This window comes from Mesorhizobium sp. M0184 (genome assembly GCF_040322215.1).
Taxonomy (GTDB): domain Bacteria; phylum Pseudomonadota; class Alphaproteobacteria; order Rhizobiales; family Rhizobiaceae; genus Mesorhizobium.
The window spans coordinates 1-55,102 of record NZ_JAMYSZ010000007.1 but is presented as its reverse complement, the minus strand read 5'-3'; the positions used below and the strand labels follow the sequence as shown (position 1 = coordinate 55,102).

General features: G+C 62.2%; 56 protein-coding genes and 2 pseudogenes (1 of these 58 cut by a window edge). 20 read left to right on the top strand and 38 right to left on the bottom strand.

Annotated features, from left to right (window positions below):
- Together NKJ23_RS11060 and NKJ23_RS11055 are read right to left on the bottom strand one after the other, a co-directional pair.
- Nucleotides 1-112, bottom strand: the start of a protein-coding gene (locus NKJ23_RS11060; protein WP_352473443.1) for an SRPBCC family protein. It extends 299 nt beyond the left edge of the window; 112 of the gene's 411 nt are visible here — the first part of the coding sequence; the start codon lies at nt 110-112; the stop codon falls past the left edge of the window.
- On the bottom strand, nt 109-432 hold the full coding sequence (locus tag NKJ23_RS11055; protein WP_352527080.1) for an ArsR/SmtB family transcription factor: 324 nt from the start codon (nt 430-432) through the stop codon (nt 109-111). The genes NKJ23_RS11060 and NKJ23_RS11055 overlap by 4 nt, the downstream gene beginning before the upstream one ends.
- Nucleotides 433-625: 193 nt before the next feature.
- On the opposite strand from NKJ23_RS11055, the gene NKJ23_RS11050 reads away from it, so the two are divergent.
- The 4 genes from NKJ23_RS11050 (at nt 626) to NKJ23_RS11035 (ending at nt 2,028) form a co-directional block, all read left to right on the top strand.
- Nucleotides 626-868 (top strand): type II toxin-antitoxin system Phd/YefM family antitoxin, encoded by a 243-nt coding sequence (locus NKJ23_RS11050; RefSeq protein WP_023676181.1) that lies wholly within the window; start codon nt 626-628, stop codon nt 866-868.
- Entirely contained in the window at nt 865-1,293 is a 429-nt protein-coding gene (locus NKJ23_RS11045) for a type II toxin-antitoxin system VapC family toxin (RefSeq protein WP_352680323.1), read from the top strand. Before NKJ23_RS11050 ends, NKJ23_RS11045 begins: the two co-directional genes overlap by 4 nt.
- A 107-nt stretch (nt 1,294-1,400) precedes the next feature.
- On the top strand, nt 1,401-1,631 hold the full coding sequence (locus tag NKJ23_RS11040; RefSeq protein WP_023676182.1) for an AbrB/MazE/SpoVT family DNA-binding domain-containing protein: 231 nt from the start codon (nt 1,401-1,403) through the stop codon (nt 1,629-1,631).
- Nucleotides 1,621-2,028, top strand: a complete 408-nt coding sequence (locus tag NKJ23_RS11035) for a PIN domain-containing protein (RefSeq protein ID WP_352680322.1) — start codon at nt 1,621-1,623, stop codon at nt 2,026-2,028. The genes NKJ23_RS11040 and NKJ23_RS11035 overlap by 11 nt, the downstream gene beginning before the upstream one ends.
- 87 nt (nt 2,029-2,115) lie before the next feature.
- Here NKJ23_RS11035 and NKJ23_RS11030 read toward each other — a convergent pair whose 3' ends face one another.
- The 9 genes from NKJ23_RS11030 to NKJ23_RS10990 all read right to left on the bottom strand — a co-directional run bounded on the left by NKJ23_RS11030 (nt 2,116) and on the right by NKJ23_RS10990 (nt 10,958).
- A complete protein-coding gene (locus NKJ23_RS11030; RefSeq protein WP_352680321.1) occupies nt 2,116-3,372 on the bottom strand; it encodes an RNA polymerase sigma factor in 1,257 nt (418 codons plus the stop codon).
- 86 nt (nt 3,373-3,458) lie between these two features.
- Nucleotides 3,459-3,860, bottom strand: coding sequence for a YciI family protein (locus tag NKJ23_RS11025; RefSeq protein ID WP_051406115.1), 402 nt, complete (start codon nt 3,858-3,860; stop codon nt 3,459-3,461).
- Nucleotides 3,861-4,064: 204 nt separating this feature from the next.
- Entirely contained in the window at nt 4,065-4,847 is a 783-nt protein-coding gene (locus tag NKJ23_RS11020; RefSeq protein WP_352451005.1) for an ABC transporter ATP-binding protein, read from the bottom strand.
- A gap of 10 nt (nt 4,848-4,857) precedes the next feature.
- Nucleotides 4,858-5,655 (bottom strand): ABC transporter permease, encoded by a 798-nt coding sequence (locus tag NKJ23_RS11015; RefSeq protein WP_352680443.1) that lies wholly within the window; start codon nt 5,653-5,655, stop codon nt 4,858-4,860.
- A 97-nt stretch (nt 5,656-5,752) separates the two neighbouring features.
- The gene (locus NKJ23_RS11010) at nt 5,753-6,754 is read right to left on the bottom strand and encodes an ABC transporter substrate-binding protein (RefSeq protein WP_352615287.1); all 1,002 of its coding nucleotides are present in this window, start codon (nt 6,752-6,754) and stop codon (nt 5,753-5,755) included.
- A gap of 226 nt (nt 6,755-6,980) precedes the next feature.
- Complete coding sequence (hutC, locus tag NKJ23_RS11005; protein ID WP_352680320.1) at nt 6,981-7,712, bottom strand: histidine utilization transcriptional repressor HutC; 732 nt, start codon at nt 7,710-7,712, stop codon at nt 6,981-6,983.
- 31 nt (nt 7,713-7,743) lie between these two features.
- Nucleotides 7,744-8,766, bottom strand: a complete 1,023-nt coding sequence (locus tag NKJ23_RS11000) for a zinc-dependent alcohol dehydrogenase (RefSeq protein WP_352680319.1) — start codon at nt 8,764-8,766, stop codon at nt 7,744-7,746.
- A gap of 15 nt (nt 8,767-8,781) precedes the next feature.
- Nucleotides 8,782-10,104, bottom strand: a complete 1,323-nt coding sequence (gene hisD / locus NKJ23_RS10995; protein WP_352680318.1) for a histidinol dehydrogenase — start codon at nt 10,102-10,104, stop codon at nt 8,782-8,784.
- 80 nt (nt 10,105-10,184) lie between these two features.
- Nucleotides 10,185-10,958, bottom strand: a complete 774-nt coding sequence (locus tag NKJ23_RS10990) for an SDR family NAD(P)-dependent oxidoreductase (protein ID WP_352451001.1) — start codon at nt 10,956-10,958, stop codon at nt 10,185-10,187.
- Nucleotides 10,959-11,156: 198 nt separating this feature from the next.
- On the opposite strand from NKJ23_RS10990, the gene NKJ23_RS10985 reads away from it, so the two are divergent.
- From NKJ23_RS10985 to NKJ23_RS10975, 3 genes are all read left to right on the top strand, one after another.
- Nucleotides 11,157-13,223 (top strand): N,N-dimethylformamidase beta subunit family domain-containing protein, encoded by a 2,067-nt coding sequence (locus NKJ23_RS10985; RefSeq protein WP_352680317.1) that lies wholly within the window; start codon nt 11,157-11,159, stop codon nt 13,221-13,223.
- Between the two features lie 315 nt (nt 13,224-13,538).
- Nucleotides 13,539-14,174, top strand: a complete 636-nt coding sequence (locus NKJ23_RS10980) for a dihydrofolate reductase family protein (protein ID WP_352680316.1) — start codon at nt 13,539-13,541, stop codon at nt 14,172-14,174.
- Between the two features lie 102 nt (nt 14,175-14,276).
- Nucleotides 14,277-14,822, top strand: a complete 546-nt coding sequence (locus NKJ23_RS10975) for a dihydrofolate reductase family protein (protein ID WP_352680315.1) — start codon at nt 14,277-14,279, stop codon at nt 14,820-14,822.
- 346 nt (nt 14,823-15,168) lie between these two features.
- On the opposite strand, the gene NKJ23_RS10970 is transcribed toward NKJ23_RS10975, so the two are convergent.
- Nucleotides 15,169-15,825, bottom strand: a complete 657-nt coding sequence (locus NKJ23_RS10970) for a TetR/AcrR family transcriptional regulator (RefSeq protein ID WP_352680314.1) — start codon at nt 15,823-15,825, stop codon at nt 15,169-15,171.
- A 112-nt stretch (nt 15,826-15,937) separates the two neighbouring features.
- On the opposite strand from NKJ23_RS10970, the gene NKJ23_RS10965 reads away from it, so the two are divergent.
- Together NKJ23_RS10965 and NKJ23_RS34650 are read left to right on the top strand one after the other, a co-directional pair.
- On the top strand, nt 15,938-16,276 hold the full coding sequence (locus NKJ23_RS10965) for a VOC family protein (RefSeq protein WP_352680313.1): 339 nt from the start codon (nt 15,938-15,940) through the stop codon (nt 16,274-16,276).
- Nucleotides 16,204-16,782: a GFA family protein gene (locus NKJ23_RS34650; RefSeq protein ID WP_502902526.1), complete on the top strand. Its 579-nt coding sequence runs from the start codon at nt 16,204-16,206 to the stop codon at nt 16,780-16,782. The genes NKJ23_RS10965 and NKJ23_RS34650 overlap by 73 nt, the downstream gene beginning before the upstream one ends.
- 128 nt (nt 16,783-16,910) lie before the next feature.
- On the opposite strand, the gene NKJ23_RS10960 is transcribed toward NKJ23_RS34650, so the two are convergent.
- From NKJ23_RS10960 to NKJ23_RS10930, 7 genes and pseudogenes are all read right to left on the bottom strand, one after another.
- On the bottom strand, nt 16,911-17,591 hold the full coding sequence (locus NKJ23_RS10960) for an SGNH/GDSL hydrolase family protein (RefSeq protein ID WP_352680312.1): 681 nt from the start codon (nt 17,589-17,591) through the stop codon (nt 16,911-16,913).
- Between the two features lie 37 nt (nt 17,592-17,628).
- Nucleotides 17,629-18,558, bottom strand: coding sequence for an RNA polymerase sigma factor (locus NKJ23_RS10955; protein WP_352680311.1), 930 nt, complete (start codon nt 18,556-18,558; stop codon nt 17,629-17,631).
- Between the two features lie 25 nt (nt 18,559-18,583).
- Nucleotides 18,584-19,105: a dihydrofolate reductase family protein gene (locus tag NKJ23_RS10950; RefSeq protein WP_352680310.1), complete on the bottom strand. Its 522-nt coding sequence runs from the start codon at nt 19,103-19,105 to the stop codon at nt 18,584-18,586.
- A 14-nt stretch (nt 19,106-19,119) separates the two neighbouring features.
- Nucleotides 19,120-20,052 carry an alpha/beta hydrolase gene (locus NKJ23_RS10945; RefSeq protein ID WP_352680309.1) on the bottom strand — a complete coding sequence of 311 codons (933 nt, stop codon included), beginning with the start codon at nt 20,050-20,052 and terminating at the stop codon, nt 19,120-19,122.
- A 332-nt stretch (nt 20,053-20,384) separates the two neighbouring features.
- Nucleotides 20,385-20,552 (bottom strand): annotated as a pseudogene (locus NKJ23_RS10940) (GMP synthase (glutamine-hydrolyzing)); the annotation flags it as partial.
- Nucleotides 20,553-20,659: 107 nt separating this feature from the next.
- On the bottom strand, nt 20,660-21,247 hold the full coding sequence (locus NKJ23_RS10935; RefSeq protein ID WP_352680442.1) for an NAD(P)H-dependent oxidoreductase: 588 nt from the start codon (nt 21,245-21,247) through the stop codon (nt 20,660-20,662).
- A gap of 208 nt (nt 21,248-21,455) precedes the next feature.
- Nucleotides 21,456-22,352, bottom strand: a complete 897-nt coding sequence (locus NKJ23_RS10930) for a LysR family transcriptional regulator (RefSeq protein WP_352680308.1) — start codon at nt 22,350-22,352, stop codon at nt 21,456-21,458.
- A gap of 268 nt (nt 22,353-22,620) precedes the next feature.
- On the opposite strand from NKJ23_RS10930, the gene NKJ23_RS10925 reads away from it, so the two are divergent.
- The 5 genes and pseudogenes from NKJ23_RS10925 to NKJ23_RS34645 form a co-directional block, all read left to right on the top strand.
- Nucleotides 22,621-23,355 (top strand): SDR family NAD(P)-dependent oxidoreductase, encoded by a 735-nt coding sequence (locus NKJ23_RS10925; RefSeq protein WP_352569207.1) that lies wholly within the window; start codon nt 22,621-22,623, stop codon nt 23,353-23,355.
- Between the two features lie 150 nt (nt 23,356-23,505).
- Nucleotides 23,506-24,105 carry an NADPH-dependent F420 reductase gene (locus tag NKJ23_RS10920; protein WP_352680307.1) on the top strand — a complete coding sequence of 200 codons (600 nt, stop codon included), beginning with the start codon at nt 23,506-23,508 and terminating at the stop codon, nt 24,103-24,105.
- Nucleotides 24,106-24,108: 3 nt separating this feature from the next.
- The gene (locus NKJ23_RS10915) at nt 24,109-24,615 is read left to right on the top strand and encodes an SRPBCC domain-containing protein (protein WP_352450990.1); all 507 of its coding nucleotides are present in this window, start codon (nt 24,109-24,111) and stop codon (nt 24,613-24,615) included.
- A 34-nt stretch (nt 24,616-24,649) separates the two neighbouring features.
- Nucleotides 24,650-25,462: an SDR family NAD(P)-dependent oxidoreductase gene (locus tag NKJ23_RS10910; RefSeq protein WP_352569204.1), complete on the top strand. Its 813-nt coding sequence runs from the start codon at nt 24,650-24,652 to the stop codon at nt 25,460-25,462.
- 3 nt (nt 25,463-25,465) lie between these two features.
- Nucleotides 25,466-25,578: pseudogene (locus NKJ23_RS34645) on the top strand (alpha/beta fold hydrolase); the annotation flags it as partial.
- 1,055 nt (nt 25,579-26,633) lie between these two features.
- On the opposite strand, the gene NKJ23_RS10905 reads toward NKJ23_RS34645, so the two are convergent.
- Complete coding sequence (locus NKJ23_RS10905) at nt 26,634-27,527, bottom strand: NAD(P)/FAD-dependent oxidoreductase (protein WP_352680306.1); 894 nt, start codon at nt 27,525-27,527, stop codon at nt 26,634-26,636.
- Here NKJ23_RS10905 and NKJ23_RS10900 point away from each other — a divergent pair.
- Nucleotides 27,526-27,777 carry a hypothetical protein gene (locus NKJ23_RS10900; RefSeq protein WP_352680305.1) on the top strand — a complete coding sequence of 84 codons (252 nt, stop codon included), beginning with the start codon at nt 27,526-27,528 and terminating at the stop codon, nt 27,775-27,777. The two genes, NKJ23_RS10905 and NKJ23_RS10900, sit on opposite strands and share 2 nt — an antisense overlap.
- A gap of 37 nt (nt 27,778-27,814) precedes the next feature.
- Nucleotides 27,815-28,462, top strand: a complete 648-nt coding sequence (locus NKJ23_RS10895) for a TetR/AcrR family transcriptional regulator (protein WP_352680304.1) — start codon at nt 27,815-27,817, stop codon at nt 28,460-28,462.
- A gap of 458 nt (nt 28,463-28,920) precedes the next feature.
- Here NKJ23_RS10895 and guaA read toward each other — a convergent pair whose 3' ends face one another.
- Both guaA and NKJ23_RS10885 read right to left on the bottom strand, forming a co-directional pair.
- The gene (gene guaA, locus NKJ23_RS10890) at nt 28,921-30,483 is read right to left on the bottom strand and encodes a glutamine-hydrolyzing GMP synthase (protein WP_352680303.1); all 1,563 of its coding nucleotides are present in this window, start codon (nt 30,481-30,483) and stop codon (nt 28,921-28,923) included.
- Between the two features lie 55 nt (nt 30,484-30,538).
- Nucleotides 30,539-31,072: a MarR family winged helix-turn-helix transcriptional regulator gene (locus NKJ23_RS10885; RefSeq protein ID WP_352578782.1), complete on the bottom strand. Its 534-nt coding sequence runs from the start codon at nt 31,070-31,072 to the stop codon at nt 30,539-30,541.
- A gap of 70 nt (nt 31,073-31,142) precedes the next feature.
- Between NKJ23_RS10885 and NKJ23_RS10880 the strand changes: the two genes are divergently transcribed.
- Entirely contained in the window at nt 31,143-31,469 is a 327-nt protein-coding gene (locus NKJ23_RS10880; protein ID WP_352680302.1) for a hypothetical protein, read from the top strand.
- On the opposite strand, the gene NKJ23_RS10875 is transcribed toward NKJ23_RS10880, so the two are convergent.
- From NKJ23_RS10875 to NKJ23_RS10865, 3 genes are all read right to left on the bottom strand, one after another.
- Complete coding sequence (locus NKJ23_RS10875; protein WP_352578781.1) at nt 31,441-32,115, bottom strand: 5'-methylthioadenosine/S-adenosylhomocysteine nucleosidase; 675 nt, start codon at nt 32,113-32,115, stop codon at nt 31,441-31,443. The genes NKJ23_RS10880 and NKJ23_RS10875 overlap by 29 nt on opposite strands.
- 27 nt (nt 32,116-32,142) lie before the next feature.
- Complete coding sequence (locus NKJ23_RS10870) at nt 32,143-32,601, bottom strand: PaaI family thioesterase (protein ID WP_126103611.1); 459 nt, start codon at nt 32,599-32,601, stop codon at nt 32,143-32,145.
- 125 nt (nt 32,602-32,726) lie between these two features.
- Nucleotides 32,727-34,016, bottom strand: coding sequence for an RsmB/NOP family class I SAM-dependent RNA methyltransferase (locus tag NKJ23_RS10865; protein ID WP_352680301.1), 1,290 nt, complete (start codon nt 34,014-34,016; stop codon nt 32,727-32,729).
- A 345-nt stretch (nt 34,017-34,361) separates the two neighbouring features.
- On the opposite strand from NKJ23_RS10865, the gene NKJ23_RS10860 reads away from it, so the two are divergent.
- On the top strand, nt 34,362-35,039 hold the full coding sequence (locus NKJ23_RS10860; RefSeq protein WP_352641539.1) for an MIP family channel protein: 678 nt from the start codon (nt 34,362-34,364) through the stop codon (nt 35,037-35,039).
- Between the two features lie 76 nt (nt 35,040-35,115).
- Here the strand turns inward: NKJ23_RS10860 and katG are convergent, their stop codons facing one another.
- Nucleotides 35,116-37,314 carry a catalase/peroxidase HPI gene (katG, locus tag NKJ23_RS10855; protein ID WP_352680300.1) on the bottom strand — a complete coding sequence of 733 codons (2,199 nt, stop codon included), beginning with the start codon at nt 37,312-37,314 and terminating at the stop codon, nt 35,116-35,118.
- A gap of 147 nt (nt 37,315-37,461) precedes the next feature.
- On the opposite strand from katG, the gene NKJ23_RS10850 reads away from it, so the two are divergent.
- Nucleotides 37,462-38,370 (top strand): hydrogen peroxide-inducible genes activator, encoded by a 909-nt coding sequence (locus NKJ23_RS10850; RefSeq protein ID WP_352680299.1) that lies wholly within the window; start codon nt 37,462-37,464, stop codon nt 38,368-38,370.
- Nucleotides 38,371-38,434: 64 nt separating this feature from the next.
- Here the strand turns inward: NKJ23_RS10850 and NKJ23_RS10845 are convergent, their stop codons facing one another.
- A complete protein-coding gene (locus tag NKJ23_RS10845; protein WP_352680298.1) occupies nt 38,435-39,037 on the bottom strand; it encodes a cupin in 603 nt (200 codons plus the stop codon).
- Between the two features lie 415 nt (nt 39,038-39,452).
- Between NKJ23_RS10845 and NKJ23_RS10840 the strand changes: the two genes are divergently transcribed.
- A complete protein-coding gene (locus NKJ23_RS10840; RefSeq protein ID WP_352680297.1) occupies nt 39,453-40,094 on the top strand; it encodes a peroxiredoxin-like family protein in 642 nt (213 codons plus the stop codon).
- Here NKJ23_RS10840 and NKJ23_RS10835 read toward each other — a convergent pair.
- The 11 genes from NKJ23_RS10835 to hisS form a co-directional block, all read right to left on the bottom strand.
- The gene (locus tag NKJ23_RS10835; RefSeq protein WP_352634607.1) at nt 40,068-40,349 is read right to left on the bottom strand and encodes a hypothetical protein; all 282 of its coding nucleotides are present in this window, start codon (nt 40,347-40,349) and stop codon (nt 40,068-40,070) included. The two genes, NKJ23_RS10840 and NKJ23_RS10835, sit on opposite strands and share 27 nt — an antisense overlap.
- A 155-nt stretch (nt 40,350-40,504) precedes the next feature.
- Nucleotides 40,505-43,708, bottom strand: coding sequence for an efflux RND transporter permease subunit (locus NKJ23_RS10830; RefSeq protein ID WP_352680296.1), 3,204 nt, complete (start codon nt 43,706-43,708; stop codon nt 40,505-40,507).
- Nucleotides 43,705-44,811: an efflux RND transporter periplasmic adaptor subunit gene (locus NKJ23_RS10825; protein WP_352680441.1), complete on the bottom strand. Its 1,107-nt coding sequence runs from the start codon at nt 44,809-44,811 to the stop codon at nt 43,705-43,707. The genes NKJ23_RS10830 and NKJ23_RS10825 overlap by 4 nt, the downstream gene beginning before the upstream one ends.
- Nucleotides 44,812-45,536: 725 nt before the next feature.
- A complete protein-coding gene (locus tag NKJ23_RS10820) occupies nt 45,537-45,719 on the bottom strand; it encodes a hypothetical protein (protein ID WP_352680295.1) in 183 nt (60 codons plus the stop codon).
- Nucleotides 45,691-46,989 carry a hypothetical protein gene (locus NKJ23_RS10815; protein WP_352680294.1) on the bottom strand — a complete coding sequence of 433 codons (1,299 nt, stop codon included), beginning with the start codon at nt 46,987-46,989 and terminating at the stop codon, nt 45,691-45,693. The genes NKJ23_RS10820 and NKJ23_RS10815 overlap by 29 nt, the downstream gene beginning before the upstream one ends.
- Nucleotides 46,990-47,493: 504 nt before the next feature.
- The gene (locus tag NKJ23_RS10810) at nt 47,494-48,597 is read right to left on the bottom strand and encodes a calcium:cation antiporter (protein ID WP_352680293.1); all 1,104 of its coding nucleotides are present in this window, start codon (nt 48,595-48,597) and stop codon (nt 47,494-47,496) included.
- Between the two features lie 170 nt (nt 48,598-48,767).
- On the bottom strand, nt 48,768-48,989 hold the full coding sequence (locus tag NKJ23_RS10805) for a cysteine rich repeat-containing protein (protein WP_352450969.1): 222 nt from the start codon (nt 48,987-48,989) through the stop codon (nt 48,768-48,770).
- Between the two features lie 67 nt (nt 48,990-49,056).
- The gene (locus NKJ23_RS10800) at nt 49,057-50,823 is read right to left on the bottom strand and encodes an AMP-binding protein (protein ID WP_352680292.1); all 1,767 of its coding nucleotides are present in this window, start codon (nt 50,821-50,823) and stop codon (nt 49,057-49,059) included.
- A gap of 408 nt (nt 50,824-51,231) precedes the next feature.
- Entirely contained in the window at nt 51,232-51,933 is a 702-nt protein-coding gene (gene hisG / locus NKJ23_RS10795; RefSeq protein ID WP_352680291.1) for an ATP phosphoribosyltransferase, read from the bottom strand.
- Nucleotides 51,930-53,048, bottom strand: a complete 1,119-nt coding sequence (locus NKJ23_RS10790; RefSeq protein ID WP_352680290.1) for an ATP phosphoribosyltransferase regulatory subunit — start codon at nt 53,046-53,048, stop codon at nt 51,930-51,932. Before NKJ23_RS10790 ends, hisG begins: the two co-directional genes overlap by 4 nt.
- A 178-nt stretch (nt 53,049-53,226) precedes the next feature.
- A complete protein-coding gene (gene hisS, locus NKJ23_RS10785) occupies nt 53,227-54,789 on the bottom strand; it encodes a histidine--tRNA ligase (protein WP_352680289.1) in 1,563 nt (520 codons plus the stop codon).
- Between the last annotated feature and the right edge of the window lie 313 nt (nt 54,790-55,102).

Genomic DNA, 55,102 nt, shown 5'->3' with positions numbered 1-55,102 from the left:
GCCACTCCTCGATCAAGTGTGGTTGCGTGAGCGCGCGCCAGATCTTCTCGGGCGGATAAGCGATTTCCCGTTCAACAACGACGGAGAGCGTTTCGGTCGACGTTCGGTTCACTGGTCCATCCTTTTGAGCAGGTCTTCGAGGTCGTCGAACCGGCTCTGCCAGAACCCGGTCATCTGGCTTGTCCAGTCAATCAGGGGGGCAAGCGCAGCAAGCTGCGCGCTATAATGGGTCTGTCGCCCTGCATGGCGGTCGCGCACGAGCCCGGCCTGCCTCAAAACGCCGAGATGTTTTGACACGGCCGGTTGCGAGATTCCGGCCCGAGCCGTCAGAGCCCCGACCGTCTGCTCTCCTTCGCGACACAGCCGCTCGAAAATAGCGCGCCGAGTCGGATCGGCAAGCGTTCTGAAGAGCACATCGTGAGCGTTTGGCATTGGGATCGATAACCCTTCGGCTATTGATCGATGTATTGCTACCGGGATATGTATGAGTCAAGTGGGAAGCGGCATAATTCTCGTTGCAGGTCACCTGCTTCGCTCACGCAGCCAGTTGCTTATTCGCCGTGCTCTGCACTGGAATTGTCACGCGTTATACGCTACATGACCATCTACATGGTCAGGAGCTGAGATGGACGCGGTCAATTTGGCGGACGCCAAGGCACATCTGAGTGAGCTCGTCGACCGGGTCGAGGCTGGAGACTCGATCGACATAACCCGGCGTGGCAAGCCGGTCGCCAGGCTCACGGCCGTGGCCCGCCCTCGCAAACGGATCGACGCCGTCCTGCTCCAATCCCTGACCGCAACCATGCCTCTGCAGGCTCAGGCTGCCACCGATCTGGTGCGATCGATGCGAGATGGCGATCGCTATTGACGTCCTATCTCGATACTTCGCTGATCATCGCGGCGCTATCCAACGAAGCCATGACCGCGCGTGTTCAGGGCTGGCTGGCGGAGCAGGACCCAGCGCAACTTGTGATCAGCGACTGGACCATCACCGAGATGTCCTCCGCCATGGCGATCAAGCTTCGGACCGGACAGATCGACCTGGAGCAACGCGCGGCAGCGCTCGCGATGTTCAATAAGCTTGTCGCTGAGAGCTTCACCGTGCTGCCGGTGACGGGCGGGCATTTTCGGGTCGCCGCGAAATTCGCCGATCAGCATATCCTCGGGCTTCGTGCTGGCGACGCCCTGCACCTCGCGACGGCATCGGAGCATGGCGCCACGGTGTGGACCCTCGACCAGCGGCTCGCCGAGGCAGGACCGATTCTCGGCGTGCCGACGCAGTTGCTGGCATGATCGAGGCCCTCTCCTCCAAAATGAATAAACCGATTGGCTGCAATTCTTGACCTTGACGACGTGTGGATATACATTTCTTCCAGCGTATATCTAAGAGAGGAAGTGGCATGCAGGTCGCCAAATGGGGAAACAGTCTTGCGGTCCGCCTTCCCGCCGCTGTGGTCGAAGCGCTTGAACTCAGGGAAGGCGATGAGATCGAAATCCATGTCGCTGACGCCCGCCAGCTTGGCGTCGCGCGGAAGCCCGGGCGTGAGGAGTTGCTGAAGCGTCTCCGCGCCTTCCGCGGTCGGCTTCCCGCTGACTTCAAATTCGATCGGGACGAGGCAAATGCCCGTTAGTTTTTTCGATACCAATGTCCTTCTTTATATCGCGTCAGGCGACACGGCGAAGGCTGATCGGGCCGAGGCGGTCATCGCCGATGGCGGGGCGATCAGCGTGCAGGTTCTCAATGAACTCACCAATGTCGCGCGTCGGAAGATGCAAATGTCATGGGACGACACGCATGCGCTGCTGACCACGCTGCGCGGCCTGTTGACGGTTCATCCTCTCACGCTCGAGACCCACGAAACAGGATTGAGGCTCGCCGAGCGGTACGGCCTTTCCACCTATGACGCGATGATCGCCTCCGCGGCGGTGCACGCTGGCTGCGATACACTTTGGTCGGAGGACATGCAGCACGCAATGGCGCTCGACGAAGGCTTGCGCATCGTTAATCCCTTTCGCGTTGCGAGCTGATCACGCTCATTGAAGGGGGCTGGCCGGGAGCGAACTGGCGGCTTTCGATGTTGCCGAGCGGCGCGTTGGGCACGGAGAGCGATGCTGTCAACCACAAGCGTCTGCGCGGGCAAGGAGAAAGGCCGCTTCGCGCACGTTGCGGGTGAGCTTGGCCGCAGCCTCGAATTCGGCGCGGGCCTCGGCCAGCCGGCCGGCCCGAAACAGAAAATCGCCCCTCGCCGCCGGCAATGGCGCATAATTGCGCAAGGCGGCGGCGTCGGCAATCTCGTCTACCAGCCGCAGGCCCGCTTCGGGCCCGAAGGCCATGCTGTGGGCGACCGCTCGATTGAGATCGACCACCGGCGAGGGCATCACTGCACGCAGCCGGTCGTAGAGCGCTGCGATACGGGGCCAGTCGGTATCGGCCGGACTGCGCGCCCGCGCGTGACAGGCTGCAAGCGCGGCCTGCAACAAATAGGGGCCATCGCCCCCGAGGGCTTCGGCACGGGCCAGCGCGTCAAGGCCTCGGCGGATCAGCAGCTGGTCCCAGCGCGCGCGGTTTTGCTCGGTCAGGGTCAAGAGGGCGCCGTCCGGCCCGATGCGTGCCGGCAGGCGCGATGCCTGGATTTCCATCAGAGCCAGCAGGCCGAACACCTCGGCATCCTCGGCCATCAACCCCGCCAGCATGCGGCCGAGCCGTTGTGCCTCCAGGCACAGGCTCGGCCGGACAAGGTCGTCGCCTGCCGTGGCAGCATAGCCTTCATTGAAGATGAGATAGATGACCTCCAGCACCGAGGACAGACGCGCCGCACGCTCGGCGCCGCGCGGCACCTCGAAGCTGAGCCCGGCCTTTCCGATCGTCCTCTTTGCGCGGACGATGCGCTGGGCGATCGTCACCTCGCTCGACAGGAAAGCACGGGCGATCTCGTCTGTCGTCAGGCCGCCGATGACACGCAGCGTGAGGGCCGCGCGGGCGTCGGCCGAAAGTATGGGGTGGCAGGCTGTGAAGATGAGGCCCAGCAGTTCGTCGCCAAGATCGTCGTTCATGGCCATTTCGTTTCCCTCGGCCGTACCGTCGTACTCGCCGTCCAGCTCCCGCGCGATCTCCTCATGCTTGCGCTCGCGCATCTTGTCGCGACGGATCGCGTCGATGGCGCGGCGTTTGGCGACCGTCATCAGCCAAGCGCCGGGATTGGCCGGAACGCCGGTCCTGGACCATTCGGATAAGGCTATGACCAGGGCGTCCTGCACCAGTTCCTCTGCAAGATCGACATTGCGCACGAGGCGGGCCAGGCCCGCGATGAGCCGGGCTCGTTCAATGCGAAAAATCGCCTCGATCGCCTGCTGCGTCTCGCCTGCCGTCATGCTGCCTTATCGGCCAAAGCCATAACGAAGGCAAAGCAGGCTGCGGCCGACAGGTTCAGTTGCCGCTAAGCTTCTCGCGCGTCCGGTCATGGATTTCCGTGACCTCCGGCGTCAGATTCCCATTGCCAATCAGCCATCTCGTACAGCGGCCGGATTTCAATCTCGCTCGGTCCGGGCATGGGATTGGGGCAGCGCTTCACCCAGGCGACCGCCTCGTCCATGTCCTTGACTTCCCAGAGCCAAAAGCCGGCGACCAGTTCGCGGGTCTCGGCGAAAGGCCCGTCGATGACCGTCCGGCGGGGACCATCGAACGCAACGCGCTTGCCCTGCGAGGAGGGCTTGAGGCCATCGGCGTCGAGCAAGATGCCGGCATTGCGCAGCTCGTCGTTAAACCTGCCCATCGCCTCCATCGCCTCCTTCGCCTCGGGCGTGGGGACAAAGCCCTTTTCGCTGTCCTCGGTAGCCTTCACGAGCACCATCACACGCATCGTCTGTCTCCTTGTTGAGCCGGACTCACCGGCCGGCATCGAAACGACGAACGGAGTTTAGGAAATCGACATTGTCCTGCAAATTTTTTTCGAGGTTGAGGAGAAAGCCGCCGATCGCGGCTCCTCTAGTCAGGAATCGCGATGGCGCGATATCGAGATTGGGCGCAACGCTGGTCGCCGATTGTAAGTAATTGAGTGGCTCGCCTAAACCATTTCGGGACGTTTTGAGGCCTCGCGGATCGCCTTGTGCACGCTGCGCTGCAAATCCATGAAGGCCGGAGTTTCCATGACCTCTTCCCGGCGCGGGCGCTCGATGTCGACATTGAAGGTCTGCATGATGCGTCCCGGGCCGATCCCCATCACGACGATGCGGTCCGACAGGTAGACGGCTTCTTCCACATCATGGGTGACGAAGAGCACGGTGAGCCTGTGCTCCTCCCAGATCTGCGTCAGGAGTTCCTGCATCTGATGCCTGGTCAGGGCATCGAGCGCGCCAAAGGGCTCGTCCATCAGAAGCATTTTGGGTCGATAGGAAAGGGCACGCGCTATGGCCACCCGTTGCTTCATGCCGCCAGAAAGCTCAGACGGATAGCGATTGGCGCTGTGCGGGAGCTTGACCAGATCGAGATGCTCGCGTGCTATCCTGCGGCAGGTCGCGCGATCATGACCCGCGGCCTTGAGCGCGAACTCGATGTTCTGCTGCGCCGTCAGCCAGGGAAGCAGGGTGTAGGACTGAAAGACGACGCCGCGGTCGAGGCCCGGCTGCAGGATCGGCGCGCCATCGATGGCAAGATCTCCCGCGTCGAAATCCTGCAGTCCGGCAACGATCGACAGCAGCGTGCTCTTGCCGCAACCCGACGTGCCCACCAGCGAGACGAACTCGTTGTCGGCAAGATCGAGATTGATATCGCGCAGCACTTCCGTGCGCCGCGCGCCCGTGCCGAAGCTCTTATGGAGACCCTCGATCCGCAGTTTGGGCAAACTCATCGGCCCGGCCTCATTGCACGTGGCCCTCCTGCCGGAACAGCACTTTTCCCAGTGCCTTCATGACCTGGTCGGTAATGAGGCCAAGCACGCCCAGCAGCAGGATGTAGCCGATGATGGTGTTTGTCTGGAAATAGCGTTGGGACACGGTGATGCGGTAGCCGAGGCCTGATGTCGCCGCGACAAGTTCCGCCAACACCAGCCAGGTCCATGCCCAGCCGAGACTGATGCGTAACGTATCCCAGATGCCTGGCAAGGCGCTGGGAACCACGATGCGCGTCAGGATGCTGCGATCCGGCAGGCCGAGTGTCCTGCCAAGGCCGATGAAATCAGCGGGAACCCGCTTCACATTGTCCATGATCATCAGCACCTGCTGGAAGAAGGTGCCGATGAAGATGATCAGGAACTTCTGGGCATCGCCGGTCCCCGACCACAGGATGGAGAGGGGCACGAAAGCGACCACCGGCATGTAGCGGATGAAATCCACAAGCGGCTCGATCGCCGCTTCCCAAGTCCTGAAGCTGCCGATCAGCACGCCAATCGGAATCGCCAATGCCGAGGCGATGAGGAAGCCAACAGAAATACGGTATATCGAGGTCCTGAGATCCAGCCACAGCGTGCCGTCACCCGAGAGCTTGCCGAGCTGGGTCACCACGCTCCCCGGCGAGGGCAGGAAAATCGGCTTTACCAGCCCCAGCCCTGTTGCCGCCCACCAGGCAAGGCCGAGGCCGGCAAAAACCGCCACCGCTATTATCAGGAAGCGCGAGCGTGCGATGGGCGCGCCGATCCCCGAGGATCGGGGACGGCGCATCGGCTGTTTGATCACCGGCCCCGGCGCTGCGTGAGACGGGCTTGGCTTGGTCGCACGCTGCTCGGACATTTGCGTCACCACCGCGAGCCGGCCCTCGTCATTTCGCGGCCTTGACGAATGACGGGTCGATCATCTGCTCCGGCGTCACGTCCGCCTGAAGCAGCCCGGCGTTCTTGGCGGCTGCCTCGACATCGGCGAATGTCTTGGTGGAAAATTCGCCCGTCAGCGCATCCTTGTTTTCGGCGAGAGTATAGTAACGCACGCCATCAAAGGCGGTGTTGAGGTCTTCGACGCTCGAACCGACCGCCTTGGAGATGATCGCCCGGCCGTCGGGCGTGTCGGCATTGTAAGCCTTCAGGGCCGCATCCCAGGTCTTGATCATGGCAAGCACCTGGCCGGGACGCGACTTGATCACCTCATCGCGCACCACGAACACGTCACTGATCAGGCCGGGATCTTCGCCTGCGGTGAAGAGCAGCTTGACGTCCTTATTCTGTGCCCTGGCCGCGGTGAGATAAGGCTCATAGGTAACCGCGACCGGAACCTGGCCAGCGATCAACGCGCTGCCGGCATCCGCCGCCGGCATTGGAACCGGCTGGACATCGGCGATGGACATGCCATTCTTGGCGAGCGCGTATTTGAGCAGGATGTCGCTCGTCGTGCCTTCCTCGAAAGCCACCTGTTTGCCCTTGAGGTCGGCGACGGAGGCGACGTCCTTGCCGGCGATCATGGCGTCTGCCGTCATGCTGACGTCGAGCAGAAGCACGATCTTCACCGGCAGGCCGGCCGCAACCATTCCCATAGCCGTGTGGGTCGCGATGTTGGCGGCATCGAGCTGGCCGCTCGCCAGGGCGGCGTTGATGTCCTTGTCCTCGGCGAAGTTCACGATCTGCACGTCGGACAGCCCGTTTGCCTTGAACAGACCCTTGGCTTCGGCGACGTGCCACTGGCCGTAGCCAAGCCATGGCTCGATGCCGATCTTGAATGTTCCTGCCTCAGGCGTCGCCGGAATTGTCGTGTCGGCCGCGTAGACCGCCGGGGCAAACCCGACGGCAGCAGCCATAACGAGTGCCCGAAATTGTCCTGCTAGGTTACGCATCATCTTGTTCCCCTTGATGATCAGGCCGCTTTTTTTGAGCCAAACATCCGGCCTGGTGAGAATGCGGGCTTCTGCTCTTGCGGCATCGTGCCTCGGCATCTTAGCTGTCAGTTCAACCGAAGTGCGACGACACTTCAACGTCAGCAACAGCGGATGTCAAGGCTAAATACATACATGCATATACAAGTTAGACACCTCTTTCCGACTCTGAATCGCTCCACTGCGATCAGGTTTTTTTGGACGGAGAATACCGACTGCCAAGCGAGTAGCGGCTGCCAACGTAAGTCAGCTTGCTGATCGTGGCAACGACGGCGCCCGTCCATGTCCGGCGATGCAGAAACAGGCAGCAGCTGCCGGCGTCGATGCCCAGATACCGCGCCGTCTCGGCATCGGCAGGGGTCGCCGAGATGATGTGCTCGACCTCCGTCACCGGGGTTTTCTGCATGAGGTAGTCGTAGGTCGCTGTCCTGGAAAAATCCTGCTTGTCATAGTCGGGTATCAGGCCCGGGTTGACGAAGCGCTCTTCCAATTGCACAGGCAGGTCGTTCTCGAAGTTGACGACGATGGAATGATAGACCGACACGCGCTTTGCAAACTCGAACGAAAGCGCGAGCTCCTTTGTCGGCATGATCTTTTCGAGGACGATAACCTCGGAGCGATGCCTGTTTCCCCGCGCGACAATTTCCGCCGCGATGTTGTTGATCTCGATCAGTGCGGATTGCGGTCGAGGTGGCGCGATGAATGTGCCGACGCCCTGGAGCCGGATCAGAAAACCCGCAGAGGTCAACTCCCGCAAGGCACGATGGACCGTCATCCGAGACACGCCGAGTGTCGCCACGAATTCATTTTCGGACGGCAGCTTCCGGTCCTTGCTCCATCGGCCCGTTCCGATGTTCGTCAGGATGTAGTCCTTGACCTTCTCGTAAAGAGGGCTGGCGGTGTCGGGCAAAGTGATCATTTCAAAAATCCTTTCCGGCAACGTTCGGAAATCACACGCGCCCGGCAGACCGCATCCGGATGATCGTTTTCAAACCATCGCCCTGCCCCGCCAACAGCCGCTCATAGGCTGCGGGAATATCATCCAGGCCGATCTCGCGGTCGATCAGTTCGACCATCGGCTCGGTCAATTCGCCGAGCATCCGAATGGCGTCGGGAAGCTCATCGGCAAAGGCGTGGCATCCCAGCAATGCGATTTCGCGTTCAACCAAGATGTTGGGATCGATGTCGAGGCGCCCATGGAATATGCCGACCATCGCAACGGTGCCGCCGGCATCGAGAACGCCGAGCAACTGGCCGAGTGCTGCGACGCTGCCGGTTGCTTCGACGGCAGCGAGCAAGGGGGCATCCGCGGTGGCGGCGGCAATGGCGTCCCGGTTCAAGTCGACGATGCTGGCGCCGGTGATCCTCGCCACCCGGGCGCAGCGGCCCTGATTGCGATCGGCGACGAGCACGGTACCTGCGAATGTCCGGGAAAGCAGCAGTGCGGCAAGCCCGCCGATAGTCCCGCAGCCGACGACAAGAACGGAGCCGGCCGTTTTCGGCAGACGCCGCACTGCGTGCAACGCTACAGCCAGCGGCTCGGCCATCGCCGCGACCCGTTCGTCAAGCACGGCATCGACGACGTGCAGCAGGCGTGCGGGCAGGACCGCCTGTTCGGCAAATCCGCCGTCGCATATCTCGCCGAGAAAGCCCAGCGACGTGCAAAGATGCCGCTTGCCTGCATGGCATTGCGCGCACTCTCCACACCAGAAACGGGAATCGGCGACCACTCGTTCGCCAAGAGCGACAGTGTCGACACCGTCGCCGATGGCAATCACAATGCCTGTCAGCTCATGGCCGGCCGTCGAAGGCGATCGGCTTATCCATTGGCCCGTGCGGAAGTTGTGGAGATCGGAACCGCAAATGCCTGCGGCATCGACCCTCAGCTTCACCCAGCCTGGCTCGGGAGCGCCTGGCGCGGCGATATTCTCGACGCGCAAGTCGCCGGGTCCATGGAGTCGCGCCGCCCTCATCGTCATCGTTTCCGCTCAGCCGGCGAGATAGCGATCGCGGATCTCCGAAACCGCGTTCTCATGCGAGCTGAATCCTTCGTAGCGGGCGAGCCTGCGGGCATGCAGGGCGAGTTCCGGATAGGCCGCCGAGGTCACATAGCCGACCGACGATCGCTTGACGAAATCCGTCACGGAAAGCGGTCCAAAGGTTCGCGCCCACCGGCTGGTCGGCAGCACCGCATTGGGTCCCAGGACGAAGTTGGCGAGGGTCACCGGCGTATGCGGACCCATGAGGATCTCGGCAGCTTCCGTGATACGTCCGAGATGCGCAAATGGCTCCGTTGACAGAATCTCGAGGTGCTCCGGCGCATAGTCGTTGATGAACCGGTAGCTGTCCTCCAGCGACTCGGTCAGCACGATGCCGCCGCGCTTCCCAGTCAGCACCGCGCGTGAGAACTCCACACGCTGTTCGCTCATCCTGGACCAGTGTTCCGGTATCGCAATCAACGCGGCTTCGGCGACCTTGCGGCTGTGCGTCACCAGGTAGGCCGAGGAATCCGGCCCGTGCTCGGCCTCGATCAACAGGTCAAGAGCAGCCAGGCCGCCGTCGACGCTGTCATCGGCAAAAATGATCGCTTCGGAAGGACCGGCAGGGAGGCCTGTGTTGATGATCGGGGACAACACGCTCTTTGCCGCCACCACCCACGGGCTCCCCGGCCCGACGATCTTGACGGCAGGCTTCACGGTCTCGGTTCCATAGGCGACGGCGGCGACCGCATGGGCGCCGCCGCACTTGTACACGGTCTCCACGCCGGCGAGGCGGGCAGCAACCAGCGTCGCGGCGTCGACGGAACCATCCGAAGTCGCAGGCGTCACGATCGCGATCTGGGGAACCCCGGCAATCACCGCCGGAACCGAGGTCATCATCGTCACCGAGGGAAAGGCGCCTTTGCCGCGCGGAACATAAAGCGCAACGGAAGCAATCGGTGTGTATCGGTCGCCCGCATAGGCGCCCGGCCGAACTTCCTTGAGCCACATCGTTTCCGGGCGCTGCTCCTCGTGGAAATGCCTTATGTTCTCGATGCCGAACCGGATACTCTCCACGACATCCTTCTCGACCTTGTCGAATGCCGCGTCGAACTCCGCTTCCGAAACTTTCAGTCCACCGTCGGCAACATCGGCTTTGTCGAGTTCGCGTGCAAACCGGAGCAGTGCCGCGTCACCTTCATCCTTGACGGCCTGGATGATTGGACGGACCTTTTCGATGAAGGAAGACAGATCTCCTTCGGCGCGTTTCAGTAAACTGGCCCGCTGATCGACACTGAGGGATGACAGGCGGTGGAAGCTGACGTCAGACATGGCGGCTCCTTTTCTTAGAACGCAATTACGATTAGCGCTTGTCGATCACTTCTGGGACACGTCTCCGGCCCCTGAAGCCTTCAAATCGATGCGAGAAAGCCTCCATCCACGGGAATGGACTGGCCGGTTATGTAGGCTGCCGCATCCGAAGCGAGGAACACCGCGATTCCGTGCAGGTCCGAGAGATCACCAAAACGGCGCTGCGGAATCTTGGCGAGCATCGATTGCTGCCATGCCTCGTTGCTGTAGAACACGTCTGTCATCGCTGTCCTGAAATAGCCAGGCGCAATGGCGTTGACCCGGATCCCGAGATCGGCCCACTCCGCTGCAAGCGCCCGCGTCATGCCGAGGAGGCCTGATTTCGACGAGCCGTACGGCACCGCCGTGGGAACCCCAACCTCGGAGGTCAGCGAGCAGAGATTGATAATGACGCCGGGCCGTCCGGCGTCTCTCATCTGCCGCGCGGCGGCTTGGGCGCAGAAGAAGGCGCCTTTGAGATTCGTATCGACAATCCGGTCCCACAAGGCCTCGTCGACATCGAGTGAAGGCCGGACCTCTTCCACCCCCGCATTGTTGACGAGAATATCAAGACCTCCGAGCAGGCTGCCGGCCTCGGCAGTCGCCGCCCGGCAGCGGTCGACATCGGTGACATCCAGGGCGATGGCATGCGCGACCCCGCCGGCGGTGCGGATGGCAGCCATCGTCTTCTCGAGCGAGGCCACGCTGCGCGCCGTGACCGCGACGTCGGCGCCGGCCGCGCTGAGCGCCTCGGCGATGCTGCGCCCGATGCCACGGCTTGCGCCGGTTACAAGCGCCTTCCTGCCTGACAGATCGAAGAGAGATGCGTTGCGCATGTCATCCTCCTTGGTAATGTCGCGCTTGGACCGATCGCGTCGAGACTATCCGAATGCAGCTTATCTATACAAGCATGTACATCATGGCTGTAGTGCGCCATGCGGAACTTTGCTTGTCAGAGCGGCAGCGCATTGGCCGACATCGGACCGGACTACGCGGTTCGCCCCAGCCCATCTGGAGTTCATCGGGAGGGATAGATGAAGCGCGCAGTAGACCACGACGCGATGAGCGTGGTTGGCTATACCACCCCCTGGAGTGCCAAAGCAGGCCAGCGGATCAAGCTCAGCCTGTCATGCGATCGGCCGATAAAGGCCACACGAATTTGCCGGCTCGATAAGCCGGCTCCGGAATTTCTCGCCTGGCCCATCGAAACGGTAGGTGAAGCACGGCTTCGGCATTTCGACCAAGGGTCGTTCCTGTTCGTGCGAGCCGGCGAACTGGCCAAAGTACAAGCCGTCCACGGCATACGTTTTGAGCTGTTCCTCACGCGCAACGAAGATGCGCGCACGATCCTGGAGGCAGGCGCCCTCGGGCTGCGCCTCCGCGACGGCGCATTTGTCGTGGAAATCGGCGGCGAAACCCTTGTCGAGACGAAGGCGCCAACTGGTGTGTGGCTCACTGTCGAGTTGGATCTGCGGCAGGAACAATCGCGTCTGCGCATCAAATCCCATGATCTTCTCGCGCCTTACGAACTCCATGAAGGTTTTGGCGGCTCGGCGCGGAACCTGCAGGCGCACGGCATCCATTTCGGCGCAAGTGCCACCAACCACGAACCTACCCTCAACGCGAAATTTGCTGCGATCCGGCTCGACACCCCACACGGGACTGTTGCCTGGAATTTCCCGACGCTGTTAGCATCGCAACCGATCCTGTCGTCGGGCGGAGCAGATCCGCTGCTCCTAGATGTGATCAATCAGCCAGCCTTCTGCGTGACTTCGGCACGCTGGGACGGATCGAGCTTCGAGCCTCGCTTGGTGCCGTCGCACTACGACGCTATCCATTGCCACGACGACGACATCGGCCCGCTCGAGTGGCCGGCATCGCACCAAACGACGATCCCTGAAAACGCACGCCCAGGCGTCTACGCGTTCCAGGTCGAATGGGAGGGTGGCTACGAACGCGTGGTGTTCTTCGTCACCTCTTCACAGGTTTCGTCGCCGCTGTTGTATCTCGTGCCGACGGCCACCTATCTCGCTTATGCGGACGAATATCTCCCGGATCATCTTTATGAATGGAAAGGCGACGACCGGGGACATCGCTTCGCGATCGCCAACAATCTGAAATCTCTTTACGACTACCATTCCGACCTTAGCGGTGTTTCCATCTGTTCCTACAAAAAGCCGAAAGTGACGCTCAGGGACGATTACGATTATCCGCTCTGCGGCTGCCCACACAATTTGCCGGTCGATCTGCATTTCCTCCGATTCTGCCACCACAATGGAATCGTGTTTGACGTCCTGACCGATCACGATTTGCACGAATGCGGCATAGACGGTCTGCGTCGACATCAAGCCGTCGTTACCGGCAGTCACCCCGAATATATGTCGATCGAGATGGAGCAGGCGCTGCGGCAGTTTGTGGCCGAAGGCGGCAGCATCGCCTATCTCGGCGGAAACGGCTTCGCTGCCACTGTGGCTTTCAAGGACGACCTGATGGAGCTGCGGCGCTCGCCGCTGGAGGCTGGCCGCACCTGGGACGGCCCGGTCGCCGAACAGGCGCTGTCGATCACCAACGAACCAGGCGGCTATCTCCGTTCCCGCGGCCGAGGCGAATTCACGCTGATCGGTGGCGCGATCTCACTGATGGGGTTCGAAGGCGCGCGCCCATTCACGCGCACTAAGGAAAGCCGTGAAGCAGGATGCGCATGGCTGTTCGAAGGCGTTGAAAATGCGACCTTCGGCACGGACGGCATCGTGCTGGGCGGTGCCGCGGGCTACGAAGTGGATGCGACGGATCCAGCCCTCGGCACTTCCGCTGACACCGTCGTGATCGCGCGTGCGACGGGATTTCCCGACAGCTTCTTTCAGGATCCGACGCGCTGGTACGAGGGCGGGGATAGGCAACGCATCGCCCGCCGCTGCGCCGAAATGACCCTGCGAAAGCTCGCAGCAGGCGGCTTGATCTTTTCCGCAAGCTCGGTTGCCTGGTGCGGCGCGCTGCCAGCCGCAGGCGCCATGAACGATGTCGGCAGGATCACGCTCAATCTGCTTACCCGCCTCGGCGCCACGAAAGGAGAACCCGGCCGAGAAAAATCGATAAGCTGATTGGCGCCGTTACGGAAAGACCCGTATCCGGTTTTGGGAATCAAATCAGTCGGCGTGCACCGGCTTCGTCTCACATGCCTCTCGCCACCTGGCGGACGGCAGTTGCCTCAGCCGCAACCTTCAGGTGCGCTGCTTTGACAAACGGCGCTGAACCAGAATTTGGCGCGGCATCAACGACACCCTCGCCGACTAGGCAAGGAAGCTCGGTATCCCTTCTTCGGCGTCGCGCAAGCGTCGTCGGACTATCCCGCAACGAATTGTCGGAACTGACCGATCTGGCCCGTCCTTGGGTCTCACCAGCGCAAGGAAGAAGCGATGAGAGACCTGATCTTGAAGATGTCCATATCGATCGACGGCTTCGTGAGTGCCCTGGATGGCCGAAACACATGGATGTTCGGCGCCGATCAAGAGGCGAAGGCCTGGGGCGTAGAGTTCATATGGAACTCGAGCCTGCACATCATGGGCAGCCGCAGCTTCCGTGACATGGCCGCCTGGTGGCCGATCTCCTGCGACCAGTTCGCGGCGCCGATGAACCAGATCCCCAAGACCGTCTTCTCACGACGGGGACCGGAGATCCTGAGGGAGGTGAGCAAGTCGGCGGCGCTCGATGAGGCTCGCGCCGTCAACGCGGGAACCGGTCAGCCGGCAAAGTTGCAGCCCGGTGGTGAAAGTTGGGCGGAGGCCTATGTGGCGAGCGGTGACTTGGCGGAGGAAGTCGCGAAGTTGAAAGCCCAAGAGGGCAAGCCGATCATCGCCCACGGCGGAGTGAGCTTCGCCCGCAGTCTCGTCGCCCAAGGACTGGTCGACCAGCTCGCCCTGACGGTGGCCCCCGTGGCGCTGGGCAAAGGCCTGCCGCTGTTCTCCGAACTCGCCGCGCCGATGTCTCTCAAGCTGGTGAGCTCGAAAGCCTTCCCGGGGGGCGCGGTGGCGCAGATTTACCGGCCAACGTGAACACGTCAGAGAATGTGTGCAGCCAACGAACCGACGAAGTGAGGGCGAGGTATAAATGAATGCGATCCCTTCGGATCGTCGTCGATCGATAGGAGCCTGTGCATGGCGAAGCTTGTGTTCGGAATGATGCAGTCGCTCGACGGCTATGTCGCTGGCGCCGAGGGCAGGCCCGGGCTGCCGATGCCGGGCGAGGCGCTCCATCGCCACTTCAACGCCCATGTGCGCGGGATCGCCGGCAGCCTCTACGGCCGGCGCATGTACGAGGTAATGCGCTATTGGGACGAGGATCAGCCGGGACAGGACCAGGTCGGGCGCGACTTTGCGGCGGCCTGGCGGGCGCAGCCGAAATGGGTCGTCTCTCGCACCCTGAAGTCGGTCGGGCCGAACGCCACGCTGGTGGACGACGATCTCAAAGGGTTCGTTAGGGCGCTTAAAGCCGAACACGAGGGCGAGATCGAAGTCGCCGGACCGGAGCTTGCGGGTAGTCTGACCGAGCTTGGTCTTATCGATGAGTACCGGCTCTACTTCCGTCCCATCGTGCTTGGTCGCGGCAAGCCATTCTTCGCCGGCCCCCGGCCACCGCTGCGTCTCGTGGCCAGCGACCGGGTTGGCGAGGACGCCATCAGGTTGACGTACGTTCCCGCCTGATCACAACCCACCCGACACCCTAACGTCCGTCGGACCGAATTTGAGCTCATTCCCACTCGATCGTTTTGAGCCATGGTAACGCGTTGACGCGGCAGCACAAACTTTTCTGCACGCCCTAAAGAACCGACTCTGCGATCCGTCAGAAATCTGCGCTCTTGATTTCAAAAGGGAATTTCGGCGATTCGGGATCAGCTCGGTTTCGGCGACTATCGACAACAATCGGTCGATTTTCGACAGCCGCGCCGCAACAAGCCGCGACCCACTGGGGACCAAAAAAAGGACCGTCAAACACGGCCGAACGGTCCGCACGGTAGCGCCCGGCATTCGCTCGTCGCCGTGGCGTGCCTCACTTGCCGTATGACGCAAGGAACACCCGCACGCCGGCCGCGGCGTGCCGTCGAAGCTTCGCCGGTTTCGGAATCGATTCGTCACCCAACAGCATGGCCCTGTTCAATGGCTCGCCCATAATCAACCAATTGAACTGGGAAGCGGCGACGGCCGGATCATCGATCGCAAGCAGGCCGCGATCAGCCAAGCGCTCGAACAACACTGCCATCGCCGCAATTGCGCGCCCGGGTCCGCCATCGAAGAGCGCCTTTGCCAGTTCTGGGAAGCGGCCGACCTCGCCGATCACCAGACGACGCAGCTGCATGACGCGCGGCGTGAGCACGGTGGCAAGCTGTCGGTACGCATAGCGCCGAAGATATTCGGCAACATCTTCGCCCTCGGCGAGGTCCGGCATTTCAGTGTGGACCCTATCGCTGGCTCGATTGGTCACGCTGCTCACGATCTCTACGAACAGCGTCTCCTTGCTCGGAAAATTCTTGTAGACGGTCTGTTTCGACACCGCCGCAAGCGCCGCGATCTCGTCCATGTTGGTGGCCAGATAGCCCTTTTGTAGAAACACCTCTGTAGCCGCATCGAGGATGGCCCGCCGCTTTTTCGCCGACCGTCCGTGCGGTTCGAGTTCTTCTGTAGCACCTGCTGAACGCGTCGTGGTCATGCTCCTGGCGTGTCCGCTGCCGATTGACTCATGGTACTGTGCCGTCTAGTTTGATTTGGATCGAGACGCAATGGGGAGATCGACGATGCACGTCCAGTTCGCGGAGCTTCCGGTGTTCGATCAGGAACGCGCCAAGGCCTTCTACATCGATCACCTGAACTGCCGCGTCGTCGCCGATCAGCCAATGGGCAATGATGGCTGGCGATGGATCGAACTCGGATTTCCAGGGGCCGAAACCACCCTCCACTTCCTAAGGCGCAAGGACGAAACATCATCTGAGGGCCCCGTCCTCGTGCTGGTTGACAACGAAATCGAAGTCACCGTCCAGAGACTCAAATCGCGAGGCGCCGAGATCATAACAGAACCGCGCCCCGCGCCATGGCAACTGGGGCGCACGATCGCGGAATTTCGGGACAGCGAGGGCAATCGCATGATGATCACCAGCAGATGACGCGCTTACCTATTATGACCGCAGCATGCTCTTGCGGTGGCGTCGAACTCAAAGCGTTCGGCAGGCCGATCGTGAGCAGTGTCTGCTACTGCGACGACTGCCAGAAGGGAGCTGACCAGATCGAAGCTTTGCCAGGTGCTGGCGCCATACGCGATCCCGATGGCGGCACCGCATACATCCTCTATCGAAAGGACCGCATCGAGTGCTCCAAGGGGGCCGAATTGCTGAGGGGTTATAAGCTTAAGGAAGTTTCGGCCACGAACAGGGTTGTCGCCACGTGCTGCAATTCGGCGATGTTCATGAATTTCGATAAAGGTCCGCATTGGGTCTCGGCATACAGAGCGCGGTTTCACGGAGAACTCCCGGCACTGCAGCTGCGGATTTGCACTAAGTTCAAGTCGGACAGCGATGTCATTCCTGACGACGTGCCGAGCCACCGGGGTTATCCTCTAGGGTTCGTCGTTAAACTTTTGGCATCGCGCGTGGCGATGTTGCTAGGTCGATAAACCGGCCGCCAGCCTGCGCGATAAGACATTCAGATAGGTGCGCAAATCGGATACAGCCTTGCCGCTCAGGGTTCAGGCCTGAACGAATTTCTGTAGGCGATCCGCCACGATCAGCCCTGCCCGGCTGTTCAAGTGCACGCCGTCGTGTGAAATAGCCAGCCATTTACGCGGGCGACATCATCCGGACGCTGCCGCAGCACCAGTACGCGAAAAGCATCGCGATAGAATGGAAGAAAGTTGAACGCCGTGTAGGCCCGGCCAGGCGAGGCGCGAACCGCCTCGGTGAGCGCCTCATGGAGCGAGATATAGCCGCAGCGTTCCTCGTGCGCGATGGCCGCCACGATCGCAGAATATTCCTTGATCCGCCGGTTGAGCTCGCTCTGGAACGGGTCGTCCGAATCCGGCGCTTCTCCTATCGGAGGGAGCGAGCAAAGGCCGATGTCCGCCGCCGTCTCGCGCTTCAGCCTGCGTGCTATCTCGGCCAGATTCTCGTGGAACCAATCGGGCGAAGGCGTGCGGGGCAGACGCTTCCAAAACGTAAAGAACCGCCGCACTTTGCGTGACACGAGCGTGAGAACATCATTCCCGCCGACCCAGACGATGACCTTGTCGGGACGACAGGCGAGCACATCCGGCAACCGCTGCAGCGCGTTGTAGGCCAAGTCGCCGCCGACGCCAAAATTCCGGAACTCAAATTGCCCGTTGCCCGGCCGCCGGCGGAGCTCCGCGATCCAATCGAATGCCTGGCCCTTGCCCGCCGTGCTGCTCGATCCGAGGCACGCCACGATTTTTCGTTGAGGACGCACCATCGTAACTCCGCCAGGCCAGAAGTGAGAAATCGTCGCCTTATGCTCTTCCCAAAACGGCTGGCCCAGTCATGAGTTTCAGGTCGGATTCCAAGGCGTTTCCAATGACCCACGGGCAGGCATAATAGTCTTCGATGCGGTCGATGAGGCGGCCGGCGACATGGACACGAACCGGCCACCCGACCTGCCACTGGTCGCCTCGCTGGAAGAGCACGAACAGGACAGGTTCTCCGTCGATCGCGCCCGACGTCATGGTCCACGTCTGTGGATTTTGCTCGTATTCGACGAAATAGGGAGAGCTTCTGAGCAGGCCATCGAAGCAGTCGGCGACTCGCAACCGAGCATCGGCACTTGTGAGGCTCCGCACGCCATCCCAGTCATGGCGGTTGAAGAGGTCAACATAGCGCTGCAAGAGCCGCGCGGTGTCGGGATCAAGCGGACGGTTCGGTTCACCGGCAGGTTCAGCAGGCAAGTCGGCGAGCTTCGCCCGTCCACGGGAGAGCGCGGATTTGACGCCGCCGACCGTCGAGCCCACGAGTTCTGCGGTCTCTTCCAGCGAGTAGTCGAACACATCCTTCAAGAGCACGCAGGCGCGCTCCTTGGGCGGCAGGTGACCGACCAGCCGTTCGACGGCGCGATGGGCATCAGTGGTCGCTGGCTCTGCAGCGATGACGCCGATGTCGTCCGAATAGGCGCTTTCCGCTCGCTCGCGCGCATGGCGCCGCCTCACAAAGTCAATGCAGCGATTGTGAGCGATGCGAAACAACCAGGGTTTTAGCCTGCGGGGATCATCGAGGGTCTCGATCTTCGTGTAGGCCTCGAACAGCGTCTCCTGCATGAGATCCTCGCCGTCGAGCCGCGAGCCGGTCATGCGGGTGCAATAGCGATGCAGTTGGGCGCGGACGCCCGACACTGTCTCGAGGAAGGCTCGATACTGCGCGTCGAATAGGCCGATCGGTCGCCCAGGCATGTCCTTCACCTGCCACATATTAGCGTCATTGAGGAACATAGGTGAGAACCATGACCCCATTCTTGAAGCGATGCGTATCGACAAGCTTCAGGCGGACGAGATCGTTGTCAACGTCTTCAAATGCGCGCTTGCCCACGCCGACCACCTTGGGGATCAGCCAAATCTGATACTCATCGACAAGGCCCGCGGCGAGCAGGGTCCGATCGAGGCTGGTGATCCCGTATTTCACGATGTTGCCGCCCGGCTGTTGCTTGATCCTCGCAAGCTCGGCAGCCACGTCGCCCTCTATCAACGAGCCGTTCCACGCCACTCTTTTGAGCGTCCGTGAGGCGACGAGCTTCTTCATGCCGTTGAGGCGATCTGCGTATTTGTCGCCTTTCGTCTCCGGACGCGCCGCGAACATCTCGTAAGTAACGCGACCGAGCAGTAGGAACTCGGCGTCGGCCAAAGCTTCGAACGAATATTCCTTCGCCTCTTCATCGAAGCTCGATCCCGCGATCTTGGTCGGGCTCTCGATCACACCATCGAGCGAGACGAAGCTGCCCACTTTCAATTTGCGGGTCATGCGACCTCCCGACTTTCACCGCGTGTTGCAGCGGTTCCGGTCAGACCGAGCCTGGGGCGAACCCATTGTGCCAACCGCGCGATCGCGTCGTCGGCTTCGGGAGCACGCCCAGCCATCATCTGGAACGAGTGCAGCATCCCCGGAAATACGTCCAGGCGCACCTCGACGCCGGCGGCCTTTGCGCGGTCGGCCAGCGCTCGGCTGTCGTCCACGAGGGTTTCGTCTTCGCCCGCCTGCAGATAGGTCGGGGGCAGGCCCTTCAGATCGGCAAAGATCGGGCTGGCGAGTGGATTCCTGGGATCGGTACCTGCGAGGAGTTGCGATGCCAGCATATCCACGGCCGCCTTCTGGAAGAATGCGTCCTTCTCGCGATTGGCTTCATAAGAGAGCCCGCTCGCCGACAGATCGTACCAGCCAGAGATGCTGAGAATCGCGGCCGGTAGCGGCCGTCCCGCGTCACGGAGTTTCATCGCGGCCGCAACGATCAGGCCAGCACCAGCGGAATCGCCTGCAGCTATGGTGTGCTTCGGCGCGATACCTTGCTCGGCGAGCCACTCGAACGCGGTCACGGCCTGCTCGATTTGGCGCGGAAACTTGCTCTGGAAAACGTAGTCGTAAGTGGCGAGCAGCGCGTAACAGCCAATCGCCTTGGCGAGGTGTCCGACCATCTTGCGATGGGTCCAGATCGATCCGCCGAGATAGCCACCACCGTGCAGGTAAAGCATGACCCGATCATTGGCCGCCGCTTTTGGCTGAACCCACAGCGCGGTCTTGTCGCCGAGTTTGGTCTCAATGTAATCGACGTCGCCCGGCTCTGCCGTCAAGACAGACCACTCGGAGACTTCCGGCGGCAATTCCCGACCGCTGCGCCAAGCCTCGGCGAGCGTTTCATAGTGTATCTTGTTCGCTAAGCTCTGCTTGCTGTTCATTGTCACGCTCCAATTCGTTGTGGAGGGCGACGTTCAGGATGACCGCGCCCATCAACAGCTAAGACGGACGAACTGAGCGAAAGGATACGTCGCCGGCAGATGCAACGCCTCGCCGGTGGCAGTTGCCGCGGACCCCGGGTGTCAAACCCAGCAAGGCTAGGCTGCTCCACCCTTCTCTGTGGGACGTTCGTTCCAGACATTCGCCGATCGGCCAGATGCTTCGTCTATGCCGTCGCCGGGTGGCCGGGGGCTGGGACTATTGACTATTATCGCCGAGCCAACATCGCCTTAAACATGCTGCTCTATCCTCTTCTACTCCGCAGTACTCCTCGTCACTCCCACTCGATGGTGCCTGGCGGTTTGCTCGTCACGTCATAGACGACGCGGTTGATGCCGCGCACCTCGTTGATGATGCCGGTGGCGGCGGCGCCCAGGAATGCCATGTCGTGACGGTAGATATCCGCGGTGCTGCCATCTACCGATGGTGACGCTTTCGGCGCGTATGCGCGTACATACCGATAAGGGCAGCGGTCACGAGCCGCGCTGTCCCCACGGGCATTGCTCTACCTGCGCCCTTCAAAGAAAGGAGCATTGTGACGGGGCTTAGCTATAGATGCTGTAGCATTGATCTAATGCGATTTATCGCAGCATCGACACCTTGCCTAGGCAGACTTTCAACCTTGTAAAATGAAAGGAACGTAAGCGAGGCTTGAGGAGCACAGGTATTCAGAATAGCTGTCTTGAGAACGCGCCGCACTGGCCGCCTGAGGATCAGCCAATCGACCCACCAAGGTGAGCCCAAAGTGGTTATTGCAACCACCTTCCTTAGCTGGCGAAGTCGCGGTTGTATGGCACCAAGATCGGCTGCGTGATCGTATGCAATACCAGGCACCCATACCCTGTCGAACCAGCCCTTCAATATAGCTGGAGGTCCGAACCACCACGTGGGAAAAATCAAGACGATAGTCTCGGCCCAGAGAAGATCCTCAATCTCTTTAGCTACCTCTGTAGTCTCGAATCCGGAATAGTAGCTCGCGCGCTCCGCCGGTGTAAGAGCCGGGAAGAAGCCAGATCGATACAGATCAACATGTCGGCACTGGTGTTTCGCATCCATCAGGGTGTCGATAGCTGCGTTCGAAAGCGTTTCGCAAAGGCTTGGATTGAGTGGATGAGCCGTGACAATCAAACATCGCATACCAATATTTTGAATCCTCCCCAATTTGGTTGCGCTGCGCGTCATCATTCGTGCGGCGCGGTGCTCGGGCAAAGCTTCTCATGCCAATCATGGATTTCGAAATAGCTGTACGCGCCACAGTCTTCAAAGAGCAATTGTTTTTCGACGCCGAGAATGGCCCTTCTACAGCGGTACGCTCGAGACAGCGCCATCGGCAACCTGCCAGCCGTCAGTCGCGCGATATGGACAGCCCCGCGAGAAGCGGAGCGTACGCGGCGAGCCTGCGGGATACGAACTCCGTGAAGAGCCGCACGCGCTTCGTCTTGCGTGTCTCCCCCACCGTGAGAAGCCAGAGCGTTCCGTACATGTGCAGGTCGGTGCCCGGCACCCTCACCAGTAGCGGGTCGGCATCTCCGACGAAGCACGGCAGTGTCGTGATCCCGAGCCCTTGCCGTACAGCAACGATTTGCGCCTCGGCGTCCGTGGTCCTGAAGGGAACCCCGGTGGTGCGAACCTCACCCTCGCTGGCCCATTCCGGAATTCCATGAATGCTTATGACGATCCACCGGATGGGATCAGGCGCGCCCGCACGCCACGCGGCTAGTCGATCGCAGGACATGTAGATGCCGCCGAACAGCTCCGGTCCCTTCAGGCCGTGAAGATTGAGCGGCAGGGTTTTGCGGTCGTAGACGACGCGGATCGCGACGTCGGCCTCTCGGTTGGTCAGATTTGCCAGCTCGCCGGACGACAAGATTTCCATCTCGATGTCCGGATGCAGACGCGCGAAATCGGCGAAGTCCGGCATGAGCAGGTGTGTCGCGAGGGGCGGTGCCAGCGTCACCCGCAGAAGCCCGCGCACGCTCTGGTCGCGCCCGAAGACGCGCGTCTCCAGCAGGTGCGACGACACTTCCATCTGGTCCGCGAACTCGAGGACCTCCTCGCCCGCAGCCGTCAGGCGGTAGCCCGAAGGCAGCTTTTCGAACATGTGCACCCCGAGGCGTTCCTCGAGCTGGGCGACACGTCGCAGCACGGTCGAGTGGTTCACACCGAGGCGCTCGGCGGCGGCCCGCACCGAGCCTCCGCGCGCGACGGCAAGAAAGTAGCGAACGTCATCCCAGTCGGTCATGGTGCAATCCGGCACCGCGCGGTGCGCCTTCCAAAGCCCGTATCTAACACATCGAACAGCAGTACGGGCGGTCATCATAGCCTAGGTCGACGAGCGCGGCTCAATTCCGAACGGCGGACGCCGATCGTCGCGGCTGGCGTCAGTCGTCCAGCCGGATCGATTTCGCACCACCGATGTGCGCGCTTCCGCACTCAACAACTGACGCCGGCGGACCCATTTCGAGGTTCTCGGAGGCAGATGCCGTCCCGACACCACGAAAGGAGAAGTCATGGGAAAACTTGAGGGTAAGGTTGCAGTCATCACGGGTGGATCGAGCGGCATGGCGCTGGCGAGCGCCAGGCGGTTCGTTGAAGAAGGCGCCTATGTTTTCATCACGGGCCGGAGACAGGAGGCGCTGGACGAGGCCGTCAAGCTGATCGGCCGGAACGTGACCGGCGTGCGCGGCGACGCGGCCAATCTCGACGACCTCGACCGCCTGTTCGATACAGTCAAGCGGGAAAAGGGCAGGATCGACGTCCTGTACGCGAGCGCCGGCACGGGCGAAGCCGTCCCACTGGGCGAGATTACCGAGCAGCACTTCGATGCGGCCTTCGGCCTGAATACGCGCGGCACGCTGTTTACGGTTCAGAAGGCGTTGCCGCTGTTCAACGATGGCGGATCGATCTTCATGACCGGGTCAGTTGCTTCGGTGAAAGGTTTTCCTGGTTACAGCGTGTATGCGGCAAGCAAGGCGGCGCTGCACGCATTCGCACGCGGGTGGCTCAACGAACTCAAGGGCAGGAATATCCGGGTGAACGTGCTGCACCCGGGGCCGATCGCCACACCGATGCAGGACCAAGTCCTCACCGAGGAGGCGAAGCAGATGTTCGAATCCCTGATCCCGCGGGGAAAGATGGGGCGTCCTGAGGAAATTGCGACGGCCGCGCTGTTTCTTGCTTCCGACGATTCGAGCTTCGTGAATGGGGTCGAGTTGTCTGTCGATGGCGGCTTCTCGGCCATCTGAAATCGCGCCGGATCGCGGGAAGCGGCTGACCGGCGGGAACTAGCGTGTCCATGGTGGAACGACCACGCAAAGGTCGCCACACAGCGGAACGAATAACCCAGCGCCGTTGAAGGCCGGGGAAATCAATACCAACACGGATCGGAGAAGATCATGAGCTACGCAATTGTAGGATTCGGTAAGATAGGTCAGGCCCTCGCCCACGCCTTCGCCCGTAGAAACATCGACGTGGCCGTCGCGAGCCGCCGGCCGCCCGAGGCGTTGGCGCCGCAGGCTCGGGCGATTGGACCCACGGTCGTCGCCAAGTCGCTGCGGGATGCACTCGAGGCCGACACAATTATCTTGGCGGTCCCGTTCGGGGAGCATCGCGAGGTTGCGAAAGCCCTGCCGAGTTGGAAAGGCAAGACGGTCATCGACGCGATGAACGCGTTTCCAGTCCCTGAAGAGCTGGACGGCCTCCCGTCCTCCGCCTTCGTCGCGAAGGCGTTCACCGGCGCCAAGCTCGTCAAAGGTTTCAATCACCTGGTTGCGGCCACCCTGGCTGCCGATCCGATCGTCGAGGGCGGCCACCGGGTCGTCTTTCTGTCGAGCGACGACGACGACGCGACCGCTCCCGTGGCGGCCTTGGCCAAACAACTCGGGTTCGCACCCGTCAAGCTGGGAAAGCTCAACGAGGGTGGCGCGCTGGTGCACGCGCGCGGCCGCACTTGGGGCCAGCTCATCTTCCAGGATTTGTTCAAGAAGGAGCAGTAATCGATGTACGACCATGTGACTTGGCCCGAGCGATATGATCCGAAAACGTCGGCCATCTACGCACTCAACGACATTGACGTGAAGGCGCCGCCTGAAGCGGTCTGGAAGCTGCTCGTCGAAGCCGAGAATTGGTCGAGCTACTTTCCCGCCGAGGATCAGGTCAAGATTCTGACGGGGGAGCCGGAACTGGCGCTCGGAACGCGATACAGCCGTGTGACGGTTGGATTTCCGATGAGTCTGGTCGTGACGGAATGCGAGCCCCTTCGCAGGCTCGCATGGGCGACGACAGTTGATGGCGACGAGACCGGCTCAAGCGCATACCATGGCTGGGTCATCACGCCTACGGACCATGGCTGCCATGTGCTGACCGAGGAAACGCAGCAGGGCCCCTTCTTCCTCGATGAGCTCGGGCGCAAACATCCCGGCGCACTCTACCGGTATCACCAAGACTGGGTCGAAAGCCTCGCCCACGCAGCGGAGGCGGAAACAGCGAAGACGACAGTGGATTGATTGCGCTTCCTATTTAATTTTGGAGATGAATGAGATGAATATCGAACTCAAAGGCCGCAAGGCCATTGTTACCGGATCCACCGCCGGTATCGGCCGCGCGACGGCGGAGGGGTTGGCGCGTGCCGGTGCATCGGTCGTCGTCAACGGCCGTGGAAACGCTCGGGTCGATGAGGCGGTGCGGCAGATGCGGCAGGCCTTCCCCGGCAGCGACATCTCGGGTATCGCCGCTGATCTTGCGACAGCGGAGGGGGCAAAGGCCTTGATCGCGCATGCGCCGGACGCCGATATCCTTGTGAACAACGTCGGTACAGCACACATCCGGAGCTACAACGGCGTCGAGGATATCGCAAATATCCCCGATGAGGACTGGCTTGACCTCTTCCAGTTGAACGTAATGAGTGGCGTGCGCGCGAGCCGTCATTACCTGCCGCGGATGGTGGCGAAAGGCTGGGGCCGCGTCGTGTTCATAAGTAGCGAATCCGCAGTCAACATCCCTAAGGAAATGCTCGACTATGGCATGACCAAGACCGCTCAACTCGCGGTTTCACGCGGGCTTGCCGAGGCGGTCGCGGGCACGGGCGTCACCGTCAACGCCGTCCTGCCGGGACCTACCCGCTCTGAGATCCTGGGCAACTTCATGGCGAAACAGGCTGACGCAAATGGAATCACGCAGCACGAAGCCGAGCAGGGCTTCCTGCAGGCGATGCGTCCGACGAGCCTCATCCACCGCTTCGCGACCACCGATGAGGTGGCCAACATGATCATCTACACATGCTCGGAGCAGGCTTCGGCGACCACCGGCGCGGCTTTGCGGGTGGATGGTGGCGTGGTCCGCTTCGTCGCGTAGCAGGACGACCAAATTGTTCCGTTCGCCAACTCGGGTCCGCTGTCGGCCAAGCTGCTGAAGCATGGCACGCTTAAGTCTACAGGGATCTGCCGCACGGCATGCGCACGACCCACGCATTGCGGGAGCACTCTGAAACTATGCGAGGCACGAGAACGTATTCAGCTACGGCGCCGTCCCCGCTGTGCTCGGCGGCCGTGCGCTCGCCTCGTTGGTCCCGCCCCGGACCATGATACAAATCCACGGAACATGGTGTCTATTGTCCGAGGAATTGGATCGGCGCTCCAATCCCAATCCAAAGCATGTGCTGTGAACGGCGCGGTGTATCGATCCCTTGAGCATCTCTACACATAATCGAAGGTCTATCGCCGACCTGCAAAACGGCTGCTTGTTCTTGCAGAATCGCCCGCGAACTATCGCCTCCTATCGTTGACCAACAATTTCCGAATATATCCGACAGTACTCCAACCTACTCTACCGTACGCCCCCTCATTCCCACTCGATTGTTCTAAATCTAGTTAGGCCATTGATATAGCTAGGTTTTTTATTCGTTGCCGCGCAAGAAGCCGACCCATGGGCCGTCAAAACGTTACAGTCTTGATTTCAAAGGGAAAAATAGCACGAAAATTTTTTGTGCGGTTTCGGCATCTATCGAAGTCGATCGCCTTTCCGGACCCACTTTGGGCAACTCAGGTGGGTTTCACAGCGAACGAAGAAAGTACCGTCACCAACTTTCATAGCACCGCGCGCGCCACAACGCGACCCGCCGCGGCAGCGTCATCCAAGCGCCATCCCTCTCCATTTGTAGGTGAACTGGATACCGCTGGCAGTGCAAACTGGACACTCCCGGCAGTATAAACTGGACACCTCAAGACCCACTCGCTCCGAGGGCGCGACAGCACGGTTCAAGGTGCAATGTCGCGCCCTCACTTGCTGAACTTCTTCCCGGGAGGGGGGCGGGGGAGGTTGAATAACCTGTGGAAAGCCTGTGGGTCTTTTGGGACCGTTTGCGGGCCGGCCTGAGCCTAGGAATCGTTTTGCTCAACTGCCCCTTCGAGACGGCTGACCGGCCAAAGACGCCCCTCAGGGGAGAGGGGGCCCGCGTTCCGTGGCACCGGCCCGCAATCTTCAGAATATGGTAGCCCGCGGCAACCGGAGAAGGGAATCTGTGCTCTCAAACCAGCATCGACTGCTGGGAGAAGATGCCCGCTATCGCGCCGTGCGATGATGCCGTAGTGACCGAGGGCATGAGGGGGTTGGCGAGGTCGCCGGCGGCGTAGATGCCGGGCATGCTGGTTTCGCGGCGCTCGTCGACCTTGAGGGCGATGCCGAGGGGCGTATCCACCGTGGCGAGGCCCAGTGATTCATGCAGGCTTGCGGACGGCTTGTTGCGCGGATGGGCGAACAGGATGTCGACCGCGACATTGGGGCCGGTATCGAGCTTGACGGTGGCATTATGACCCCCGTGATGGGCGATCTCGGTGATCCGGCCATCGACGACAGGTATATTGCGGTGCCCCAGATCGACCCGCATATCGGGCGGAATGTCATGTCCATCGGCGAAGAGCGTCAGCGTGTCGGTCCAGTCGTGGAACAGCCTGACAGAATTGTGCGACTGCGGGCCGGACCAGACGAGGCCCCAATGCTGGCCGGCGACTTCAAAGCCGTCGCAATAGGGGCAGGGTACGATGGACGTGCCCCAGCCTTCGGCAAAGCCCGGAACATCAGGCATCTGGTCGGCGACGCCATAGCTCAGGATCAGGCGGCGCGCCCCAAGGCTTTCGCCATCGCCAGTGAGGACGGAGAAGTCGTCGATGGCGCCGGAGATGCTGTCGGCCCGGGCATTGACCAGCCTGATCGTGGGATAGCGCGCCAGCTGCTGCCGCGCCTCGGCCAGGATGTCCAGCGGTGGCTTGTGATCGTGGCCGAGCAGGCCATGCGAGTGGCCGGCGAAGCGGTTGCGCGGCAGGCCGGTATCGAGAACGGTGACCTTGCGGCGGGCGCGGCCGAGCTGCAGGGCGGCTGCTAGACCGGCAAAGCTGCCGCCGATGATGATGACGTCATCCATGGTGATAAGCTCCGTGTTGTGGATGGAGGGGGTTGGGCTGGGCCTGGCGCGAAATATCGTCCAGCGATACGCGCTCGAGACGGGCAGCGAGCAGGGCTTCGGCATCGACGAGAAAGTCGCCCATCACTGTGTTGACCGGCCGGACAATGCCGCATTCGATATTGCCGGGCGCCCCGGGAAACTTGATTTGGAGGACAGGTTGAAACCTACCCATTGGCTTGCACATTTCAGATACTACATGGTATCGTAATACAAGAATTAGGATACTGTCAAGTACTGGAATTGTCGTGACCGTAAACAGCCAGGGCCGGCGCGGCCGGCCCGCCAACGAGGCGCTTGGCCAAACGATAGTCGACGCCGCGTGCGAACTCTTTGTGGAATTGGGTTTTCAAGCGACGACATTGGACAAGGTAGCCCAGCGGGCGAAGATATCCAAGCTCAGCATCTATCGGCACTTCGAGAACAAGGAGGCGCTGTTCAGCGCGGCCATCGCGGCCCGCTGCCATCAGTTTGCACCGCAGGCTCTTTTTGAAGGCGTCGACGGTTCGGCCGAAGATCAGCTCATGGCGGTGGGATCATCCCTGCTTCGCACGCTGTTGAGCTCGGACGTCCGCAGTGTCGAAGCCATGATCATGGCCGACAAGACGAATCAAAAGTCGTTAAGCAAGCTCCATTACGAAGCCGGCCCCGCCCATGTCATCGCCCAAATCGACGCCCTGTTGCGTCAGTTGCACGCGAAGGCGGTTCTGAACGTGCCCGATCCTCTCCGGTCTGCCCGCTTGTTTGCCGCGCTTTTCAAAGGATCCGATCTCCTGATTATCGCACGCTTCGATCAGGCGAGAGCAGAGGACGACAACGAAATCGAATCCTATTGCCGGTCGGCCGTCGCCATGTTCATCGCCGCGCACGGTGGCAACGACCAGGCGGGCGGATAAGCATTTGATTGCTCCGGGCAGCTTGGCCGGGACCGTGGTCCAGGCGCTTCGTCATATCCGACGATATGCGATCGGGTCCGGAACATCGATCGGTACCGCCGCCAAAGCTGAAACTATGTATGTCGATAACTAAAGTACCGTCAGCGCGGAAATGTCATGCTATGGGGCATTTTCGTTATATATTTCAAAGCGTTGACACACAGAAAAGTACCGTCAAACCCTAAAAACGAATGACGGTACTTTTTAGAATGCTCTGTCGGATACGAAAAACACCGTCAAAAGTACCGTCAGAGTGATCTGCTACAAGCCAGGCGCTCCGATAAACTTAACGATTTCAATGACTTGATAGATTTGTCAATTCCATTGATAATGTGCCCTGGCTAGCAGTCTGCCCTGCCCGCAAATCATTGTATTTTCTGCGAAATACTACGCTAGAGCCGCCTATCATCGCCCTTCCCTCACTCCCACTCGATGGTGCCTGGCGGTTTGCTCGTCACGTCGTAGACGACGCGGTTGATGCCGCGTACCTCGTTGATGATGCGGGTGGCGGCTGCTCCCAGGAATGCCATGTCGTAATGGTAGAAGTCGGCCGTCATGCCGTCGACCGAGGTGACGGCTCGCAGCGCGCAGACGAATTCGTAGGTGCGGCCGTCGCCCATCACGCCGACGGTCTGCACCGGCAGCAGCACGGCGAAGGCCTGCCAGATGGCGTCGTAGAGGCCGGCCTTGCGGATCTCGTCGAGATAGATGGCGTCGGCCTCGCGCAGGATCTCCAGCTTTTCGCGGGTGATGCCGCCCGGACAGCGGATGGCGAGACCGGGACCGGGGAACGGATGCCGGCCAATGAAGCTGTCGGGCAGGCCGAGCTCCTTGCCGAGCGCCCTCACCTCGTCCTTGAACAATTCGCGCAGCGGCTCGACCAGCTGCATGTTCATGCGTTCGGGCAAGCCGCCGACATTGTGATGCGACTTGATGGTCACCGATGGGCCGCCGCTGAAAGAGACGCTTTCGATGACGTCGGGATAGAGGGTGCCTTGTGCCAGGAAATCGGCGCCGCCGAGCTTCTCGGCCTCCTCCTCGAACACTTCGATGAACAGCCGCCCGATGGTCTTGCGCTTCTTCTCGGGGTCCGACTCGCCCTCGAGCGCGCCGATGAAACGGTCCGAAGCGTCGACCAGGATCAGCGGCAGATTGTAATGCTGGCGAAACATCTCCACCACGCCTGATGCCTCGTCCTTGCGCATCAGACCGTGGTCGACAAGGATGCAGGTGAGCTGGTCGCCGACCGCCTCATGGATCAGCAAGGCCGCGACCGAGGAATCGACGCCGCCCGACAGCGCGCAGATCACCTTGCCCTTGCCGACCTGTTTGCGGATCGTCTCGACCGCGTGCTCGCGGTAGGCGCGCATCGTCCAGTCGCCTTCGATGCCGGCGATGTTGTGGACGAAGTTGCGGAGCAGCCTGGCGCCGTCCGGCGTATGCACCACTTCGGGGTGGAACATGAGGCCGTACATTTTGCGCTCGACATTGCCGAAGATGGCGAAGGGCGAGCCCTCCGATTTTCCGAGCACCTCGAACCCCTTGGGCAGGGAGATGACGCGATCGCCATGGCTCATCCACACCTGATGGCGCTGGCCGGGCGCCCACAGGCCCTCGAACAACGGGCTGTCCTCGGCGATCTCGACGAAGGCGCGGCCGAATTCGCGGTGGTCGGAGCTTTCGGCGACGCCGCCCATCTGCACGCACATCGCCATCTGGCCATAGCAGATGCCGAGCACCGGCACGCCGGCATCGAAGACGATCTGCGGCGCGCGCGGGCTGCCGATGTCGCCGGTCGAGGCCGGGCCGCCGGACAGGATCACCGCCTTCGGATCGATGCGCTTGAACGCCGCCTCGGCCGACTGGAAGGGCACGATCTCGGAAAAGACGCCGGCCTCGCGGATGCGGCGGGCGATCAGCTGGGTGAACTGGCTGCCGAAATCGACAATCAGGACGGTGTCGGGATGATTGGCTGTTTTCATGGCGAGCGTTTAGAGAAAGAAACGAGTCGGCGCAATGGGTTGTGAGGTCGCGCTTTCACTTCGATTCCGGTGTGTCGTCCTCAACGCCAGAGGCTTTGTCCAATGCATCAGTTTGCGTTGTATCGAGTGACCGCAATGCGCCCATCAGCGCCGCGAAACGCTCGTGACCAAGGCGGGCAACATAGCTCCGTTCGATCTGCAGCTTGATGCGGTCGCCATCGCGCAGGGCGTCCAGGCCCTTGCGGGTGTAGCGCACAAGCTTGCCGCGACCGTCTTGCGGATCGGGCAGACGCTGCAACACACCTTCCGTCTCCAGGCCATCGAGCAATTGCTGAATCGCCTGCTTTGAGATCGCCGAGCGCTCGATCAGCGCCGACTGGCGCATGCCGCCGCGCGGGATGTGTCCAAGCAGGCCGGCACGCGCTTCGGTGAACCAGTGATGCCCGGCAGCGCGCATCGCAGCGGCGAACTCGGTCTGCCAGGCGCGGCTCGCCTGCCACAGCCGCCAACCTATGTGATCCGGCAGCGTTTCAGGTTTTTCGTCAAGTCCCTTGACCAAATTCTTCTCGCCCGATACATAGTCAAGCATCTTGACTACTAGTTCACTCTAAGTGGCGATGCCGGTCAAGGCAATCGGCACTTCAATTCAGGAGGAAATCATGGCAGCACTTCAGAAGGAAACCCTTGCAATGCTCATTCCGGGCATGACCCACGTGTTGGAACGAAACGGCAAGGAGGCTTACGTCTATTTTGAAAGCGAGGGTGCCGCGCACATGCTGCTCGACGATGGCGAGGCGCGAAGCGGGCGCTGGCGGATGCTCGATGACGGTTATGTCGCCGACTGGGACACCGGCGCGACCGGACGCTGGACCCTCGATCACGAGCCCGGGTCAGTCACTTACGTCAATCGCGACAACGCCGTTCGCTTCAGGATGATCGGCGTGCTGTTCGGCAACGCTAAGAACCTGCCGCCCCAACAAGCTTGAAGTCGATTGCGCCGGAGGCGATCGCCTGTTCCAGCAGCTGAACCGCCGCGGCCAGCTTCTCGTCGATGACGTGCAGATATTCGGTCCAGTCGCCAACGTGTCTCAGATCGGCCGCGCCGTCGGAAATGCCGCGCAGGCCGATAAGCGGCACGTCGAACAGCTGGCAGGCGCGCAGGCAGGCGAAGGTCTCCATATCGACCATATCGGCGGCGATCGCGTCGTAGGCGGCGCCGGTGACGATTGCCGCACCGGTCGACAGCGTCGCTTGCCTGATGCCAGGAACTCTGAACGGCAGCGGCGCGCTGACAGGCAGGTCGAGGAACGGCGTGGCGCCCTTCTCGAACCCCAGGGGCGAGGCATCCATGTCGCGGTAGGCGACTGAAACGGCCTGATAGATTTCCGTCTGCTCCAGCGTCCGGCTGCCCGCCGACCCGAGCGACACGACGAGATCCGGCAGCGCCTTCCCGGCGTGCAGCCGCGACAGTTCGGCGCCAAGCCCGACGCCGGCCTCGACCGGCCCGACGCCGGTCAGCAGCGGCGTGAACAGCCGCTGCAGGTGTGGACCGTATTCGGCTTCGGCAGCCATGACGAAGAGAACGGATCTGCCGGAGATCAGGGTGAGCTCACCAGGTGTCTTGCCGGCCATGATCGTCCATCCTCCCCTGCCCGCTCCTCAGCCCTCGATGCCGTCGCGGCCGACCACCGTCATCATCGTTCCGGTCATCGTGGCGATCAGCTTGGCCTCGCCATCGACGGCGAACGCATAGGCCTGACCGTCGGCGACGATGATGGTGCGGCCAGGCTTGGTCACCGAGCCGCGGAACAGGAAGCGCTCGCCCCTGCCGGGCGCCAGCAGATTGACCTTGAACTCGATGGTCAGCACACCGGAATTTTCCGGCATCAGCGAGAATGCCGCATAACCGCAGGCCGAGTCGAGAGCCGTCGAAATGACGCCGGCATGGAGAAAGCCATGCTGCTGCGTCAGAGCCGCCGAATAGGGCATTTCGATCTCGATGATGCCGGGCGTCACCAGCGTCAGCTCGGCGCCAATGGTCATCATCGCGTTCTGGCGGGCAAAGGACGTCCTGACGCGGTCCTCATAATCGGGAGCAGGAACGATCTTTGCTGCCATGGCCGTCGCCCTTCGTTTCTCGACAAATCTTATTGCAAAGGCATTTATCGCAGAGGGGTGGGCGGCAGGCAATCGCAAATGCTGCACTGCAGCATTCGGCTTAGCCCTGTATCGATGGCAACGATTCAGCCGGCCCGCCGCAGCGCGCAGAAGTAAAAGCCGTCGGTGCCGCTCAGCAACGGCGACAGCGAAATGCCGCCTGCCGCACCGATACGCACTTTCGCTTCGTGGCCCGCAAAACGGCTGTCCCAAAGCTGGCGGTGATCGAGCGGGACAAAACCGGGATGGCGATCCCGGAAGGCCGAAACCTGGTCGCCATTTTCCTCGTCGAACACCGAACAGGTGATGTAGACCAGCAGGCCGCCGGGTTTGACGAAGTCCCTGGCGGCATCGAGGATCGTCTCCTGCTCGCCCTTGCGGGCGTCGAGCTGTCTTTGCGTCAGCCGCCATTTGGCATCCGGCCGGCGCCGCCAGGTGCCACTGCCGGTGCAGGGCGCATCGATCAGGACCATGTCCATGTGCCTGCCGAGCGGCGCGAGCTCGGCCGGCCTGGTGACGATCTGCACGTTGCGGTTTTCCGAGCGGCGGATGCGGTCGAAGATCGGCGCCAGCCTGGCCTTCTCGGCGTCGTGGGCGAAGATCTGGCCGCGATTGTCCATCGCCGCGGACAGCGCCAGCGTCTTGCCGCCGGCGCCGGCGCAAAAATCGAGCACCTGCATTCCAGGTTCGGCGCCGGCCAGTTCGGCCGCAATCTGCGAACCCTCGTCCTGAACTTCGAACCAGCCTTTCTGGAAGGCCGGCTCGGCCTGCACGTTCGGGTGCCTGCCGTCGCCTTCGATCGGCGGGATGCGGATACCGTGCGGCGCGATCCGGGCAGGCTTGGCGCCGGTCTCCGCCAGTTCCGCCAGCACCTTGCCGCGATCGGCCTTCAGCGTGTTGACCCTGAGGTCGAGCGGCGGGCGCGTCGCCAGCGCGGCACCCTCTTCCACCCAGGCCGTGCCGAACGCCCGTTCGAACAGCGGCATGCACCAGTCGGGGATGTCTGCCCTGACGGCCGGCGGCGCATCGGCAAGCCGGCGAGCCGCAAGCGTTGTCAGTTCGTCGGCGGTAAGCAGCGGCGGCGCGAACTTGTCGCCCTTGAGCGCCTCGTTCAGCGACTGCGCCGTCTGGCCCCATTCGAGCAGCAGCGCGCCGAAGCCGATGGCGCGCGGCGTGTCCTCGCCGAGCAGCCAGCCTGCGGAGCGCTTGCGGCGCAGCGCGTCGTAGACGATGTTGCCGATCGCGGCACGGTCGCCGCCGCCGGCGAAGCGGTGCGACAGGCCCCAGTCCTTCAGCGCATCGGCCACCGGCCGGTGACGCCGGCCAATGTCGTCAAGCACTTCGATGGCTGCCGCCAGCCGCCCGCCCAGTCTCATTGTCGTCTTCCATTACTCAGCAAATTAATTCCGGCCCTGCTCTTAGAGCTTTTCGTGCCCTGATTGAAACAGTTCTGTTTCGCCGACGGCGAGACGATCCATGCCGAGGGGTGACGAATGTGGGTTGGTGCATCGCGAGCCGCCGCCACCAAGCGGGCGCCGGCATGCGGAACGAAACAATTCGATCAATATATTACACGTTTCTAATGTGCGTGTCTGGTGCTCACAAGCATAGCGGCTTGCGAAACTGCTCTGCTTTGCAAGTTTTCCGGTTGCGAATACTCTTTGCGCGGTGATTCGCGTCGCAGAAAAAGCGGAGCCGCGGGTCGATACGAGGAGAGGGCAATGAAAACTTATCTGGCGGAAGTTCTAGGCACGTTTCTATTGGTGTTCATCGGCACGGCTTCGGTGGTGACGGGCGGCTTCGGCGGCGCGCTGCCGCTCGGCCAGGAAGGTATCGGTCTGGCGTTCGGCATCGGCCTGATAGCGGCCGCTTACGCGATCGGCCCGATTTCGGGCGCGCACCTCAATCCAGCGGTGACGCTCGGTGTGTTCCTCGCCGGGCGGATGCCGGCCAGGGACGTCATTCCCTACTGGATCGCGCAGATCATCGGCGCCATCATCGCGTCGCTGGCGCTGTGGATCATCGTCTCCGGACAGGTCGGCGGTCACACCGGCGGCTTCGGCGCCAATGGCTGGGATGTGACGAAATGGGGCGTCAGCTCGGCCTTCCTGTGGGAGCTGATCGGCACCTTCACCTTCGTCACGGTGATCCTCGGCGTCACCAACGCCAAGCACACCACGGCCTTCGCCGGCCTGGTCATCGGCCTGACGCTGGCCGGACTGCATTTCGCCATCATCCCGGTGACCGGCACATCGCTCAACCCGGCCCGCTCGATCGGCCCGGCGCTGTTTTCGGGAACTGCGGCGATCGGCCAGCTCTGGCTGTTCATCGTCGCGCCACTGATCGGCGGCGCCATTGCCGGCGTGGTTGCCAAGGCCGGTATCTTCGAGAAAGACTGACTTTCGAAGGCTTCATGGAAAAGGCGCGGGTCAAGGCCCGCGCCTTTTTGTTGCGTCGAGAATTCGTATGCCTGGATCAGGCCGCGAGGTCAAAACGGTCGGCGTTCATCACCTTGGTCCAGGCGGCGACGAAGTCCCTGACGAACTTCCGCCCGGCGTCGGCCGATCCGTAGACCTCGGCCAGCGCCCGCAGTTGCGCGTGCGAGCCGAAGATCAGGTCGGCGCGGGTGCCGGTCCACTTGACTGCCCTGGTCTTGCGGTCGCGCGCTTCGTAGACTTCATCGGAGCCGGCGGCCGGATCCCAGACTGTGTTCATGCTGAGCAGGTTGACGAAGAAATCGTTGGTCAACGTGCCCGGCCTGTCGGTGAATACCCCGTGCTTCGACTTGCCGGTATGGGCGCCGAGCACCCGCAACCCGCCGACGAGCACCGTCATCTCCGGCGCCGTCAAGGTCAGCAGCTGCGCCCGGTCGACCAGCATCGCTTCGACCGACATCGGCGGCTTGCCCCTGACATAATTGCGGAAGCCATCGACTTTCGGCTCGAGCGCTGCGAAGGACTGGACATCCGTCTGTTCCTGCGACACGTCCATGCGGCCTGGCGTGAAAGGCACCTGCACGTCATGGCCGCCGTCCTTGGCCGCCTTCTCGATCGCGGCGACGCCGCCGAGAACGATGAGGTCGGCAAGCGAGATCTTCTTGCCGCCGGACTGCGAGTTATTGAAGCCCTTCTGGATGCCTTCGAGTGTCTCGAGCACCTTGGCCAGCTGCGCCGGCTGGTTGACCTCCCAATCCTTCTGCGGCGCCAGGCGGATGCGGGCGCCGTTGGCGCCGCCGCGCTTGTCGGAGCCGCGGAAAGTCGAGGCCGAGGCCCAGGCGGTCGAGACCAGTTCGGAAACGGACAGGCCGGAGGCCAGGATCTTCGCCTTCAGCGAGGCGATGTCCTGCTCGCTGATCAGCTCGTGGTCGATTGCCGGTATCGGGTCCTGCCAGATCAGCTCTTCCTTCGGCACGAGCGGGCCGAGATAGCGGACGGCCGGACCCATGTCGCGATGCGTCAGCTTGAACCAGGCACGGGCGAAGGCATCGGCGAACTGATCAGGATTCTGATGGAAGCGCCGCGAGATCTTCTCGTAGGCCGGGTCGACGCGTAGCGCGAGGTCGGTGGTCAGCATCGCCGGCGCGCGGCGCTTCGAGGGATCGTGCGCGTCCGGTACGGTGCCTGCACCGGCGCCGCCCTTCGGCGTCCACTGATGGGCGCCGGCCGGGCTCTTGGTCAGCTCCCATTCGTAGTTGAACAGATTGTCGAAGAAGTTGTTGCTCCATTTGGTCGGCGTCGTGGTCCAGGTCACCTCGAGGCCCGAGGTGATGGCGTCGCCGGCAATGCCGGTGGCATGCTTGCTCGACCAGCCGAGGCCCTGCGCCTCGATGCCGGCGCCTTCCGGCTCCGCCCCGACCAGCGATGCATCACCGGCGCCGTGGGTCTTGCCGAAGGTGTGACCGCCGGCGATGAGCGCCACGGTTTCCTCGTCGTTCATGGCCATGCGAGCGAAGGTCTCGCGAATGTCGCGCGCCGCAGCCACCGGATCGGGCGTGCCGTTCGGCCCTTCCGGGTTGACGTAGATCAGCCCCATCTGCACGGCGCCGAGATGGCCCTGAAGTTCGCGGTCGCCGGAATAGCGCTCGTCGGCGAGCCACTTGGTTTCCGATCCCCAGTCGACGTCCTGCTCCGGCTCCCAGACATCGGCGCGGCCGCCGGCAAAGCCGAAGGTCTTGAAGCCCATCGATTCCAGCGCGACGTTGCCGGTGAGGATCAACAGGTCGGCCCAGGAGATCTTCCTGCCGTATTTCTGCTTGACCGGCCACAGCAGCCGGCGCGCCTTGTCGAGATTGGCGTTGTCCGGCCAGCTGTTGAGTGGCGCGAAACGCTGCTGGCCGGCGCCGGCGCCGCCACGGCCGTCGCCGATGCGATAGGTACCGGCGCTGTGCCAGGCCATGCGGATGAAGAGCGGGCCGTAATGACCGAAATCGGCCGGCCACCAATCCTGCGAATCGGTCATCACCTGGTGCAGATCCCTGATCACCGCATCGAGATCGAGGCTCTTGAATTCCTTGGCGTAGTCGAAGTCCTCGTCCATCGGATCCGAGAGGCTGGACTGCTGGTGGAGGACGCCAAGGTCGAGTTGGTTCGGCCACCAGTCGCGGTTGGTCCTGCTGGCCGATCCATGTGGGACCGGGCATTTGCCGGCGCTGTTGTCGTCGGTTTTCGCGTCCATCTTTGCCTCCGATTTGTTGATTGTCCGGGATTTTGTTGATTTTCCGGGCAGGGCCAGCGGCCGCGCCATCCTGGAATGGTTCCAGACTAGCCCGCCCAGCCGATAAAGACAAATTGCCTTTGCTGTTTATTCTGATAGGTTTTCCTTATGATCGGTTTGACCGTCCGGCAGATGCATTATTTCGAGGCGCTGGCGCAGACGCTGCATTTCGGCCGTGCCGCAAAACTCGCCGGCGTCAGCCAGCCGGCGCTGTCTTCGCAGATCGCCGAGATGGAGCTGCGGCTGAATTGCCGTCTGTTCGAGCGCGGCGGCAAGGTGGTGCGGATGACCGACGAGGCCGTGGCCCTGCTGCCGCGCATCGAGCGCATTCTTGCCGACGTCCGCGACGTCGAGGCGACGGCCCGGCGCGGCCGCCCGGCGCTGGAAGGCCGCTTCCGGCTCGGCATCATCCCGACGGTGGCGCCCTATCTGCTGCCGCATGTGCTGCCGGAGCTGAAACGGCATTTCCCGGCCTTGCAGCTGGAACTGCGCGAAGCCGTGACCGCCTCGCTGGTCGACGACACCAGCTCGGGAAAGCTCGACGCCTTCGTCGCGGCACTGCCTCTCGATTACCCGGGCCTGGTCACCGAAGAACTTTTCTCCGACCGGTTCTTCCTGGCCGTGCCGGCCGGCGATCCCGCCTTCGCCTCGCCGCCGGTGCCACCGGAGAGCCCGGCACTGGAGCGGCTGATGCTGCTGGAGGAAGGCCATTGCCTGCGCGAACAGGCGCTCGCCGTCTGCGGCAACGTGCGGCCGGTGGCGATGGCAAGCTATGGCGCGACCAGCCTGACGACGCTCTTACAGATGGTGGCGCATGGGCTTGGCGTCACGCTCATCCCCGAGATGGCGGCCGGGCCAGCCAGCACTATCCCCGATTTGAAGATCGTGCCGTTCCAGGAGCCGATGCCGCAACGCACGATCTGCCTGGCATGGCGGCGCAACAAGGTTCGCCACGACGAATGCGTCGAACTGGCGAAGATCATTCGCGGGCTGGACGCGGCGGTGCTGGCGGCGTGAGCGGCCGAGGTTGGTCAAGGATCCGGTTTTAGCCCCGAAGCCAACCCGCAAGAAAAGAACGGCTTCAATCCTTTTCCCAGGCTGCGAGCAACGGGCCGTTGCTTCCATAGACAGGGTCCTTGCGCGGACGGCCGACCCTGGGGATCGTGACGACTGCCTTGGCATGGTCGGCGGCGGTCGTACACAGGTCATAGGTGCCGGATGGAGGATAGGCGCCGACAACCAGAAAATCGTCGGATGCGGAAAGACGCTGGTGCCCGGTGCCGGCCGGAAGCACCGCGACGTCGCCGGCCTTCAGCGACAGCGTTCGTCCCTTGCTGCCGCCAAAGCGGACTTTGGCCGTGCCGCGCGCAACGCCCAGCGCCTCGTGGATGCGCGAATGGTAGTGGACGTAGTCGTAGATGCCGTTGCGCCAGCTATCGCCCCAGCCATTGGCTTCGAAAAGCGCCTCCATGACGGCCGCCGGATCGAATTCCTCGGGCAGCGTCACGGCGCCGCGATAGACGACAAGCGGCCAGAACGGATGGTTGGGCACAAGGCCATCATCCCTGAACCGAAATTCATTCGCTTTGCGCGGCCGGAGAAGATCGGCGACCTCTCGCCGGCCCGGTCTGGCGGCACCGGTGACCTGCTCGACGGCTTTCTTCGTGGTTTGCAGAATGCTCATGATGCGGCCTTGGATTGGTGGTGGCTTCATGCCGACTTAACCGGCTGCACGGCGCTCGGTTCCGCTGAGGGTAGAGATCTGCGATCTGTGCGGTCGGCATTTGACGTCCGGGCACATGGAAGCCGCCCAAGTTTCAAGGCTTGAACACCGCAAGCATGTGAAGATCCAATCGGTCCCGCCGCTGTGTCGTCCCATGGCACGGATGAGACGATACACTGTTTACCACAGCGCTCGCGACAACTCGCGAAACGGGCGACCCGCAGAGGCTTTTTTCGTGTTATGATGCACCTGCAACGCGCCTAATCTCGACCTCGGCAATATGACAAAGGTCGAAAGTAATTTTTGCCCTGGCGTCGCCCAGCACGGACTCAACCCCCGATGGCTGGGTGTGCTTACCCGGGCGAGGAGGTTGTCCATGTCCACGAGTAATGTCGAACGCCCGCTGCAGCCGGGCGACCGGGCGCCGAATATTATTCTCGATGCGATCTCCCGCGAAGGCAAAATCGCGCTCACTGATTTTCGAGGTCGTAGCCCATTGTTGATCGGCTTGTTTCGAGGCCTGCACTGTGCGTTCTGCCGGCGCAATGTCGCGGCAATGGCGCAACTCAAGCCGGCTCTGGCTGAGAAAGGCGTCGAATGCCTGGCGGTCGTCAATACGCCGGTAGAGCGGGCACGGCTCTATTTCCGTTACCATCCGACACCCGATCTTCTCGCCGCGTCCGACCCGGAGCGGGCCTCGCACCGTGCTTTCGGCTTGCGCGAGATCGGGATGGACACGGTCATGGGGATCCGTATCGATCTCCCGGGTGAGTTGCCCGAGCCTATGGACCCCATCGCAATAAACGAGTTGCTCAACAAGAAGGAGGGGTATGAGATTACGGAAGCCGATCAGCAGATGATGGCTTCCGCTAAGGAGCTGCTGGTTGGTCAGTTTCTCATCGACCGAGGGGGCATTGTACGCTGGAGCTTCACTGAAGTTCTGGAGGCTGGCCTCAATACCCCCAAGGCGCCGAATCCGGAGGAATTGATGTCAGCGGCTTCCCAAGTTGCACATTGATGGGCTGCGGAAATAGGCGGCTGACACTCGCTCGACGACCGCGCCCTTCCCGCTCACTACCGGGGAAAGGCCGTCCTGGGTCAAAACCTGAAGATCGTGGATGACCGCTTCGCGCCCGATCTCGGCCGTAGAGATCAGCTTCTCCGCGTCCTGAAAGCAGACATCGCAAGCGAGGACTCCGGAGGTCGCGGTTGCGCCCTCAAGCCCCGCCCGGTCGACCAGATAGAAGATCGCATTGGCCTCGCCGCCCGGCATCGTCTCGCTGAACTGGATGCGGCTGTTAGGCTGGATCAGACCGAGCAGGGTCTCCGCCGCACCTCGACGCCGAGATCGCGCAGATCGTGGCCGTTGCCGCGCCGCGCCGATTTTCTGGAGTGATAAGCCGCGCCCGACGCGGCGAATTCGTAACCCTACTCGGCGGCCGTCTCCGATGGCGCCTCTGCCGGCCCCGAAGGCTCGGCCTCGGCACGGGGCTTGCGCCGTGAAAACAGCGACCTGAGCGTGACGTAGAACACCGGCGTCAGGAACAGGCCGACGAAGGTGACGCCGAGCATGCCGGAGAATACCGCGGTGCCGAGCGACTGGCGCATTTCTGCGCCCGGGCCCGTTGCGATCATCAGCGGCACGACGCCGAGGATGAACGAGAAGGCGGTCATCAGGATCGGCCGCAGCCTGAGCCGGCAGGCCTCGACGGCAGCCTCGGCGGCCGACAGGCCGCGTTCCTGCGCCTGCCGCGCGAATTCGACGATCAGGATCGCGTTCTTGGCGGCAAGCCCGATTAGCACGATGAGGCCGATCTGCACGAGGATGTTGTTGTCCAGCCCTCGGAGCGACACGCCGAGCAACGCCGCGAGCACGCCGAGCGGCACCACCAGCACAATGGCGAACGGCAGCACCCAGCTTTCATATTGCGCCGCCAGCGCCAGGAACACGAACAGCACCGACAGTCCGAAGATATAGACAGCGGCATTGCCGGTGTTGCGCTCCTGATAGGCGAGCTCGGTCCATTCATAGGACGTACCGGCCGGCAGCGTCTTTGCCGTGATCCCTTCCATCAATGCCAGCGCGTCGCCCGTGGAAACGCCGGGCGCGGCGTTGCCCTGCAGCGGCACCGAGACGTACATGTTGTAGCGCTGGACCAGCGCCGGGCCGGTGACGTCGCGGATCTCGACCAACGTGCCGAGCGGAACCAGCGCGCCGGTCGCCGAGCGCACCTTCAGTTTCAAGATGTCGGCGCGATCGAGACGGAACGCCTGGTCGGCCTGCGCCCGCACCTGGTAGACGCGCCCGAAAGCGTTGAAGTCGTTGACGTAGGCGGTGCCCAAATTGATCGACAGCGCCTCGAAGATGTTGGGGATCGGCACGTTCAGGATGCGCGCCTTGTCGCGATCGATCGCCAGGAAGAATTGCGGGCTCGACGCGGAGAACGTGGTGAACACGCCCGTCAGCCCCGGCGTCTTGTTGGCCTTGCCGGCGATTTCGTTGGCAAGCGCCAGGATCTGCCGCATGTCGGCGCTGTTGCGCTCCTGGATCTGCAGCTTGAAGCCGCCGGCATTGCCGACGCCGCGGATCGGCGGCGGCGGCAGTGCGATAATGAAGGCTTCCTTGATGCTTTGCAGGCTGCCGAACAGATTGCCGATGACCTGGGTCGCCGACTGGCCGGCTTTCAGTCGCTCGTCAAACGGCTTGAACCTGGCGAAGATCACGCCCGCGTTGCTGGCGTTGGTGAAGGTCGCGCCGGAGAAGCCGGCGAAGGCGACTGCGTAGTCGACGCCTGGCGTTTTCTGGATGATCTGCGACGCCTGCTGGATGACCGCATCGGTCCTCGACAGCGAAGCGCCGTCCGGCAACTGGATGACGACGATCGCATAGCCCTGGTCAAGCGACGGAATGAAACCGCGCGGCACCGACTGCACCATGTAGACCGTGGCGTAGATGAGGGCCGCGAAAACGGCCAGCATGGCGGCGATCGTTATCCACGAGCCGACCAGCACGCGGATGATGCTCGAATACCAATGGGCGACCCTGTCGAAGCCGCGATTGAAGCCGTCGGCGAGCGCCCGTCCGAACCGCGCCAGGAAAAAGCGCGGCGGCGCCGCCGCGGCGTGATGCGGCTTGAACAGCAGTGCGGCCAGCGCCGGCGAAAGCGTCAGCGAATTGAATGCCGAGATCGCCGTCGACACCGCGATGGTGATCGCAAACTGCAGATAGAACTGCCCAGAAATGCCGGGGATGAAGGCTGTCGGTACGAACACGGCTATCAGCACCAGCGAGATCGCGATGACGGCCGTTCCGACTTCGTCCATGGTCAGGTGCGACGCCGGATTGGGCGCCAGCCCTCTGGCGATATTGCGCTCGACGTTTTCGACCACGACGATCGCATCGTCGACGACGATGCCGATCGCCAGAACGAGGCCGAACAGCGTCAGCATGTTGAGCGAGAAGCCGGCGGCGTAAAGCACCGCCAGCGTGCCGATCAGCGACACGGGGATCGCCACGATCGGCACGATCGCCATGCGCCACGATTGCAGGAAGACGATGATGACGATGATGACCAGCAGCATCGCCTCGAGAATCGTCTTGTAGACCTCCTGGATCGACTCGGCGACGAACTCAGTCGGATTGTAGACGATGTCGTAGCTCAACCCCTTCGGGAAGTCGCGGGAAAGCTCCTTCATCTTGTCCTGGATCTCCGCGGCTGCGGCGAGCGCATTGGTGCCCGGCCGCTGGAAGATGGCGAGCGCCACCGCCGGTTTGCCGTTGAGATAGGAGTTGGTGACGTAATCCTTGGCGCCGAGCTCGATGCGCGCCACGTCCTGCAGCGAGATCAGGCGGCCGTCGTCGGTCGATTTGACGATCACGTATCGGAAGTCGCGTGCGTCGTTGAAGCGGCCTTGCGTGGTGACCGTGTACTGGAACGCCGTGCCGGTGCTGGTCGGCGGCGCGCCGATCGAGCCGCCCGACACCTGGACGTTCTGGTCGCGCAGCGCCTGCACCACATCGCCCGAGGTCATCCCCAGGGCGGACAGTTTTTCCGGATCGAGCCAGATGCGCAGCGAATATTCGCGTTCGCCGAAGATGATGAGGTCGCCGACGCCGTCTAGTCTGAGCAGTATGTCGCGCACCCGCGAGCGGGCGTAGTTCGAGACGTAGAGCTGGTCGTACGTATTGTCGGGCGACAGCATGTGCACGACCATCATCAGGTCGGGCGAGCTCTTGGTGGTGGTGATGCCGAGGCGGCGGACTTCTTCGGGCAGGCGCGGCTCGGCGACCGACACGCGGTTCTGCACCAGCACCTGAGCCTGGTCGAGATCGGTGCCCAGCTTGAAGGTGATGGTCAGCGCCATCGCCCCGTCGCCCGACGAATAGGACGACATGTAGAGCATGCCCTCGACGCCGTTGATCTCCTGCTCGATCGGCGTTGCCACCGTCGCTGCGACCGTCTCGGCGTCGGCGCCCGGATACTGCGCGCGAACGACGATGGTCGGCGGCGCGATCTCGGGATATTGCGCGACCGGCAGCTGGGTATAAGCAATCCCGCCGAGGATCAGCAGGACGATCGAAACGACCGATGCGAAGATCGGACGGTCGACGAAGAAATGTGCGAACCTCATTGCTGCAACTCGGCGGTCTCGGCCTTGGGCGGCAACGTCACCATCTCGACCTTCACCTTGGTGCCGGGCCTGGCGTGCATCAGCCCTTTGACGATGATTGTCTCGTCGCCGGTCAGGCCCTGGCGGATGACCCGGTAGCCGTCGAGAAGCGGGCCGGTGCGCACGGGCTTCGCCGACACCATCCCGGCCTCATCCACCAGGAACACGATGCGGCGATCCTGATCGGCGCCGATCGCCTCGTCGGGCACCAGCACGCCGCTATGCGGCAGCGACCCCGGCACGTTGATGCGCCCGAACATGCCCGGCTGGAGAATGCCATCGGCGTTGGGAAACCTTGCACGCACCCGCATGGTGCCGGTCGCGTTGTCGATCCGGTTCTCGGCAAAATCGAGCTTGCCTTTGAATACCGCCTCCGCGCGGTCGGCGACGCGAACCACCACCTCGAGTCCGCCGGCGCCTTGCTGCATGCTGCCGCCGCGCTCCTTCGCGTCGCGGGCATAGCTGAAATACAGGCGCTCATCGACGTCGAAATAGAAGTCGATCGGATCGCGCGTAACGATGGTCGTCAGCAAGGTGGAATCCGGCTGCACGAGGTTGCCGACCGACACCAGCCGGCGGTCGATGCGGCCGGACAAGGGCGCCTTGATCTCGGTGAATTCCATGTTCAGGCTGGCCGTCGTCAGCGCAGCCGTCGCGCCCTGCATCTGCGCCTGCGCCGAAAGGTATTCCCGCCGGCGGTCGTCGACCGTCGCGGTTGAGATATTGCCGGTCTTGGCGAGTTCGTCGGCGCGATCCAGCTGCATCTTGGAGAATTCGAGCAGACTCTTGGCGACGTCCACTTGCGACTTGGCGGCATCATAAGCCGCCTGGTACGGACGCTCGTCGATGGTGAAGAGCAGGTCGCCCTTGTTGACCAGTGCGCCGTCCTGGAAGCTGACCTTGTCCAGATAGCCGCTGACGCGCGAACGGATGGCGACCTGGTCGACGGCTTCGAAGCGCCCGACGAACTCGTCGTCTTCGACGATTTCACGGACCACCGGCTTGGCCGCTGTCACCACGGGTAGCTGCTGGTCCTGCGCAAACGCAGTGCTGCTGAAAGCCATGCCGAGCAGGAATGCCGCCGACACGGCGGCGCGGGGAAGCCAGCCGGCCGATCGACAGGGTCGCCCGCCCGCGTCGCGATGCAATTGCCCATTCTCTGGGGTGTCCATTTGCGTCCTCGCTCGCTGGACCCGGAGGTCGGTTGATCCGCTTCTACGCTCAGGCTTTTGGTCGAGATCAGAGCACTGCAGTGTTGTGCATGGCAACATGATCATTTTCCATGTGGGCTGAAATGTCCACCCTGTGGCTGCCCCGCCACCCGCCACTGGCAACGCAGATCCACCGGGCGGTCCGGGACGCCATTGAGACGGGACGGCTAGACTAGAGTGGATTGGCCTTGGCTGACACGGTCCCCCGTCGATGGCTCCTGCAGCTTCCGGCCCAAGTCAGTCCGGCGACCAGCCCACCGGCGTCTATCCGCGGTTTAAGGTTTTGGCGCCTCCTTGAAGGCGCCTTCCTTATGAAATGCCGGTGGGTTATATCGAAAATTCGGTTATCGGGCAGGTTATAGAACAGCTCGAATCTCTCGGTCATCTCCCTGACCAAGGTCTTGGCCGTTTCAATCCAGCGATGGCTCCGGCAAGGCTTGCCGAATCGAAGCTTATTCCAGTCGGCAACAAAAAGCCCGCCGGCCGAAGCCAGCGGACTCTGATCTCGACCTGCTTGAAAAGCAGTCGCGCTTTTATACCGTGCAGGAGCAGCCCGTACCCGAGCGCAGGCGGGACGCCTACTTTTTCTTTTCGGGGGTCGCAGGCTTTTTCTTTAACTCAGATTCGATCGCTTTTTGGTAAGCACGCGACGCTAGGCCGACACTCTGCCTTGTGACTTCCGCAATGGCACGCTTCTGTTCAACCAACGAGGATGCAAACCGACCACCCACGTCAATCAGTCGCCGCTGCTGCGTGTTCATCCACCATCCCTCCGTTGCTTCCCACGCCATATTCCGCGAAATAGCTATTTACAAAGCGCAGATTCCGATCTGGTTTGAAATAGTGCTTCCGCTTAATCCATACAAATCCATCACCTTTCGAAATCACGGCAACGTCTATTGCGCCGCCAACCGTCTCCAACTCACGCGAAACGCGCCGTTGCAGCGAGGTCAAGCTGACCAGCGATTCGGCCAAGTTCGCGAGTTCGTCTTTTGGCAAGCTCATGGCCATATCAACAATAGGCGACACAAAACGTTCCCGACGAATGCGCTGGTGAGACTCCCAAAACTTGTCGACAGCAGCTCCAGTGGCAGTGGTGAACGCATCTCGTTTGCTGTCGACATCATCTTGAGAGTGCCCCAACGCCAAGGCTGTGTCCACAGCGTTGGTGTACAGTAGCCCTTTGATGCTTTCGTGAAGCTGGACAGCGTATTCCGGATCAATTCCCTGCATGAAACGATCAACCATGTCGGTTTGTGCGAACGGCATGACTCCGCCGCGATTTTCTCTGGTCGCATCAAAATTATCAGTTTCGAAAGACTTGATCCGCTTGCACAAGATTCCGTCAATTCGGAACGCTTGAAGAGAAGGCAGCAGTTCCTTTTCCCCAAACCCTGCAATCACCAAGCCAGATGCGCCTGGAGACGGATATGCCTTCCGAATCACGAGGGCGGCAAAAGATCTCAGGTCCTCGAGAATGTCTCCAAGTTGGCTCAAAAAGCCACGCTTCAGGATAATGTCCAACTTTGGGGAAAGCCTCTCGTGTAAATTGCTCCATTCCTCGTCGGTGAGGAAATTGTCCATCAACGAGAGCTCCTCGACAGCGGCTTTGATCTCCGCAATGTAGTTTGCCTTGAACTGATCGGGGCCTTCAGAGGCACGAGCGCAGCTCTCCCAATAATTTTGTAGCCAAGCTTCGACGATAGATAGAGCTGCAACGTCTTCGTCGTCATCGGTGAAAGGAAAGAACGTCAGAAGAAATCTGAAAAGGTCGTCGGCCCAGAGAAAAATTGTATCAAATTTTTTTCGAGGGTCTCGTCGACGATATTCTTTTAAGATTGTTTCCCACGGGAAACGCATGAATTCCGCGTTTCCGTATATCATGGCGCCCACGGGTTCGGTCTTCGAGATGGAGAAAAGCTTGTCCACCGTGTCGTAGGTTTTTTGTTTGCCGCCCTTAGACAGGGTAACCTTGCTATCTGCCGCGAGTGCAACGGCAGTCTTGTTAATCACAGCGATTTCGGCAGTCATTCAATTTTCCTCCCATTCCCTTGGGGAGGAGAGCAGAAAATGACGTTACTTGCAAAGTGTCCTTCTCGATAAGTCGTTCGCAGTGTTGCGGTCCTTGCCCAAGGACAGGCCAGACCGGCACGTCCGAAGGCTGGCGATCAGTTTTTTGCGGCGCGCTTGTCATCGCCACCGGGCCTCGACCTTCCGGGGACTCGACCAGAGCCAAGCCCTTTCAGCCCGGGACCACTTGCCCAGCAACAGTTCCCGATTTCATTTAGTCGCCCGTTCGGGTCATCGAGCTGACGAGATCGGGAGCGTTAAAAGAGTCGGATGCGGACGGCTGCTTTCCAAGCTGCGTTGCCAAAATTGGAGCGCCCGCCCCTCAAGCCGTCTTTGCCGTCACCACCTTTCGACCATCGCCTCATCGGGAACTTCTGCGGATTGCCTACTTCGCAACTCAGTGCGGAAACGCGTGGCTGCTCGGTCGAGAACAGTCGTCAGTATCTGCCTGCCCCCATGCACCCCTCACGGCACAAATATCAAAAACACCCAAGTAAAAAACACCACCAGATGGACCAAGCCGGTCAAGAACGTCGTCCTTTCCGTGCTGAAACTCACATTGCAGATGAAAAGCGCCAGGACCAAAAGCACCGTGTCGGTCGCCGGCAGCCCCAGGGTCAGGCCTCTTCCGGTCAGCAGGCTGGCGGCGGCTATGCCCGGTATTGTCAGGCCGATTGTGGCACAGGCCGAACCCATGGCGACGTTCAGGCCGCGCTGCAGCTCGTTGTTGAGTGCGGCGCGAACCGCCGAAATGGCCTCCGGCATCAGAACCAAGCCCGCGATCATCGCGCCGACAATGGCGTCGGCCTGCGGCACCTGGTAGGCGACGAGCGCATCTTCGACGCTGGCGGCGACCTGTTCGGCCAGCATGACGATGCCGATCAGCCCGATCAGCAGGAGCACAGCGCCGGCCGCGACGCTTTCGTGAGCGTCGGTTCGCACCGCGGCGCCATGTGCTTGCCCGTCGATGAAATCGTCGCGGTGGCGGACAGTCTGCGCGAACAGAAAACCGGCATAGAGCAGCACCGAAAGTACGCTGACGAAGCCAAGTTGGGCCGCCGAAAACGTGCCGGGATCGGTGGTTCGCGTGTAGGTCGGCAGAATAAGCGTCATGACGCTCAGCGCGACCAGAACCGCCAGATAGGCGCTGGTCCCTTGGCGGACGATTGCCTGCTTGCGATGGCGCCAGCCGCCAAACGTCAGGCACATGCCGACAACACCGGTGGACGTGATCATCACCGTCGAGAACACGGATTCGCGGGCAAGCGTCGGGTTGTTCGCGCCGTGCAGCATGATGGAAACGATGATCGACACTTCGATTGCCGTCACCGCGATGGTCAGCACCAACGTGCCGTACGGCTCGCCCACCCGCCTGGCCACCGCCTCGGCGTGGTCGAGCACCACGAAAATGGTGATGAACATGATCGCGCTCGACAGCGCGCCGATAAATATCCTGGTGCCCAGCGACCCTTCGTCCACCGACACCCCGCTGGCCCTGACCGCGACAGCCATCGCCAGAGCGGCTAACGGCATGCCGTAGGAAACCGCCGATCTTGCGAAACCACTCACCTTCTTGCCTTCCCGCAAATCCCGTGGAAGGGCGATTTGCAACCACTGTTGCGCACCGCGACCATCCAGAGAAATCGCATATGACAGGTCATGACGCCATCGCAGCGTACCCCACCCCCTAGCGCCTCCCCACAAGGGAAGGACAATCGCACTCGCAGGAAGCTCGCGCGCTAGCCGGGCGTGTTGGCCTTGACGACCTTCTTGCATTCGGGCGTCAGCTCGCTCATGTGACCGGCCAGGCATTTGACGACGCGGCCACCGCCCGGCAACACGCCCTTGCACAATCTTTGGTAATCCGCTTGGCAGGCCTCACGCTCGGCCGCCGTCTGCGCCAGCACCGCGGTGGCTGCCAGCTGAGTTGCCAGGAAAAGCACGCCTAACCCAATCCGCATGGAACACCCCTCAAATATGTTGCCCAAACAACGCCTCCGTCACGCGTAGATACAAACGGAAGCCTTTTCACGCCGTCTTCTGCGTCACCAATCCCAGCTCGTCGACCATCGCCTGGCGCATCAGGAATTTCTGCGGCTTGCCGGTCACGGTCATCGGCAATTCGGTGCGGAAGCGGATGTAGCGCGGGATCTTGAAATGGGCGATCTGGCCGGCGCAGAAGGCCTTGATCTCCTGCTCCGTGGTGATCTGGCCGGGCTTCAGCACGATCCAGGCGCACAGCTCCTCGCCGTATTTCGGGTCGGGAATGCCGAACACCTGCACCTCCTTGACCTTGGGGTGGCGATAGAGGAACTCCTCGACCTCGCGCGGATAGACGTTCTCGCCGCCGCGGATGACCATGTCCTTGACCCGGCCGACGATGTTGCAATAGCCCTCGGCATCGATGGTGGCGAGGTCGCCGGTGTGCATCCAGCCGTCGGCGTCGATGGCCTCGCGGGTCTTCTGCTCATCGTCCCAATAGCCCTTCATCACGGAATAACCGCGCGTGCAGAGCTCGCCCGGCGCGCCGACGGCGACGGTGGCACCTTCGGCGTCGATGGCCTTGACCTCGACATGCGGATGGACGCGGCCGACGGTCGAGACGCGCTTTTCCAGGGGATCGTCGACGCTGCTCTGGAACGAGACCGGGCTGGTCTCGGTCATGCCGTAGGCGATGGTCACCTCAGCCATATGCATCAGCGACACCACTTTCTTCATCACCTCGATCGGGCATGGCGAGCCGGCCATGATGCCGGTGCGCAGGCTGGTGAGATCGAAGGAGGCGAACTCCGGATGGTCGAGCAGGCCGACGAACATGGTCGGCACGCCGTAAAGCGCGGTGCAGCTTTCCGTCGCCACCGCCTTCAACGTGGCGCCGGCATCAAAACCCTCGCTCGGGAAAACCATGGTCGCGCCCTTGGTGACGCAGCCCATCGTGCCCATCGACATGCCGAAGCAATGATAGAGCGGCACCGGGATGCACAGCAGGTCGTCGACGGTGAGCCGGATCGCCGAGGTGACGAAATTGCCGTTGTTGACGATGTTGTTGTGGGTCAGCGTCGCGCCCTTGGGCGCGCCAGTCGTGCCGCTGGTGAACTGGATGTTGATGGCGTCGTCCGGTTTCAGCCCCGCGGAAATCCGGTCGAGCTTGTCATGCTCGTCGCGCCCGGCCATCGCCAGCACGTCGGCGAAATTGAACATGCCCGGCGAATTCTCCTCGTCCATGCGGATGACGGTCTTCAGCGTCGGCAGCTTGTTGGCGTCGAGCTTGCCGGGGGTGGCGTTGGCGATCTCCGGCGCCAGCGTCTCGATCATGCCGAGATAGTCGGAACTCTTGAATGTGGCGGCGGTGACCAGCGCCTTGCAGCCGACCTTGTTCAAGGCATATTCCAGCTCGACCAGCCGGTAGGCCGGGTTGATGTTGACCAGGACCAGGCCGATACGGGCGGTGGCGAATTGCGTCACCAGCCATTCCCAGCGGTTCGGCGACCAGATGCCGACGCGATCGCCTTTCCCGAGGCCGAGCGCCAGGAAACCGGCGGCCAGCGCATCGACCGTCTCCGACAGTTCCTCCCAGGTAAAGCGCTTGTCCTGCTCGACGAAGACGGCGGCATCGAGCGTGCCGTATTTGCCGACCGTATCGGCAAACAGCGCCGGGATCGTCAGGTTGAGCAGCGGCACGCTGCGCTCGCCCGAGACATGCGCCGTGCCGTCGACCGGCGCAATGAACGAACCGCCATCGCGCTTGGAGCGCAAATTGCTGGCATTCTTCAACTCGTCGAGATTGATCGGCATCGCCGTGTCCTCCGCAGACAGAACGAGCCTATCAGCCCGGCGGGGTGGTGGAAATCCCGCCGATGGCAGGGCTGGGGTTCGAACGTGAGGGATGGCGCCGAAAATAAAAAACCCGCCTCGGCGGGCGGGTCTTCGGGGCCAATTGGCACCATAGCGGGATTAGTGGCATAGCTGCCGGCACAAAGCAAGAACAAAATTGCTGTACGTCAAGAAAATCGCTTCAGGTCGGTGCCAGCGGCCAAGCTGCCAATCTCCCTCCTTGAGGGGGAGATGGCCGGCAGGCCAGAGGGGGTCGTCTCGCGTGGAGCACCTGCCTGTTCTGTCCGTTAGGAGAGTCGCGTCAAGACGTACCGACCCCCTCTGTCGCCTTCGGCGACATCTCCCCCTCAAGGGGGGAGATTGGCGACGTCAGCCTGAATTCACCGATGCCATCCTGGCCGCAATATCGCGCAAAGTCGCCTCGTCGGCCGCCGAACGCATCTTCCTCGACGCGACGAGGCAGGCCTGCGAGCGCAGGATGACGCCGTCGGCCAGCACCTTGAGATGGTTGGCGCGCAGCGTCGAACCTGAGGTGGTGATGTCGACGACGATATCGGCCAACCCGGCCGCCGGCGCGCCTTCGGTGGCGCCCAGGCTTTCGACGATGCGGTAGACCTGGATGCCGTGCTTTTGCGAAAAGAACTGCTGGGTCAGCCGCCAGTATTTGGTGGCGATCCTGAGCCGCCGGCCGTGGCGCTGGCGGAAGTCGGCGGCGACGTCGTCGAGGTCGGCCATGGTGTCGACATCGAGCCAGATGTCGGGCACGGCGACGACGACATCGGCATTGCCGAAACCGAGGCGGGCGATGATTTCGGCGCGCGCCTCGCAATCGGCGAGGTTTTCGCGCAAAAGGTCCTCGCCCGTGATGCCGAGATCGACCGACCCCTGGCCGATTTCGCCTGATATCTCCGAGGCAGACAGGAATGCCACCTCGACGCCGTCAAGGCCGTCGATGCGGGCGCGATATTTGCGCTCGTCGCCGGGCAGGCTGACGGCAAGCCCGGCCTTGGCCAGCACCTCCAGCGCCTGCTCCTTGAGCCGGCCTTTCGACGGGATCGCCAGCGTGATCATCGCGCCGTCTCCCGCAGCGCCTCGATGCGGTCGAGCCAGACGGAAAAACCGACGCCGGGGATCGGCGTTTTGGCGCCGAGCAGCGTCAGCAGCCGGTCGTAGCGGCCACCACCGGCGAGCGGCCGGTCGCCATCCTGCGCCGCGATCTCGAAGACCAGGCCGGTGTAGTAATCGAGCGGCCGGCCGAAGGCGGCGTCGTAGCTGATTTCAGACATCGGCAGGCCGAGGCTTTCTATGGCCGCGGCGCGGGCTGCGAAATTCTCCAGCGCAGCCCCCAGTGAAAGCCCGGCATCGGCGGCAAAACGTTCGAGCGCTCCGGCGGCGCTGTCGAGCGGCACGTCGATCGCCAGGAACCCCTTCAGTGCCGCAAACGCCTCGTTCGACAGCCGCACGCTGCGCAGTTCGGCTTTCTCGATCAGGCGCCGCGCAATCTCGGACGGCGAACGCCCGGCCGTTGCCGACAGGCCGGCCTGTTCCATGCCACCGGCGACATGCGCCGAAAGACCGTCAAGATCGCCGTCGAGGACAAGGGCGGCGACCGGGCCGGCAAGCTGGCTGTTGCGCGGCGGATTGGCCAGATCGGCAAGCGCGGCCTCAAGCATCGGCGCCGAGCCGAAGGCGCGCGCCAGCCGCATGCGCCAGCCGCGCGGCAGGCCAAGCGCTGCCAGCACCGCTTCGAAGATGGTCTGGTCGCCGAGCGTCACCGCCAGTTCCCGGCCGGGCAGCACCAGCGACAGCAGCGCATGCGCATCGGCCAGCGAACGCGCGTCGGCGGCGGCCGTGTCGCGGTCGCCGAGATCCTCGATGCCGGCCTGGAAGAACTCGTTGCCGCCCTCGCGGCGCTGGCGAAACACCTCGCCGAGATAGGAATAGCGGCGCGGCGTGCCGGCCTGGCTGGCAATGTGGTCGAGGCAGACCGGAATGGTGAATTCCGGCCGCAGACAAAGCGTCTGCCCGGTCTCGCTCTCGGTGAGAAAGATGCGGCGGCGCAAATCCTCGCCGGCCATGTCGAGGAACGGATCGGCCGGCTGCAGCACAGCGACCTCGACCGCGTGCGTATTGCGCGCGGCGAAGAGCCTGGTGATGTCGGATGCGATGGTGGGGCGCGGGGTCATGGGAATGTGGAGCGCGAGGCACCCCCCTCTGGCCTGCCGGCCATCTCCCCCTCAAGGGGGGAGATCGGCAGCTTCAGCCTCGGCGTCTTCTCTCCAACGCTTGAGTTTGGCGAAAGCAGGCGCGATATCCAATCTCCCCCCTTGAGGGGGAGATGGCCGGCAGGCCAGAGGGGGGTGCTCACGCGCCACCCTTCGCTCGGTCGGCCGCCTGCGCCGCCAGTATCTTTCTCACCTCGGCAACCAGCTCACTCTCCGCCACGGTCACCTGCGCCGGTCGTGCGGCGCGCCATTCGGCGTTGTCGGCGATCTCGGCCGACATCTTCGCGCCTTCGATCAGGTCCTTGATCTGCACCTCGCCCTTGGCGCGCTCGTCGCCGCCCTGGATGACGGCGACCGGGCTGCCGCGGCGGTCGGCATATTTCAGCTGCGCCTTCATGCCGGCGCCGCCGAGATACATTTCCGAGCGGATGCCGGCGGCGCGCAGCTCGGCCACCATCTTCTGGTAGCGGCCGAGGCTTTCCGTATCCTTGTCCATGGTCAGCACGACGACCGGCGCGATGACATCGGAAGTATCGAGCTTGCCGAGGTTCTTCAGCGCCGTCATCAGGCGCGAGACGCCGATCGAAAAACCGGTCGCCGGCACCGGCTCGCCACGAAAGCGCGAGACGAGGCCGTCATAACGTCCGCCGCCGCCAACCGAACCGAAGCGCACGATCTGGCCGTCCTCGTTGGGGATCTCGGCCAGCAGCTCGGCCTCGTAGACCGGGCCGGTGTAATATTCGAGGCCACGCACGACGGAGGGGTCGATGCGGATGCGATCCTCACCGTAGCCGCTTTGCGCGACCATGGTTCTTATCTGCTCCAGCTCTGCAAGACCCTCAACAAACGAGGCATTCGTTATGCCGAGATGTTCGAGTTTCCTTTCCTCGACAAGATTGCTGAGCCCTGGGGTGATAGATCCCAGTGTCTGGACAATTTGTTCGGGATCATGCTGCGCCATGACCGTGAAATAGCTGATCACAACATCGATTTGCGCGTTACCCAGCCCGGCGCCCTTGGTAAAATCACCGCTCTCGTCCTTGCGCCCGGCGCCCAAAAGCAGGCGCACGCCCCCGACGCCCAGCTTGTCCAGCTTGTCGATCGCCCGCAGCACCTGCAGCCGGCGGCCAGCGTTCTCGTCGCCGCCGAGGCCGATCGCCTCGAGCACACCGTCGAGCACCTTGCGATTGTTGACGCGGACGACGTAGTCGCCGCGCTTGATGCCGAGCGCCTCCATCACATCGGCCATCATCATCGCCATCTCGGCATCGGCCGCGACACCCGGCGTGCCTACCGTGTCGGCGTCGAACTGCATGAACTGGCGGAAGCGGCCGGGACCGGGCTTCTCGTTGCGGAACACCCAGCCGGAGCGATAGCTGCGATAGGGTTTCGGCAGGCGCTCGAAATTCTCGGCGACAAAGCGCGCCATCGGCGCGGTCAGGTCGTAGCGCAGCGACAGCCACTGGTCGTCATCGTCCTGGAACGAGAACACGCCCTCGTTCGGCCGGTCCTGGTCGGGCAGGAATTTGCCGAGCGCATCGGTGTATTCGATCAGCGGCTGGTCGACCGGCTCGAAACCGTAAAGCTCAAAGACCGAGCGGATCGTCGCCATCATCTTCTCGACGGCGCGCAGATCGTCGGCGCCGCGGTCGACAAAGCCGCGCGGCAGGCGCGCTTTCATCTTTTCGGATTTGTCGGCCATGGGATGGGTACTTTGCTATGTAAACGGTGACTTATTTCGGGTCGGCGTGTCCTACCGATGCAGCCCGGAGAAGGCAAGGGTTTGCGGCTCTCCTTCTCCCCTTGTGGGAGAAGGTGGCCGAGCGAAGCTCGGTCGGATGAGGGGTGTTCCAGATTGGCTATGACGGCACTCCGTCCAACACCCCTCATCCGGCTCGGCGCTGCGCGCCGATCCACCTTCTCCCACAAGGAGGGCTTTGCACGGGGAAGCGAAATCCTGGTTGGTGAGTTAATGGGGCTTTTTTGATGGCCGGGAAAGCAGTTTTCGACGGCTT

Bases quoted from the DNA above. Each gene is read 5' to 3' on its own strand.
- NKJ23_RS11055 (WP_352527080.1), bottom strand. From the start codon at position 432: ATGCCAAACGCTCACGATGTGCTCTTCAGAACGCTTGCCGATCCGACT.
- NKJ23_RS11050 (WP_023676181.1), top strand. From the start codon at position 626: ATGGACGCGGTCAATTTGGCGGACGCCAAGGCACATCTGAGTGAGCTC.
- NKJ23_RS11040 (WP_023676182.1), top strand. From the start codon at position 1,401: ATGCAGGTCGCCAAATGGGGAAACAGTCTTGCGGTCCGCCTTCCCGCC.
- NKJ23_RS11035 (WP_352680322.1), top strand. From the start codon at position 1,621: ATGCCCGTTAGTTTTTTCGATACCAATGTCCTTCTTTATATCGCGTCA.
- NKJ23_RS11030 (WP_352680321.1), bottom strand. From the start codon at position 3,372: ATGACGGCAGGCGAGACGCAGCAGGCGATCGAGGCGATTTTTCGCATT.
- NKJ23_RS11025 (WP_051406115.1), bottom strand. From the start codon at position 3,860: ATGCGTGTGATGGTGCTCGTGAAGGCTACCGAGGACAGCGAAAAGGGC.
- NKJ23_RS11020 (WP_352451005.1), bottom strand. From the start codon at position 4,847: ATGAGTTTGCCCAAACTGCGGATCGAGGGTCTCCATAAGAGCTTCGGC.
- NKJ23_RS11015 (WP_352680443.1), bottom strand. From the start codon at position 5,655: ATGCGCCGTCCCCGATCCTCGGGGATCGGCGCGCCCATCGCACGCTCG.
- NKJ23_RS11010 (WP_352615287.1), bottom strand. From the start codon at position 6,754: ATGCGTAACCTAGCAGGACAATTTCGGGCACTCGTTATGGCTGCTGCC.
- hutC (WP_352680320.1), bottom strand. From the start codon at position 7,712: ATGATCACTTTGCCCGACACCGCCAGCCCTCTTTACGAGAAGGTCAAG.
- NKJ23_RS11000 (WP_352680319.1), bottom strand. From the start codon at position 8,766: ATGAGGGCGGCGCGACTCCATGGACCCGGCGACTTGCGCGTCGAGAAT.
- hisD (WP_352680318.1), bottom strand. From the start codon at position 10,104: ATGTCTGACGTCAGCTTCCACCGCCTGTCATCCCTCAGTGTCGATCAG.
- NKJ23_RS10990 (WP_352451001.1), bottom strand. From the start codon at position 10,958: ATGCGCAACGCATCTCTCTTCGATCTGTCAGGCAGGAAGGCGCTTGTA.
- NKJ23_RS10985 (WP_352680317.1), top strand. From the start codon at position 11,157: ATGAAGCGCGCAGTAGACCACGACGCGATGAGCGTGGTTGGCTATACC.
- NKJ23_RS10980 (WP_352680316.1), top strand. From the start codon at position 13,539: ATGAGAGACCTGATCTTGAAGATGTCCATATCGATCGACGGCTTCGTG.
- NKJ23_RS10975 (WP_352680315.1), top strand. From the start codon at position 14,277: ATGGCGAAGCTTGTGTTCGGAATGATGCAGTCGCTCGACGGCTATGTC.
- NKJ23_RS10970 (WP_352680314.1), bottom strand. From the start codon at position 15,825: ATGACCACGACGCGTTCAGCAGGTGCTACAGAAGAACTCGAACCGCAC.
- NKJ23_RS34650 (WP_502902526.1), top strand. From the start codon at position 16,204: ATGGCAACTGGGGCGCACGATCGCGGAATTTCGGGACAGCGAGGGCAA.
- NKJ23_RS10960 (WP_352680312.1), bottom strand. From the start codon at position 17,591: ATGGTGCGTCCTCAACGAAAAATCGTGGCGTGCCTCGGATCGAGCAGC.
- NKJ23_RS10955 (WP_352680311.1), bottom strand. From the start codon at position 18,558: ATGCCTGGGCGACCGATCGGCCTATTCGACGCGCAGTATCGAGCCTTC.
- NKJ23_RS10945 (WP_352680309.1), bottom strand. From the start codon at position 20,052: ATGAACAGCAAGCAGAGCTTAGCGAACAAGATACACTATGAAACGCTC.
- NKJ23_RS10935 (WP_352680442.1), bottom strand. From the start codon at position 21,247: ATGCGATGTTTGATTGTCACGGCTCATCCACTCAATCCAAGCCTTTGC.
- NKJ23_RS10930 (WP_352680308.1), bottom strand. From the start codon at position 22,352: ATGACCGACTGGGATGACGTTCGCTACTTTCTTGCCGTCGCGCGCGGA.
- NKJ23_RS10925 (WP_352569207.1), top strand. From the start codon at position 22,621: ATGGGAAAACTTGAGGGTAAGGTTGCAGTCATCACGGGTGGATCGAGC.
- NKJ23_RS10920 (WP_352680307.1), top strand. From the start codon at position 23,506: ATGAGCTACGCAATTGTAGGATTCGGTAAGATAGGTCAGGCCCTCGCC.
- NKJ23_RS10915 (WP_352450990.1), top strand. From the start codon at position 24,109: ATGTACGACCATGTGACTTGGCCCGAGCGATATGATCCGAAAACGTCG.
- NKJ23_RS10910 (WP_352569204.1), top strand. From the start codon at position 24,650: ATGAATATCGAACTCAAAGGCCGCAAGGCCATTGTTACCGGATCCACC.
- NKJ23_RS10900 (WP_352680305.1), top strand. From the start codon at position 27,526: ATGGTGATAAGCTCCGTGTTGTGGATGGAGGGGGTTGGGCTGGGCCTG.
- NKJ23_RS10905 (WP_352680306.1), bottom strand. From the start codon at position 27,527: ATGGATGACGTCATCATCATCGGCGGCAGCTTTGCCGGTCTAGCAGCC.
- guaA (WP_352680303.1), bottom strand. From the start codon at position 30,483: ATGAAAACAGCCAATCATCCCGACACCGTCCTGATTGTCGATTTCGGC.
- NKJ23_RS10885 (WP_352578782.1), bottom strand. From the start codon at position 31,072: ATGCTTGACTATGTATCGGGCGAGAAGAATTTGGTCAAGGGACTTGAC.
- NKJ23_RS10880 (WP_352680302.1), top strand. From the start codon at position 31,143: ATGGCAGCACTTCAGAAGGAAACCCTTGCAATGCTCATTCCGGGCATG.
- NKJ23_RS10875 (WP_352578781.1), bottom strand. From the start codon at position 32,115: ATGGCCGGCAAGACACCTGGTGAGCTCACCCTGATCTCCGGCAGATCC.
- NKJ23_RS10870 (WP_126103611.1), bottom strand. From the start codon at position 32,601: ATGGCAGCAAAGATCGTTCCTGCTCCCGATTATGAGGACCGCGTCAGG.
- NKJ23_RS10865 (WP_352680301.1), bottom strand. From the start codon at position 34,016: ATGAGACTGGGCGGGCGGCTGGCGGCAGCCATCGAAGTGCTTGACGAC.
- NKJ23_RS10860 (WP_352641539.1), top strand. From the start codon at position 34,362: ATGAAAACTTATCTGGCGGAAGTTCTAGGCACGTTTCTATTGGTGTTC.
- katG (WP_352680300.1), bottom strand. From the start codon at position 37,314: ATGGACGCGAAAACCGACGACAACAGCGCCGGCAAATGCCCGGTCCCA.
- NKJ23_RS10850 (WP_352680299.1), top strand. From the start codon at position 37,462: ATGATCGGTTTGACCGTCCGGCAGATGCATTATTTCGAGGCGCTGGCG.
- NKJ23_RS10845 (WP_352680298.1), bottom strand. From the start codon at position 39,037: ATGAGCATTCTGCAAACCACGAAGAAAGCCGTCGAGCAGGTCACCGGT.
- NKJ23_RS10840 (WP_352680297.1), top strand. From the start codon at position 39,453: ATGTCCACGAGTAATGTCGAACGCCCGCTGCAGCCGGGCGACCGGGCG.
- NKJ23_RS10835 (WP_352634607.1), bottom strand. From the start codon at position 40,349: ATGCCGGGCGGCGAGGCCAATGCGATCTTCTATCTGGTCGACCGGGCG.
- NKJ23_RS10830 (WP_352680296.1), bottom strand. From the start codon at position 43,708: ATGAGGTTCGCACATTTCTTCGTCGACCGTCCGATCTTCGCATCGGTC.
- NKJ23_RS10825 (WP_352680441.1), bottom strand. From the start codon at position 44,811: ATGGCTTTCAGCAGCACTGCGTTTGCGCAGGACCAGCAGCTACCCGTG.
- NKJ23_RS10820 (WP_352680295.1), bottom strand. From the start codon at position 45,719: ATGAACACGCAGCAGCGGCGACTGATTGACGTGGGTGGTCGGTTTGCA.
- NKJ23_RS10815 (WP_352680294.1), bottom strand. From the start codon at position 46,989: ATGACTGCCGAAATCGCTGTGATTAACAAGACTGCCGTTGCACTCGCG.
- NKJ23_RS10805 (WP_352450969.1), bottom strand. From the start codon at position 48,989: ATGCGGATTGGGTTAGGCGTGCTTTTCCTGGCAACTCAGCTGGCAGCC.
- NKJ23_RS10800 (WP_352680292.1), bottom strand. From the start codon at position 50,823: ATGCCGATCAATCTCGACGAGTTGAAGAATGCCAGCAATTTGCGCTCC.
- hisG (WP_352680291.1), bottom strand. From the start codon at position 51,933: ATGATCACGCTGGCGATCCCGTCGAAAGGCCGGCTCAAGGAGCAGGCG.
- NKJ23_RS10790 (WP_352680290.1), bottom strand. From the start codon at position 53,048: ATGACCCCGCGCCCCACCATCGCATCCGACATCACCAGGCTCTTCGCC.
- hisS (WP_352680289.1), bottom strand. From the start codon at position 54,789: ATGGCCGACAAATCCGAAAAGATGAAAGCGCGCCTGCCGCGCGGCTTT.